The organism is Caballeronia eucalypticola, assembly GCF_047608185.1.
Classification (GTDB): domain Bacteria; phylum Pseudomonadota; class Gammaproteobacteria; order Burkholderiales; family Burkholderiaceae; genus Caballeronia.
Genome location: NZ_JBLKRU010000043.1, coordinates 1 through 57,671 on the forward strand (window position 1 = coordinate 1; position 57,671 = coordinate 57,671).

45 protein-coding genes and 2 pseudogenes (1 of these 47 running past the window's edge) are annotated in these 57,671 nt (G+C 60.7%); 20 read left to right on the plus strand and 27 right to left on the minus strand.

Features of this window, described 5'->3' with window-relative positions; translation table 11 throughout:
- Positions 1-351: 351 nt before the first annotated feature.
- Entirely contained in the window at positions 352-1,581 is a 1,230-nt protein-coding gene (locus tag ACMX25_RS32300) for an acyl-CoA dehydrogenase family protein (protein ID WP_414953973.1), read from the minus strand.
- Positions 1,582-1,914: 333 nt separating this feature from the next.
- Here ACMX25_RS32300 and ACMX25_RS32305 point away from each other — a divergent pair.
- From ACMX25_RS32305 to ACMX25_RS32330, 6 genes and pseudogenes are all read left to right on the plus strand, one after another.
- Positions 1,915-3,308: pseudogene (locus tag ACMX25_RS32305) on the plus strand (LLM class flavin-dependent oxidoreductase).
- Positions 3,305-4,522: a GNAT family N-acetyltransferase gene (locus ACMX25_RS32310; RefSeq protein ID WP_414953974.1), complete on the plus strand. Its 1,218-nt coding sequence runs from the start codon at positions 3,305-3,307 to the stop codon at positions 4,520-4,522. Before ACMX25_RS32305 ends, ACMX25_RS32310 begins: the two are co-directional and overlap by 4 nt.
- Positions 4,523-4,599: 77 nt before the next feature.
- Complete coding sequence (locus ACMX25_RS32315; protein WP_414953975.1) at positions 4,600-6,375, plus strand: ABC transporter substrate-binding protein; 1,776 nt, start codon at positions 4,600-4,602, stop codon at positions 6,373-6,375.
- A gap of 15 nt (positions 6,376-6,390) precedes the next feature.
- Positions 6,391-8,043 (plus strand): dipeptide ABC transporter ATP-binding protein, encoded by a 1,653-nt coding sequence (locus ACMX25_RS32320; RefSeq protein WP_414953976.1) that lies wholly within the window; start codon positions 6,391-6,393, stop codon positions 8,041-8,043.
- On the plus strand, positions 8,036-8,971 hold the full coding sequence (locus ACMX25_RS32325; RefSeq protein WP_414953977.1) for an ABC transporter permease: 936 nt from the start codon (positions 8,036-8,038) through the stop codon (positions 8,969-8,971). Before ACMX25_RS32320 ends, ACMX25_RS32325 begins: the two co-directional genes overlap by 8 nt.
- 30 nt (positions 8,972-9,001) lie before the next feature.
- Positions 9,002-9,994: an ABC transporter permease gene (locus ACMX25_RS32330; RefSeq protein WP_414953978.1), complete on the plus strand. Its 993-nt coding sequence runs from the start codon at positions 9,002-9,004 to the stop codon at positions 9,992-9,994.
- 24 nt (positions 9,995-10,018) lie between these two features.
- Here ACMX25_RS32330 and ACMX25_RS32335 read toward each other — a convergent pair whose 3' ends face one another.
- Genes ACMX25_RS32335 through ACMX25_RS32355 form a run of 5 tightly spaced genes read right to left on the minus strand, consistent with a single transcriptional unit; the run spans position 10,019 to position 16,751 of the window.
- On the minus strand, positions 10,019-11,413 hold the full coding sequence (locus ACMX25_RS32335) for an LLM class flavin-dependent oxidoreductase (protein WP_414953979.1): 1,395 nt from the start codon (positions 11,411-11,413) through the stop codon (positions 10,019-10,021).
- Positions 11,410-13,137 carry a dipeptide ABC transporter ATP-binding protein gene (locus ACMX25_RS32340; protein WP_414953980.1) on the minus strand — a complete coding sequence of 576 codons (1,728 nt, stop codon included), beginning with the start codon at positions 13,135-13,137 and terminating at the stop codon, positions 11,410-11,412. Before ACMX25_RS32340 ends, ACMX25_RS32335 begins: the two co-directional genes overlap by 4 nt.
- Before the next feature lie 51 nt (positions 13,138-13,188).
- Entirely contained in the window at positions 13,189-14,097 is a 909-nt protein-coding gene (locus ACMX25_RS32345) for an ABC transporter permease (protein ID WP_414953981.1), read from the minus strand.
- 33 nt (positions 14,098-14,130) lie between these two features.
- Positions 14,131-15,078: an ABC transporter permease gene (locus ACMX25_RS32350; RefSeq protein ID WP_414953982.1), complete on the minus strand. Its 948-nt coding sequence runs from the start codon at positions 15,076-15,078 to the stop codon at positions 14,131-14,133.
- Positions 15,075-16,751 carry an ABC transporter substrate-binding protein gene (locus tag ACMX25_RS32355; RefSeq protein ID WP_414953983.1) on the minus strand — a complete coding sequence of 559 codons (1,677 nt, stop codon included), beginning with the start codon at positions 16,749-16,751 and terminating at the stop codon, positions 15,075-15,077. Before ACMX25_RS32355 ends, ACMX25_RS32350 begins: the two co-directional genes overlap by 4 nt.
- A gap of 472 nt (positions 16,752-17,223) precedes the next feature.
- Here ACMX25_RS32355 and ACMX25_RS32360 point away from each other — a divergent pair, with 472 nt between their 5' ends.
- Positions 17,224-18,474, plus strand: coding sequence for an SfnB family sulfur acquisition oxidoreductase (locus tag ACMX25_RS32360; RefSeq protein WP_414953984.1), 1,251 nt, complete (start codon positions 17,224-17,226; stop codon positions 18,472-18,474).
- A gap of 3 nt (positions 18,475-18,477) precedes the next feature.
- The gene (locus ACMX25_RS32365) at positions 18,478-19,737 is read left to right on the plus strand and encodes an SfnB family sulfur acquisition oxidoreductase (protein ID WP_414953985.1); all 1,260 of its coding nucleotides are present in this window, start codon (positions 18,478-18,480) and stop codon (positions 19,735-19,737) included.
- A 20-nt stretch (positions 19,738-19,757) separates the two neighbouring features.
- On the opposite strand, the gene ACMX25_RS32370 is transcribed toward ACMX25_RS32365, so the two are convergent.
- From ACMX25_RS32370 to ACMX25_RS32400, 7 genes are all read right to left on the minus strand, one after another.
- Positions 19,758-20,630 (minus strand): ABC transporter permease, encoded by an 873-nt coding sequence (locus tag ACMX25_RS32370; RefSeq protein WP_414953986.1) that lies wholly within the window; start codon positions 20,628-20,630, stop codon positions 19,758-19,760.
- Positions 20,627-21,637 carry an ABC transporter permease gene (locus ACMX25_RS32375; RefSeq protein WP_414954015.1) on the minus strand — a complete coding sequence of 337 codons (1,011 nt, stop codon included), beginning with the start codon at positions 21,635-21,637 and terminating at the stop codon, positions 20,627-20,629. The genes ACMX25_RS32370 and ACMX25_RS32375 overlap by 4 nt, the downstream gene beginning before the upstream one ends.
- A gap of 14 nt (positions 21,638-21,651) precedes the next feature.
- Entirely contained in the window at positions 21,652-23,370 is a 1,719-nt protein-coding gene (locus ACMX25_RS32380; protein ID WP_414953987.1) for an ABC transporter substrate-binding protein, read from the minus strand.
- On the minus strand, positions 23,309-25,042 hold the full coding sequence (locus tag ACMX25_RS32385) for an ABC transporter ATP-binding protein (RefSeq protein WP_414953988.1): 1,734 nt from the start codon (positions 25,040-25,042) through the stop codon (positions 23,309-23,311). Before ACMX25_RS32385 ends, ACMX25_RS32380 begins: the two co-directional genes overlap by 62 nt.
- Positions 25,043-25,523: 481 nt before the next feature.
- Positions 25,524-26,735 carry an acyl-CoA dehydrogenase family protein gene (locus tag ACMX25_RS32390; protein ID WP_414953989.1) on the minus strand — a complete coding sequence of 404 codons (1,212 nt, stop codon included), beginning with the start codon at positions 26,733-26,735 and terminating at the stop codon, positions 25,524-25,526.
- 61 nt (positions 26,736-26,796) lie between these two features.
- Positions 26,797-28,404 (minus strand): ABC transporter substrate-binding protein, encoded by a 1,608-nt coding sequence (locus tag ACMX25_RS32395; RefSeq protein WP_414953990.1) that lies wholly within the window; start codon positions 28,402-28,404, stop codon positions 26,797-26,799.
- A 62-nt stretch (positions 28,405-28,466) separates the two neighbouring features.
- The gene (locus tag ACMX25_RS32400; protein WP_414953991.1) at positions 28,467-28,682 is read right to left on the minus strand and encodes a hypothetical protein; all 216 of its coding nucleotides are present in this window, start codon (positions 28,680-28,682) and stop codon (positions 28,467-28,469) included.
- Positions 28,683-29,112: 430 nt separating this feature from the next.
- Here ACMX25_RS32400 and ACMX25_RS32405 point away from each other — a divergent pair, with 430 nt between their 5' ends.
- Positions 29,113-30,621, plus strand: a complete 1,509-nt coding sequence (locus tag ACMX25_RS32405; RefSeq protein ID WP_414953992.1) for an amidohydrolase family protein — start codon at positions 29,113-29,115, stop codon at positions 30,619-30,621.
- Between the two features lie 27 nt (positions 30,622-30,648).
- Positions 30,649-31,512, plus strand: coding sequence for an NADPH-dependent oxidoreductase (locus ACMX25_RS32410; RefSeq protein ID WP_414953993.1), 864 nt, complete (start codon positions 30,649-30,651; stop codon positions 31,510-31,512).
- A gap of 73 nt (positions 31,513-31,585) precedes the next feature.
- Here ACMX25_RS32410 and ACMX25_RS32415 read toward each other — a convergent pair whose 3' ends face one another.
- Positions 31,586-32,542, minus strand: a complete 957-nt coding sequence (locus tag ACMX25_RS32415) for a sulfonate ABC transporter substrate-binding protein (RefSeq protein ID WP_414953994.1) — start codon at positions 32,540-32,542, stop codon at positions 31,586-31,588.
- A gap of 408 nt (positions 32,543-32,950) precedes the next feature.
- Between ACMX25_RS32415 and ACMX25_RS32420 the strand changes: the two genes are divergently transcribed.
- The 4 genes from ACMX25_RS32420 to ACMX25_RS32435 all read left to right on the plus strand — a co-directional run bounded on the left by ACMX25_RS32420 (position 32,951) and on the right by ACMX25_RS32435 (position 37,151).
- Positions 32,951-33,331: a hypothetical protein gene (locus tag ACMX25_RS32420; RefSeq protein ID WP_414953995.1), complete on the plus strand. Its 381-nt coding sequence runs from the start codon at positions 32,951-32,953 to the stop codon at positions 33,329-33,331.
- Between the two features lie 92 nt (positions 33,332-33,423).
- Entirely contained in the window at positions 33,424-34,497 is a 1,074-nt protein-coding gene (locus ACMX25_RS32425) for a sulfate ABC transporter substrate-binding protein (protein WP_414953996.1), read from the plus strand.
- Positions 34,498-34,505: 8 nt separating this feature from the next.
- A complete protein-coding gene (locus ACMX25_RS32430) occupies positions 34,506-36,323 on the plus strand; it encodes a SulP family inorganic anion transporter (RefSeq protein WP_414953997.1) in 1,818 nt (605 codons plus the stop codon).
- Between the two features lie 258 nt (positions 36,324-36,581).
- The gene (locus ACMX25_RS32435; RefSeq protein WP_414953998.1) at positions 36,582-37,151 is read left to right on the plus strand and encodes a phasin family protein; all 570 of its coding nucleotides are present in this window, start codon (positions 36,582-36,584) and stop codon (positions 37,149-37,151) included.
- Positions 37,152-37,277: 126 nt separating this feature from the next.
- Here the strand turns inward: ACMX25_RS32435 and ACMX25_RS32440 are convergent, their stop codons facing one another.
- Complete coding sequence (locus ACMX25_RS32440; protein ID WP_414953999.1) at positions 37,278-38,336, minus strand: rhodanese-like domain-containing protein; 1,059 nt, start codon at positions 38,334-38,336, stop codon at positions 37,278-37,280.
- 437 nt (positions 38,337-38,773) lie between these two features.
- On the opposite strand from ACMX25_RS32440, the gene ACMX25_RS32445 reads away from it, so the two are divergent.
- Positions 38,774-38,989 (plus strand): TOBE domain-containing protein, encoded by a 216-nt coding sequence (locus ACMX25_RS32445; protein ID WP_047847573.1) that lies wholly within the window; start codon positions 38,774-38,776, stop codon positions 38,987-38,989.
- Between the two features lie 57 nt (positions 38,990-39,046).
- Here the strand turns inward: ACMX25_RS32445 and ACMX25_RS32450 are convergent, their stop codons facing one another.
- The gene (locus ACMX25_RS32450) at positions 39,047-40,186 is read right to left on the minus strand and encodes a rhodanese-like domain-containing protein (protein ID WP_414954000.1); all 1,140 of its coding nucleotides are present in this window, start codon (positions 40,184-40,186) and stop codon (positions 39,047-39,049) included.
- A gap of 261 nt (positions 40,187-40,447) precedes the next feature.
- Complete coding sequence (locus tag ACMX25_RS32455; RefSeq protein ID WP_414954001.1) at positions 40,448-41,575, minus strand: LLM class flavin-dependent oxidoreductase; 1,128 nt, start codon at positions 41,573-41,575, stop codon at positions 40,448-40,450.
- A 253-nt stretch (positions 41,576-41,828) separates the two neighbouring features.
- Here ACMX25_RS32455 and ACMX25_RS32460 point away from each other — a divergent pair, with 253 nt between their 5' ends.
- The 5 genes from ACMX25_RS32460 (at position 41,829) to ACMX25_RS32480 (ending at position 48,035) form a co-directional block, all read left to right on the plus strand.
- A complete protein-coding gene (locus ACMX25_RS32460) occupies positions 41,829-43,559 on the plus strand; it encodes an FAD-dependent oxidoreductase (protein WP_414954002.1) in 1,731 nt (576 codons plus the stop codon).
- Complete coding sequence (locus tag ACMX25_RS32465; RefSeq protein WP_200908650.1) at positions 43,556-43,957, plus strand: 2Fe-2S iron-sulfur cluster-binding protein; 402 nt, start codon at positions 43,556-43,558, stop codon at positions 43,955-43,957. The genes ACMX25_RS32460 and ACMX25_RS32465 overlap by 4 nt, the downstream gene beginning before the upstream one ends.
- Entirely contained in the window at positions 43,920-45,173 is a 1,254-nt protein-coding gene (locus ACMX25_RS32470; RefSeq protein ID WP_414954003.1) for a JmjC domain-containing protein, read from the plus strand. The genes ACMX25_RS32465 and ACMX25_RS32470 overlap by 38 nt, the downstream gene beginning before the upstream one ends.
- A 149-nt stretch (positions 45,174-45,322) precedes the next feature.
- Entirely contained in the window at positions 45,323-46,936 is a 1,614-nt protein-coding gene (locus tag ACMX25_RS32475; RefSeq protein WP_414954004.1) for an ABC transporter substrate-binding protein, read from the plus strand.
- Positions 46,937-46,994: 58 nt separating this feature from the next.
- Positions 46,995-48,035, plus strand: coding sequence for an ABC transporter substrate-binding protein (locus ACMX25_RS32480; protein WP_414954005.1), 1,041 nt, complete (start codon positions 46,995-46,997; stop codon positions 48,033-48,035).
- A 44-nt stretch (positions 48,036-48,079) separates the two neighbouring features.
- Here ACMX25_RS32480 and ACMX25_RS32485 read toward each other — a convergent pair whose 3' ends face one another.
- From ACMX25_RS32485 to ACMX25_RS32530, 10 genes and pseudogenes are all read right to left on the minus strand, one after another.
- Complete coding sequence (locus ACMX25_RS32485) at positions 48,080-49,318, minus strand: ABC transporter substrate-binding protein (RefSeq protein ID WP_414954006.1); 1,239 nt, start codon at positions 49,316-49,318, stop codon at positions 48,080-48,082.
- Positions 49,319-49,337: 19 nt separating this feature from the next.
- Positions 49,338-49,697, minus strand: a pseudogene (locus ACMX25_RS32490) (ABC transporter substrate-binding protein); the annotation flags it as partial.
- A gap of 3 nt (positions 49,698-49,700) precedes the next feature.
- Positions 49,701-50,132, minus strand: a complete 432-nt coding sequence (gene tolR, locus ACMX25_RS32495) for a protein TolR (RefSeq protein WP_213765475.1) — start codon at positions 50,130-50,132, stop codon at positions 49,701-49,703.
- Positions 50,133-50,134: 2 nt separating this feature from the next.
- A complete protein-coding gene (gene tolQ / locus ACMX25_RS32500; protein WP_414954007.1) occupies positions 50,135-50,950 on the minus strand; it encodes a protein TolQ in 816 nt (271 codons plus the stop codon).
- Positions 50,951-51,028: 78 nt separating this feature from the next.
- Entirely contained in the window at positions 51,029-51,793 is a 765-nt protein-coding gene (locus tag ACMX25_RS32505) for a TonB family protein (protein WP_414954008.1), read from the minus strand.
- 194 nt (positions 51,794-51,987) lie between these two features.
- On the minus strand, positions 51,988-53,757 hold the full coding sequence (locus ACMX25_RS32510; protein ID WP_414954016.1) for an ABC transporter ATP-binding protein: 1,770 nt from the start codon (positions 53,755-53,757) through the stop codon (positions 51,988-51,990).
- The gene (locus ACMX25_RS32515; RefSeq protein WP_414954009.1) at positions 53,757-54,812 is read right to left on the minus strand and encodes an ABC transporter permease; all 1,056 of its coding nucleotides are present in this window, start codon (positions 54,810-54,812) and stop codon (positions 53,757-53,759) included. Before ACMX25_RS32515 ends, ACMX25_RS32510 begins: the two co-directional genes overlap by 1 nt.
- Before the next feature lie 10 nt (positions 54,813-54,822).
- The gene (locus ACMX25_RS32520) at positions 54,823-55,815 is read right to left on the minus strand and encodes an ABC transporter permease (RefSeq protein ID WP_414954010.1); all 993 of its coding nucleotides are present in this window, start codon (positions 55,813-55,815) and stop codon (positions 54,823-54,825) included.
- A gap of 15 nt (positions 55,816-55,830) precedes the next feature.
- On the minus strand, positions 55,831-57,432 hold the full coding sequence (locus tag ACMX25_RS32525; RefSeq protein WP_414954011.1) for an ABC transporter substrate-binding protein: 1,602 nt from the start codon (positions 57,430-57,432) through the stop codon (positions 55,831-55,833).
- A gap of 71 nt (positions 57,433-57,503) precedes the next feature.
- Positions 57,504-57,671 carry the end of an ABC transporter substrate-binding protein gene (locus ACMX25_RS32530; protein ID WP_414954012.1) on the minus strand. The gene runs 927 nt beyond the window's last position, so 168 of the gene's 1,095 nt are visible here — the last part of the coding sequence; the start codon falls outside the window, past its right edge; the stop codon is at positions 57,504-57,506.

Below are 57,671 nucleotides of genomic sequence, written 5' to 3' on the forward strand. Positions count from 1 at the left end.
CCGTTCAGGAAAAGGCCTTCCGCCTGCTCAACGTCAGCCCTGTCGCCTGTACCCAGTAATCGCTTCGCTCGCGCGCACATAACCGCGATAAATCAAAGAATTACGCGCGTCGGCGCTCAAAGCTCGGGCTAAGAATCGGGTGCGTTTTCGGTCTTGAGTGGCGACCAAGCGGACTAGCCATCGGGTGGCAATCAATCGCGGTGCAGCCATAAGCCAAGCTGCTGTTGTCAGTTGGGGAGCCGCGGCATGCGTTCCACGATTAAATCGTCTCACCCGCGACACTCCTGTTATTGGTCCCCCAGGCTGTACAGAAGACTCCCGGCATGCGTAGCGCCGCATTTATTTACTCAGTCACACCTCGCCGAGCACGCCAAGATACGCTTGACCGATGAGCTCATGTGAGGCGTCGGCATTTGGCGGATGGAACGCGCCGGCCCGTACATCGCGATACAAGCGTTCGAGTTCATTCCGGCGCGACAACGACGCTGCGCCGGCTATTTTCAGCGACAAGTTCACCACGCGCAGCGCACCGTCCACGGCATGCTGTTTTGCGGCCAGCAATTTCGCGATCCACGGTTCATCGTCTGCATAACCTTCCCACCACTGCGCGGCTACGCGCTCGATCAATGCTTCAATACTGTCGAGTTCGATCGCGGCTTCCGCCACTGCAGCTTGCGTGAATGGCTTATGCGCGTAGGTCTGTCCCTGCGGCGCCGCCGACGTGCGGCTGCGTGCTGCGCTGACCGCCAGGTCGAACGCACGTTTTGCGATGCCGAAGTACACCGCGCCAAGCCCTGGCAGCACGGCGCCCAGGATGCCGTCCACGAACGGGTCGTTGGGGATCCCGGCGGGTAGCACGCGCGTCACGTGTTCCCGCGCCGCGATAGCGCCTTCAAGATAGGTATCGTCGCTGCGTGTGGCGCGCAACCCAAGCGCGTCCCAGGTTTGGACCGTCCGATGCCCAGGCGACTCGCGCCGGATAAACGCGTGCACGATCTTCGGATGCGGCGGATCGGAGTTATCCAACCCATGCACGCCGAGCCAGTCCCATGCAGGTGCAAGCGAGGTCAGGACCTTGCGGCCATCGAAACGATAACTGCCGTCGGGTAGTGGCGTCGCCGTAACGAATGAATGCGCCAGACCCAGGTCGTTGCCGGGTTCACCGTGTCCGGCGGCGAACACTTTGCCGGCGCCGGCTTCTTCGAGAATCCATTGCGTGGAAGTATCGCCCTTCCTCAACAGATGAAGCGCCGCCCCGATCCAGTATTGATGCATGTTCAACGCCAGCGCAGTCGCCGGCGCGCGATACGCAAGCCGGACTTGCTCGTGCAGCAACTCCGGCAGCGTGAGGCCGAGTCCGCCCAGTGCAACGGGGACGGCAGCGTGGAGAAAACCGGCGCGTTGCAGGTCGTCCAGGTCTTCCGTGAAGAAGCGATTCTCGAGGTCATAAGCGACGGCGCGTTCGCCGATGCGCGAGAGTAATGCGTCGCTTAACAAGGGGGCACGCGATGTTGCCGGCGCCTTCACTTGCACAGGCTGTGACACGGGCAAAATGTCGACTTCGCTTGGAAAATTTGACATCCATCGGCTCCTTTGATGAAACATTGCGTTCAGCGATTATGGCGACGCGCCGCTTGAGTGCGCCACCATCGATTGATGATTTGCAAATCAGGATGTCAGCTGCATAAAGCGCGACAGGTTGTTATTGCGCTAGCGAAATTCGTTATAAAAATAGTTCCAAGGCTGCGATTTGGATAGACCTTGCATGAGGGATTGAATTGCACAAATCGCTATACCCACGCATGAATATTCAGACGATCCCGATGCTAGGATAAAAAACGTTTCACTCACTGAACGGCTCGCTGAACGATATCGAGTGGTTCAGCCTTACCGGTCTTATTCCTCATCGCGAACGTGTCCAGCAAACCAATCATATTGAGCGGGTTCACCATGAACACCGTCTCGCATCTCAACTACGGACTTTGGCGCCATCCCGACGATCAAGCGTATCGCTACACCGATATTGACTACTGGATCGAGCTGGCAAAGCTGCTGGAGGAGGGGCGCTTCGACAACCTGTTCATTGCCGATGCGTTAGGCCTCCTCGACGTCTACGCCGGCAGTGCGGATGCATCGCTGCGCACGGGCACCCAGTCGCCCGTCAATGACCCCTTGCTCCTGGTTTCCGCAATGGCCGCCGCTACCCGGCATCTTGGCTTTGGCGTTACCGTATCGACAACCTATGAACAACCGTATCTTCTGGCGCGCAAATTCACCACGCTCGACCATCTCACGAAGGGCCGGATGCCTGGAACGTCGTGACCTCGCAACTGGACAGCGCAGCGCGTAATCTTGGCCTCGAACGCCAGGTTCCGCACGATGAGCGCTATGAAATTGCCGACGAGTTTCTCGATGTCGTCTATAAGCTCTGGGAACACTCGTGGCAGGACGGTGCGGTGGTCCGGGACAGCAGCCATGCAGCGTTTCCCGAGGGGCTTTACACCGACCCGGCCAAGGTCCGCGCCATTCGTCACCACGGCAAATACTTCGACGTACCGGGCGCGCATTTGTCGGCGCCCAGCCCGCAGCGTGTGCCAGTCCTGTTTCAGGCCGGCGGTTCGCCGCGCGGTCAGGACTTCGCCGGCAAACATGCGGAAGTGGTATTCGTCGCCGGCGCGGATGCGGCGGGCATCCGTCGCAACGTCGCCCAGATCAAGGCAGCGGCACTCAGCCATGGTCGTAGTCACGACGCCATCAAGTTCATCAGCGGTGTTGCCGTGGTTGTTGACGAGAGCGATCGTGCCGCGCAGAACAAGCTGCACGAATACCGGTCGTTTTTCAATGTCGAAGGCGCCATTGCGCATTATTCGGCAAGTACCGGCATCGACTTTTCGAGCCAGCCACTCGATTCCCCGCTGAAGTATCAGGACACGGATTCGAACCGGTCGTTGCTGCGCATGTTCGACGATCCGGAGGGTGGCCGCGAATGGACGTTGCGCGAAGCGCTTGCGCCAGCCAACGGGTTCGGGCGCAGCAAGACAATCGTCGGTGGACCCGTGACGGTCGCGGACGGGATCGAGCGCTGGCTCGAAGCAACCGATACCGATGGTATCAACCTGATCCATATCCTCAGCCCGGGCAGTTTTGCTGATTTCGTACGGTACGCAGTGCCGGAGCTGGACAGGCGCGGGCGGCTGCGTGAACGCCGCAGCGGGACCTTGCGCGAAAGATTGTTCGCGAGCGGCTCCGCGCGTGTGCCGGCCGATCATCCCGCAAGCCGTCAGCGCATCGACGGCGTGCGCTCATGAATGGCCTGATAAACGGGCCGCACGTGCGCGCCCTGAACGGAGATGAGGAGCTGCTCGCGGCAACGAAGGTATTCCGCACGGCGATGATCGGATTGCCGGTGCTGCCACGCGATCGAGCAGTGGAACTGAACCGGTTGAACGACGCGGGGCGCACGTACGGCGCATTCGAAGCCGATCGCCTGATCGGGACCACGGATTCGTATGCCGGGACGATTACCGTGCCCGGAGGGAATCGCGTGCCGCACGCGGCAGTCACGCATGTCGGCGTGTTGCCTGGGCACACACGCCAGGGCGTGGCCAAGGCGCTGCTGGTCCGGCAACTCGAAGATGCCCGCCAGCGTGGCGAGGCGCTCGTCTCGCTGCGCGCGGCATCGGCGAGTATCTATGGAAGGTTTGGCTACGCGGTCGCGAGCTCGGCGGCGGCCATCGAAGTGGACGCGGTCAATGCGCGTTTGCACGTCGGCGTGGAGCGCGGTTCGGTGCAACTCATCGACCCGGATAACGCGTGGCATCGCATGGCCGTGCTGTACCGCTCGCTTTTGCCGGAACGCGCAGGGGCGATCGACCGTGGCGCTTATTGGTGGCGTCTACAGGAAATGCGGCAGCAGGGCGCACCTACGCTTTCGCACGTTGCCGTTCGCGGGGAAGAAGGATACGTGCGTTATCACGCGGTCCCGAGCGCCAACTGGTTTTCCGAACGGCAACGAACAATCGTGGTTGACGATCTCATTGCTTCGTCATCCGAAACGTATGCCGATTTGATCGGACATGTGCTGTCGCTCGACCTGGTGCATAAGGTGGTACTGACGGCTCGTCCAACGGACGATCTGCTGCCATGGCTGCTCGAAGACTACCGGCATGCGAAGGCAACGGATCTGCGCGATGAAACCTGGCTTCGTATTGTCGATACCCGCATCGCCCTGGATGCGCGGCGCTATTCAGGTGACGAAAGCTTGGTCATCGAAGTGATCGACGCTCTGCTGCCAGAGAACACCGGGCGCTTTCAGATCACCGCGAACGGTGTAGCGCCGAGCGATCGGAAACCGGATGTGACAGCCGATGTCGCCGCACTGGCAGCAGTTTATCTGGGCGGGGCTCGCTGGTGGCAACTGGTGCAGTCAGGTCGTGCGCAAGCGCGATCAATCAGCGCAGTGGCTGCACTGGATCAGCTCTTTGCCACCGATGCCGCGCCGTTTTGCGGCACGCACTTTTGACCCTATTCAGACAGACTCTCGTGCTCCACGGCGAGCGCAACCCTATAAAACCACACACTTCCTGACAGGGCATGTTTATGACGTTATCTCTCCCCGGTGCGAGCCAGGTTCTTCTGCCGTTGCTCATTGCTGCGCTGACAAGCCCGGCCGTCGCCCTTGCCACTGACGCTAACAATACCAATACCAACACGCCGAAGCCGGGCGGGACTTTACGCCTCGCATCGCTGCAACCGGACATTGACGCGTTCGATCCGCTGACCGGTTACAGCACCGATTCGTGGGAAGTCCTGCGTGCGGTAACACGGCAACTCGTCACTTACCCGGGTTCGGCGACTAACCTGAAGGACGACACCAAGCTAGTCCCGGACCTCGCGCAATCATGGGATGTCAGCCCGGACGGCAAGACCTATACGTTTCACCTGCGCCAGGGCGTGACGTATTCGGGTCCGACGAACCGCCCGATCGTCGCCGGCGACTTCGTCTACGCAATCAAGCGCTTCTGCGATCCGAACAAGGAGGTTGCGGCGGTCAACTACTTCAACCTCGCATTCGCCGGGTTCGCAGGCTACTGCAAGGATTTTGCAAAAGTGCCTTCGGGCGATCTTGCGGCAAGCAAAAAATTCATCGACACGCATGAGATTGCGGGCGTTTCCGCGCCCGATGACCACACGCTTGTCCTGCGCTCGGACACGCGCAACTACGATTTTCTCAACATCCTGTCGATGAACTTCGTGACCCCGCTGCCGGAAGAGGTGGCGTCGCGCTATTTCCCCGACTCGCAGGAGTTCCGCAAGAATTTTCCATCGAGTGGACCCTACGCCGTGGATTCCTACGTAAGCGGACAGAAGCTCGTGCTGAAGAAGGTCCCGAACTACAACCATGCGCTCGATCCGGCTCGCAAAGCCTACGTCGATCAGATCGTGCTCGACTTCACGACCAATAGTGAAGACGCCGTCGTGCAGAAAATCCAGGCTGGCGATGCGGATCTTTCGCTCTACCTGGACGTGCCGCCGCTCGCTACCATCCGCCGCTTCGAGGCGCAGAAAAGCCCTTATCTGCATGCGTCGAATAGCGGGGCGGCCAACTTCATCGTGATCAACGCACGGCCGGAAGCGGTGAGTCCCGGGGCCGCCGCATTGCGCAAACTGGCAACTCGTCAGGCGCTGGCTTATGCGGTCAATAAGGCGCACATCGTGCAAGCGCAGGGCGGTCCGATTGCGGCGGTGCCGTTGGGCCAGATCATCACGTCGACAACGCTTGGTCATCGCCCGCTCGACCCTTATTCGACTGCGGGCAGCCGCGGCGATCCAGCGAAGGCGAAACAGCTTCTTGCCCAGGCGGGTTACCCGGACGGTATCGCTTTCGACCTGGCTTACCGGTCCAACGCCCAGTTCTCGACTATCGCGGTAACGTTGAAAGAGGACCTTGCGGCGTCAGGTATCAAGTTGAACCTGATACCGGTCCCGCCTACGCAGTTCCTCGCTTACCTGCAGGACGCCAAGAGCCGCTATGACCTCGCGCTGGCGCAGTTTGCACCTGACTGGCAAGGACCCAGCACACGCATGCTGCTGGGCGGCTGGCTCGACTCTGACGCGTCCCCTTGCGGCAAGGGAAACAACTATGCGATCTGCTACAACAACCTGGTGCTGAACGGCCTCGCGGCGAAAGCGTTCCCATCGGACAATCCCGAACCCATCTGGGCCGAAGCAGACCGCCTCGTATCGGCTGACTTGCCGTGGATTCCGTTGTTCGAGAAGCGCAGGGTCGCGATCACGTCGGACCGGCTGACGAACTGGGTGTGGTCGTCGCTTGCCGTGCAGGCGGACATCACGAATATCGCAGTGCGTCAGTGAAACCCGGCGATCATCATGGCGGCATTTGAAGTCAGGGATTTGGTCGTCAGCTTTGGCGCCGGTGGGCGCCGGAGCGAGGTCGTGCATGGCGCCTCGTTCGCGGTGGACGCGGGCCGGACACTGGCGATTGTCGGCGAGTCCGGCTCGGGCAAGAGCGTCGCACTGCTTGCGGCAACAGGCCTGTTGCCGCCCGGAGCGTCGGTGCAGGGCAGCGTGTTGTTTCGGCGGCGCGAGATCCTGGGTCTGTCCGAAAGCCGGTTGCGCGCGCTGCGTGGGGCGGGGATCGGCTATGTGTTTCAAGACCCGTCAAGCAACCTGCATCCGTTGAAGACGGTGGGCCGCCAGATTGCCGAAGCCATCAGCGTGCACCGGCGCATGAGCCGCGCTGCGCTGCGGGCACGCGCGATCGAGCTGCTCGACGAGGTCGGTATCAAGGAGTCTGCCCGGCGCCTGCACGACTATCCGCATCAGTTCTCGGGCGGGATGCGCCAGCGCGTGATGATCGCCATCGCTATTGCGATGAACCCGGCGGTGATCATTGCCGACGAACCCACCACTGCGCTCGACGTCACCGTACAAGCGTCCATCCTGCGCTTGCTCAAGCGCTTGCAGCAGCGTCACGGCACGGCGCTGGTGTTCGTCAGTCATGACCTGGCGGTTGTATCCGAGATTGCCGATGACATCGCCGTGATGCGGCATGGCGTGGTGGTTGAAAGCGGTCCGGCCGCACAAGTGCAGGACACTCCCGCGCACGTCTATACACGCGAGTTACTGGATGCATCGCGGCATGCACCGGCGCCGGCTTCGCCCGCGCGGCAACCGGTGCCCGCGGTCGCGCCGCTGCTGGTCGTGGACGGCATCACGCGTTCGTTCCCGCAACCGGCATGGTTTGCGAAGCGGCCGGTTCCGGTACTCCACGATGTCTCCTTCGCGCTGCATGAGGGCGAAATACTCGGTCTGGTCGGTGAGTCGGGATCAGGCAAGTCCACGATCGGCCGCATAGTGGCGGCGCTCGACCGGCCGGATTCCGGCTCGGTGACACTCGAGGCGCTGCGCTACGCCGTCCCGGGAACCGGGCCGCTGAAGGTGTCGCGAAGCTTGCGCGCGGCGGTCCAGGTGATCTTCCAGGACCCCTATGGCACGCTCAATCCGCGACAACGCGTACGCTCGATCTTGAGTGAACCGTTCGTTAATAACACCCGGCTGGGTCCAGGCGAGATTGCAGAGCGCGTGACCCGCATCATGGAGCGAGTGGCGCTGCCCGTGGAACTGCTTGACCGGTTTCCTGCCCATCTCTCGGGCGGTCAGCGCCAGCGCGTTGCCATTGGCCGCGCGATTGCCCTGCAGCCACGCGTGGTGGTGGCGGACGAACCTGTCTCCGCACTCGATAGCTCGACCCAGCGAAAGATCATTGAATTGCTGCGTTCGATTCGCGCGACCGAGCGAGTGTCGTTTCTATTCATTTCCCATGATCTGGGTGTGGTCGCCGAGCTGTGCGACCGCGTAATTGTGCTGGAAGGCGGGCGCGTGGTGGAAGCGGGGCCGGCTGCGGCTGTTCTAAAAAATCCACAGCATTCCTATACAAAAAAGCTGGTTGCATCCATTCCGGGCCGCATGCGCTCCCCGATCAACCTGACTGAGTTCGCACCGGAGGAGTCCGATGTCTGATCCTGCACTATTTGCAGCGTCGCCCCTGCAGGCGCCCGTCATTCGTACGGGGCTCGCACGAACCTTGTGGCGAGAGCCGTCCGTGCGCATCGGTTCGGTGCTGGTATTTCTGGTGCTTCTTGCTGCGCTCGGTGCGCCGTGGGTGAGCGCGTGGCTGGGACACGGACCGACCCAGCAGTTCCGCGATGTGGCCCTCTCCGAGACCGGTTTGCCTGTTGGACCGAGCGCCGCTTTTCCGCTGGGTGCCGACGACAATGGCCGGGATGTACTTGTGCGAACGTTGTATGGTGCGCGTATTTCCCTGCTCATCGCCATTCCATCGACTACGCTGGCCATGGTGATAGGCACCTCGATCGGTCTGATTGCGGGTTTCTTTGGCGGGATCACGGACAGAGTGGTCTCGCAGGGAATAGATGTCGCGCTGTCCTTTCCATTTGTGGTGACGGCCTTGAGTCTGCTTGCTTTCAATCGTGGGGCCGACGGTCAGAGCCTCATCAATCCGATGCTCGTGGTCATCATTGTCATTTCGTTTTTTTCATGGACTTATTTCGCACGGCTGACGCGTGGCCTGGTGTTGAGCATGCGCCATCTTCCGTTCATTGAGGCGGCGGCGGTGGCCGGCGCGAGCAGGAGGCGAATCGTCTTCAGGGAGATCCTTCCGAATGTCGCGCCTTCGGTGCTGGTGTACTGGGCGGTGCAACTGCCCAACAACATCATTGCAGAGGCCACTTTGTCATTTCTCGGCGTTGGCGTGCAGGCGCCGGCGGCCAGCTGGGGCAACATGATTGCGGACGCGCAGCGCTCGTCGATGTATCAGGTCCAGCCGTGGTTCCTCCTGGGGCCGAGCATTGCGCTGTTCATCACCGTAGTCGGTTTCAATACGATCAGTTCGGGTCTGCGAAACGTCCTCGATCCGCAGCGGCTGTGACCCGTGACCTGTGACTTTTGAACCATGCTCATGATACGCACGCTTCCCCGCCTCTTTGCGCGCACTTTATCCACGCTTGTCATCGTGCTGGTGAGTGCATTTTTTATCACGCGGCTGGCCTACCGGAACCCTGCCGTCATGCTGGCGCCGCGCAATGCGGACCAGCAAACCATTGACGCCGTCGCCCACGCTCTCAGGCTCGATACACCCTGGTATCAGCAGCTTTGGTATTACGCGTATCGCGGACCCGACATCCAGGGAGCACCGATGGGTCTTGCCCACTGGCCACCGGCCCTCGGCTATTCATTCCGCCATCAGGCCGGCGTCACTGATCTGATCTTGTCTAAGGTGCCGGTAACCTTATCCGTCTCGCTCGGAGCGCTAGTGATTTCGGCGATAGTCTCGATCCTGCTCGGTGTACTCGCGGCGCGTCGAGCCGATTCATGGATCGATCACACGCTGTCCGGATTTGCCTACGGTGCGCTGTCCGTACCAACATTCCTGAGCGGCATGCTGCTATCGTATTTTCTTTACTTCCAGCTTTCGATGCACGGCATCAATGTGTTTCCGGGCAGCGGCTACGTGGCGCTCACCGACGATCCGCTGCAATGGGCGCGTCATTTGCTGCTGCCGTGGCTGACGTTGTCAGTGGCAGAGGTCGGGATGTTTCAGCGCGTGGTTCGCGCGAGCATGCTGAATGTTCTCGGCGCGGATTATGTGCGTACCGCTCGCGCTAAAGGCGTCCCCGAATGGCGGGTATTACTTCGGCATGCGTTGCCGGCGGCGCTCAATCCAGTCATCACACTAGGCGGTCTGGAGCTCGCCGTGATCATGGGGGGCGCGATTGTCACCGAGCAAATGTTCGGGCTTGACGGAGTAGGGCGGCTCGCGATCACTGCAGCGCTGGATGGCGATTTTCCCGTCGTGATCGGCACAACGGTCTTTGCTGCCAGTGTATTCGTGGGCTGCACGCTTGTAGTCGATCTCGTGACACGCTGGCGTGATCCGGCGCGTGCTGTCTGATCCCTGCAGCGGTCGACGGCAGTTTCAGGTCACCGCCGCCGCGTGATTCGATGAAACCGGCCGTACCGCCGCGCGCGTTAGCCGCGCCGGATGATGGTCGGGCAAGTAAGGCCCGTGTCCCTGAATCTTTTCGCGCAAGGTCCCGGGCGCGTAATCCGTCTGCATCAAGCCGCGCCTTTGCAGCACGGGCACCACTTGATCGACGAACTCGCTCCACCAGCCGAGGGTCGTCACCGGCACCACGTTGAATCCGTCCACACCGGCGTCGGCGTAACGCTGGACTTCATCGGCAATCTGTTCTGGCGTGCCTGCAAAACGGCCGGATACCGTCTGTCGCAACAGATCACCGAACGTGACGACATGGTCCGGCGCGGCCTCGATAAAAGCCCTGACGTTGCCGCGTACGTGGTTCGTCAGCAGCAGTTCCGAAATGGGCCGGGCCGGATCAATGTTCGAAAGGTCCACGCCTAGACCACCGCTCCAGAATGACTGCAATGCTTCCATGCTGAGCCACTCTTTCAGTTCGCGACGGCGGGCGAGCGCTTCGGCTTCAGTTGATCCAATCACCGGTGCGAGCGAAACAATGATCTTGAGCTCGTCGCCTTCGCGACCGAATGCACGCGCGCGTGCGCGCAGATCGGCTGCTGTCAGCGCAGCGCTTTCAGGCGTGCGAGAGGCGATGAACGTAGCCTCAGCATGGCGCGCAGCAAACGAACGCCCGGCTTCCGATCCTCCTGCCTGGAAGAGCAGCGGCGTGCGCTGCGGCGAGGGCTCTGAAAGATGCGGGCCTTCGACCGAGTACCGCTGCCCCCGATGATGAATCTTGTGCACTTTGGAAGGATCGGCGAACACGCCTCGCTCAGGGTCGGCCACAAGCGCATCGTCGTCCCAGCTTGCCTCCCAAAGCTTGTAGGCGACCTCTGCATATTCCTCCGCCCACCGGTAGCGTTCGTCGTGTTCCGTCAGCGCACTTTGCCCGTGGTTGCGGGCGGCGTTATCGAGGTATGAGGTGACGATGTTCCAGGCCACCCGCCCGTCCGTCATGTGGTCGAGCGTGGACATCTTTCGGGCGAAGTCGAAGGGGTGATCCTGGATGACGGAACTGGTGACCGCAAAGCCCAGGTGTTCAGTCACCGCGCCCAACGCCGACACAAGACTGGCGGGGTCGAGGCTCGGAAATTGCATCGCTGTACGAATCGATGTGTCGCCGTTGCCGCGGAATTTGTCGTAGACACCCACTACGTCCGCGAGGAAGACCGTATCGAACTTGCCGCGTTCCACCGTGCGCGCCAGATCGAGCCAGGGCGCAAGCCGCTTGTAGTCGAGCTGGATACGGCCCTCGGGGTGACGCCAGTAACCATGACTGTGGTGATTGGGCGTGACGTGCGTGAACGCGTTATAGATCAGGCGTCGCTTCATGGCGTGAGCTCGGCGGTAGAAGCGTCCTGGATCGAGCCGGTGTTCGATGCCTCACGCGATCGCGAGGGTAAGGACAGCACGGCATCGAGCAAGGCACGCGTGGAAGGCCGGAGTGCGTTGGCGTGAAGGTCGGCGGCATCGAAGGTCTCGATGATCCGGCCGCTCTCCATGACCGCCACGCGGTCGCACATGAATTCGATCACTGGCAAGCTGTGGGCGATGAACAGATAGGTCAGGTCAAGTGTCTGCCGGAGTTCGAGCAACAGGTTGAGAATGTCCGCCTGAATCGATACATCGAGCGCGGAAGTTGGTTCGTCCAGCACAATGAACTCGGGCTTCACGACCAGTGCCCGGGCAATGCCGATCCGCTGCCGCTGGCCACCGGAAAATGCATGGGGGAAGCGCTCGAGATGCCGGGCTGTCAGCCCGACTCGTTCGATGGCCTCAATGGCGAGTTGATAAGCGTGAGGTTGATTGCGCGCCACGCCGAGCCGCAGCGCTGGATCGCAAAGTTGCTCGCCAATTGTACGGCGCGGATTGAGCGACGACGTGCTGTCCTGGAACACGAACTGAAACCGCTGGCGGAAACGCTGCAATTCGGCGGCATCGAACTGTGCCAGGTCAGCGCCGGCAAATTGAACGCTGCCGCTGGTCGAGGCAAGCAACTGCGCGACCAGGCGCGCCAGTGTTGATTTGCCGGAACCGGAGGTCCCGATAAGGCCGAAGATCTCGCCGCGGCGGACCTCGAAATGGACGTCGCTGACGGCATCGAGTGTGCGCACGCGTGAACGCAGCCACGACTTTTCAATGACGAATGTCTTGGTCAAGCCCTGGACTTTGAGCAACGGTTCAGACACAGGTTGGTTAGAGATAACCGATACCACCGCTTTCCTGCCAGCGCTCTCACCCAGCCGTCGCGCAGGCGATGGGTCCAAGCGCCGCAAGCCCAGTTCGGGCACTGCCGCAATCAGTTTCGCCGTGTAGGCATGGCGCGGCACTGTCAGAACCTGCTCCGTTGACCCATGTTCCACGATTCGCCCGGCCTTCATCACAGCGACGCGGTCGCTCAGGAACGACACCACGCCGAAGTCGTGTGTGATCATCAGAACGGCCATCCCGAACTCACGGTTCAGGCTCTTCAGCAGCGCAAGGATTTCCTTCTGAAGCGTGGCGTCGAGTGCGGTAGTCGGTTCGTCGGCGATCAGCAAACGTGGCCGGCCCATCGCCGCCATGGCGATCATCACGCGTTGCCGCATGCCGCCGCTCAGTTCATGCGGCCACGCGTGCAAGACCCGTTTTGTGTCGGCGATACCCACGCGCTGAAGCCACGTTGCGGCGTGTTCGAGCGCTTCAGCCTGGCCGATATCCCGTCGATGCCGCGCCACCTCCTGGAGCTGCGCGCCTACCCTGAACGACGGATCGAGTGAGCTGAGCGGGTTCTGAAATACCATCGCAATGCCGCTGCCGCGGATCTGCTCGAGTGCGGACTCAGGTTTTCCCAGTAGCGCGCTGCCTTCGAACGATATGTTCCCGTGCACGCTTGCCTCGCGCGGCAGCAAGCCGGCAATGGCCGCAGCCGTGACGCTCTTGCCTGACCCGGATTCGCCGACCATCGCAACGATTTCGCCCGCTTCAATGTGGAGGTCGATACCGCGCACGGCGCTTTCAAGCCCGTGTCGTCCAGTGAAATCTACCTTGAGTTGTTCAATCTTCAGCAATGACACAGGGATCTCCGCCGGGGCGTTGAGGGTAGGTGCAGGGAGCGCAAGACCGGGTTAATCGCGAGGATCGAGCACGTCGCGCAATCCGTCCCCGAACCAGTTGAACGCGAGTGCGAATGCGACGATCACCAACGCAGGCAGGGTGGCGACATGACCGCCGCCGAGCAGCATCAACCGGGCGCCTTCGCCGACCATGCGGCCCCAGTCAGCCGTGGGCGGCTGTACGCCAAGCCCGAGAAAACTCAGGCCCGCGAGGAACACGATCATTCCTCCGATCAACGTCGTGCCATACACCGCCACCGACGTCATCACGTTGGGCAGGATCTCCCGCGCGACGATTTCGAACGACGACGCGCCCAGCGCGCGTGCCGCCTCTACGTATTCCTTATCGCGCTCGGCCCGCACCTCGGCATAGACCACTCGCGTGACATAGGGCAGTGCGCAAAACAGCACCGTCACGGTCACCGTGATGATGCCCGGACCGAAAGTCGTAGCCAGGTTGATCGCAAACAGGATCATCGGAAAGGCGAACAGGATGTCGATAAAACGCATCACCACCGCGCTCACACGGCTTCGTGAATAGCCTGCGTACAAGCCGAGCAAAAGGCTGAGCACGCATGCACCGAACACGGCGGGGATCACTACGACAAGCGATGTCCTGCCGCCCCAGATCAGACGGCTTAGCATGTCGCGCCCTTGAGCGTCCATGCCAAGCAGATGGCCCGGCGTGCCGATGCCGCCGAGGCGCAGAACAGGATCGGCTGCGTTCGGGTCATAGGGTGCGAGCCAGGGCGCGGCCCCTGAAACAGCGAAGACGAGCAGGATGAAGAGCAGGCCGCACAAGGCAAGTCCATTCGATGCCAGCCGCGTGGCTGCCGCGCTCAGGCGTGAAGGTGCGAACCGCTCGCACGCGCTGCAGGCTTCGGCGTAGACTTTTTCCCGAACCAGTTCTGACGGTGGCATCGAGGGGTTCCTATACAAAATTGCAGGAAGACATCAAGCGCCAAGACGCGGATTGAGCAGGTCGAGGGCGATGTCGGTCAGAAGATTCACGCCCACAAAACACGCGGCGACCAGCATGACGCCGGCTTGTGTCATCGGATAGTCGCGGCCCGCTGCGGCCACATACAGTTGCGAACCCAGGCCGGGCCACGCGAATACGTTCTCCACCAGGATCACGCCGCTTAGCAAATAACCTATCTGCAAGCCCGTCACGTTGATGACCGGACTAAGCAGGTTGCGTCCCATGTGACGCCGCAAAATCCGGGCGCGCGAAAATCCCAGAGAGCGATAGGTACGGATGTAATCCGCTGCTGCGATATCGATCACGCTTGCCCTCACAAGCCGTGCAAGAATCAGCATCGAAATGAGTGCTGCCGAAAATGCCGGCAGCACAAGATGGCGCAGCAGGTCGGGCAGGCCGCCGTCGCCGCGCAAGTCCGCAATGCCGGATGATGGCAGCCAGTGAAGCTTGAGCGCGAACAGCCACATCAGCACAAGTCCGAGCCAGAACACCGGCATGTTATGGCCGATCTGAATCACGAACATGGACCAGGAATCCCCTTTCGATCCGCGGTTCAAACCGGACACGACGCCCACCGCAACACCGCACACCACGCAGATCAGCGTTGCCGCGGCAGTGAGGATCGCGGTGTTGACGAAGGCTGGCCCGAGCACGGCCATGACCGGTACCTTGAGGACGATGGAGTTACCCCAGTGACCGCTAAGCAGATGCGACAGCCAGATGAAATACTGCGCCACGAGCGGCCGGTCGAAGCCATATTCGTGCCGCAGGGCGTCGATGGACGATTGCGGCATTTGCCCCGTGAGCGCGTTTGAGATCGGGTCGCCCGGCGCCAGGTGTGCCGAGAGAAACACCAGCACCGAGATGGTCAGGAAAACTGGAACGGCCTGTGCCAGACGACTGATGATGGTGCGTGTCATGTTGTAAGCCACACCCGGCTCAGGTCGTACCAGTTCTGTGCCGGCGCGTTGAAGCCCCTGACCTTGGCGCTTGTTGCGAAGTAACGGGTGAACGTCAGAAGAGGCACGACGCCAGCCTGCTTCTGCAACAAGCCATTCGCGCTTTTCCATAGCGGGATGGCCTTCGCCTCGTCGGCTTCGACCGATGCCACGTCGATCGCTGCCGCTAGTTCCGGCCCAAGCAGGTCCTCGCCGCCACGCGCCACGACGTACCCCTGGTACACAATACGCAGCCATAGCGGCGTGACGAAGCCCCATTCCATGCTGGCAAGCGCGATGTCGTCGGAGAGGTGGGGGAGATTGGACGTATAGGTCAGCCACTCCTGCGAGAGGATCTTCACGGTGATGCCAACCTTGGCGAGATCGCGCTGGATCCATTCGATGGACGGCTGGTTCGCCTCGTCAGTGGCAATCGTGAAGCTGATGTCGCCGTCCTTGAACCCTGCGGCGCTCAGGAGGCGGCGTGCTGCAACGGGATCGAAGGCGAAGTCTTTCTGCGCGGGATCGTAAGCCGAGTTGCCAGGATTGAGAATGCTGTAGGCCGCAATCGCGTGACCCTTGAACAGCGTCTTGGCCAGGCCGTCGCGGTCGATCGACTGGATGATTGCCTGCCTGACACGCACGTCCTGCACGAACTTGTTCTTGAAGTTCCAGCCAAGATAGAGCAAACCCGCGCCAGTGCTCTCCGGCACCGCATAGCCGCCCGATGACAGCGGTTGAACCGCGTCGGCAGGCGTGCGTGTAAGGATATCGATCTCGCCTGCCTGGAGTGCGGCAAGGCGCGTGGAGTCGTCCGTGATGGGCCGGAAAACAATTTTGTCCACATAGGGACGTGGCCCCCAGTACTGTTCGTTGCGTGCGAGTTCGGTTTTCTCCCCGTGGACTCGCGTGACCAGCCTGAACGGTCCTGTACCCGCGGCATGTTCGGCAAGACCGTCCTGGCCCCAGGTCTTGAGCGCCTCGGGACTGAAAATTCCCGACACGTAATTGCCTTGCGGCAACATCCGCGGGAAGTCGCGGAACGGCCGGTTGAAGACGTAACGTACGGTGTAGTCGTCCACTACGTCGAAGGACTTCAAGTCGCCGTACACCGCTTTCATGAAGGCGTTGGCCTTGACATCGTAGTACTCGAAACTCTTGTCGTGGAAGCGGCGCACGTTGAACGCCACGGCTTGCGCGTCGAACGGCGTGCCGTCGTGAAACTTCACGCCGTGGCGGAGCTTGAACGTGAACGTGGTTGCATCGTCGCTCACCTGCCAGCTTTCAGCCAGCGCTGGAATCAAGGGCGGCGGCCCCTCGGACGATGGCTGACTGAGATCCTCGCCCACCAGCGACTCGTAAATGTGCCGGTCAACGCGATAGGTTTCCCACGAGTATTGATGGTTGGGGTCATAGACGGTCGGCTCCTGATACTCGCCGACGACCAGGGTTCCACCAACCCGAGGCGTACCGCCGGAAGAAGAGGATGCGAGCGCAACAGTGCCCCCTTTACCTTGCGTACTGGCCGTGTGAATCAAACCATAACCAATCACGCCTACACCGACTAAGGCGCCGCCAACAATGAAATTCCGGCGTCCATTTGAATTCCGTGATTTTTTCTTGGGCTGTGAATCCTCTGGACCACTATCTGACATCTTGCTGATTCCTTCGAGTTTCTGGATAGAGTGCCGACATGCGGTGCTGGCGTCCGCTGTAAATGCGTTTTCGTCAACGCGGCGGTGCTGCTTGAACGGCACAACAGATGGCAAACCTGAACGCTACGGTGCGCGTGAAGCGTTAGCAACGAAGGATTTGTGCGAAAGATATGAGGTTCGTGGCGCGCTGGTTTGCGAGGTGCGCAAGACGGGAAGACATCTCCTGCGTTTTCATTCTCAATGTCAGCCGGCTGATCAGGTTGCCGCCCCCTCCCAAACTAATCTCGATTGCAGATAAGCAATTTCCATTTTGATAGTATGCCCGTGTCGCCGGCGCTGTTCCAATTGAGAACGAGGACCCGTTTTTGGGACTTCCTCTTTGCGGTAATTGCACCGCTTCGGTGATTGGCAGAAGACATTGGCAATAGCCAAAATCGAAAGCCTGCAAGCAATCTTTGAATCTGGAACACTCATGTCGACCCGTACCGTCGCAGGCGCTGAATTGCGCTTGCCCAACCTTCCCGATCCAGAGCGCGTGCAGCATATTTCCGGCGGCGCACAAGCGCTGGACGCAGCTCGCCGCCTCGCCGATCAATTCGCACCTGGCGCCGCGAGCCGGGATCGAGAGCGCTTGCTCCCTTGGGCTGAGCTCGATCTATGGTCCGAAAGCGGCCTCGGCACCATCACGGTACCGCGCGAATACGGCGGCGCTGACGTGTCGCTTGCTACGCTTGCCGAAGTATTCGTCATACTGTGCGCGGCCGATCCTGCCTTGGGGCAGATTCCGCAGAATCATTTCGGTGTGCTGGGTGTATTGCGCGAGATCGGCACACACGCTCAGAAACTGCGACTGTACAACGAGGTAATGGCTGGACGGCGGCTAGGCAATGCCGGACCGGAGCGCCGCTCCGCGGAGTCTTCGACCATTCTTCAGGGCACCACGCGCCTGCGTACGATCCCTGATGGTTTGCGCCTGGATGGCCGGCGGTTTTATTCCACGGGCGCACTGTTCGCGCATCGCGTGCCGACTCGCGCGACTGACGACGAGGGCCGGGCCGTTCAGGTCTGGGTGCCGCGTGACGCACCGGGCCTGAGTGTGATCGATGACTGGAGTTCGTTCGGTCAACGGACCACCGCCAGCGGCAGCGTGGTGTTCGATAACGTCGCCATTGACCCGCAAGACGTGCTCCCAATCTGGCAACTAGCGGATCGCCCCGGCCTGTACGGTCCGACATCACAACTGATTCAGGCCGCGATCGACCAGGGCATCGCGGAAGCGGCGGTGGCCGATGCCATCGCTTTCGTGCGCGAACGCGCACGGCCGTGGATTGATTCAGGCCTGGAGCACGCGGTGGATGATCCGTACATCATCGCGGATGTCGGCCGCCTGCAAATTGACTTGCATGCTGCCCACGAAGTCCTGCTCGAGACCGGCCATACCCTGGATGCGATCGCTTCAAGCCCACTTGACGCAGAGTCGAGCGCACGCGCTTCGGTGGCCGTGGCTGAAGCCAAGGTATTGACTACTCGCATTGCGCTCGAGGCGAGTGAAAAACTGTTCGAGCTGGCCGGCTCCTCCGCCACGCGCGCGGCCCATAACCTCGATCGTCACTGGCGCAATGCCCGTACTCACACACTTCATGATCCGGTGCGCTGGAAGTCGCATCTGATCGGTAACTACCATCTCAACGATGTACTGCCCACGCGGCACTCCTGGAACTAAGCCATGACTTTTTTCGAATCCGAGGGGAGAACGGCTGCTGCGCTCGCAGGACCGACCCCCAGCCCACGTCCCGTTCGCGCACCCGATCTGGTCAAAGACGACGCGCAGGCGCTGGATGTTGCGAAACGGCTCGCCGATGAATTCGCGCCCGATGCGGCGCTGCGTGACCGTAAGCGCCGCTTGCCATGGGCCGAGCTCGATGCCTTTGTGCTGAGTGGCCTGTGGGGCATCACGGTGCCGCGCGCATACGGTGGCGCAGACGTAAGCAACGGCGTGCTGGCAGAAGTGACAGCGATCATCTCTGCAGCCGATGGGTCTCTCGGCCAGATTCCGCAAAATCATTACTACGCGCTCGAGGTCTTGCGAGTGGGCGGCAGCCACGCACAAAAGCGCTTCTTTTACGAGCGTGTCCTGGCGGGTGAACGCTTTGGCAATGCGCTCGCCGAGATCGGCAACAAGGACTTCAAGCGTCGCACGCGTCTCACGCGCGCGCCGGGCGACTGGCATATCGACGGCCAGAAATTTTATTGCACCGGCGCGCTCTATGCGCACTGGATTCCGACACTGGTAGTGGCGGATGACGATGGCCGTGACGTGACGTACCTGGTATTCGTACCGCGTGCAGCGCAGGGCGTGAGCGTGACCGACGACTGGGATGGCTTCGGCCAGCGGGTGACTGGCAGCGGCTCAGTTCGCTTCGACCACGTAGCGGTGCAACCGGAATGGGTCATACCGTCTCAAACCTCGTTCGATCGGCCCACTACCATTGGACCGCTGGCGCAGATCATCCACGCGGCTATCGACCTGGGTCAGGCGCGTGGCGCGTTCGAGGCGAGCTTGCCGTTCATCCGCGAGCGTTCGCGACCGTGGATCGACGCGAAGGTCGCGCGTGCCAGTGACGACCCGCTGACGATCGCCCAGGTGGGGGATCTCGCGGTGCGCCTTCGTGCAGCGGAGGCTTTAGTGCGAAGAGCCGGGCGCGCAGTCGACGCGGCGCAAGCCGAGCCCACCGAGCGTTCGGTGGCGCAAGCTTCCATCGCGGTGGCCGAGGCGCGTGCGCTGACCACCACTGCTTCACTCGATGCCGGCTCGCGCCTGTTCGAACTCGCCGGTACCGCGGCGACGCTCGATGGTCTTGGTCTCGACCGCTTCTGGCGCAATGCGCGCACCCACACACTGCATGACCCGGTGCGCTGGAAGTATCACGCCATCGGGAACTTCTATCTCAACGAAAAGCTTCCGCCTCGGCATGGCGCGCTTTGAAGCTTGGGTGGCGCCTGCCGTTACAGCCGCACTGCCTGCACGTCGGGCGCCACACCGGCGCCGCGTTTTCTTCGCAGCCGCGGATTGAACGCCGTGTGCAGCGCGTCGCTCAGGAGGTTGAGCCCTAGCACGGTCAATGCAATCGCGGAGCCCGGCACGGCGATCATGTACCAGGCAGTGCGCAACGCTTCGCGCCCCGTGCCGACCATCGAACCCCAGCTCACTACATTCGGGTCACCGAGGCCCAGGAACGACAACGCGGCTTCCGACAGGATCGCATTGGCAACCAGCAGGGCCGTGGAGACGAGAATGGGCGTCATCGCGTTCGGCAGGATTTCGATGAAGATCAAATGCGCATCGCTTGCGCCTATCGCGACGCTCGCGCTCACGAATTCGCGCTCTCGCAACACGATGAATTCGCCCCGCGTCAGGCGCGCGATGCTGGGCCATGCCGTCACGCCGAGCGCAAAAACAATAGTGGTAAGCGATGGCGTCAGAATGGCGACAAGAATAATGGCGAGCAGGAAGGGCGGTACGGTCTGGAAAAATTCGGTGATCGCCATGAGAAGCTGATCGATCAGACCTCCGAAATAACCTGCAATGCCACCAATCAGAATGCCTAGAACGAGTGCGATAACGGCGACAGATCCGCCCACGTACAACGAGACGCGCGCCCCGTGAAAGAGCCCCGCGAGCAAGTCGCGCCCCATCAGGTCCGTGCCGAGCGGGAAACCGCTGGTAGCGCCCGGCCACTGATAGGGCGCGGCCACCATGTCGAGGGGATCGCCGGGGAAAAGCCAGTTTGCCGATAGCGCCGCGCCCACGGCCAGCACGAGCAGAAGGACCCCGAAGAACGCCGACGGTTGGCCAAAAAAATGCAGGATTTTTTTCATTGCCGATGCCTCGTACGCGGATCAATCAAGCCATAAAGCAGGTCTACGACCAGATTCAGCACGACTACCAGAACAGCAGACAGCAGCAACACGCCGACCAGCAGATTCACGTCCCGGCTCTTGATCGCTTCAAACGAAAGCTGCCCGAGTCCCGGCCAGCCGAACACCGTTTCCACGATGATCGAGCCACCGAGCAACGCACTGCTCTGCAGGCCCAGCATGGTGAGAACGGGCAGCACGGCATGACGTAATGCGTGGTGCGTCACCACGTACCACGGTCGTCCTCCCTTGGCGCGAGCGGTGCGAATGAAGTCTTCCTGGAGCGTCTCGATCATCGACGCGCGGGACAATCGTGCGAAGACAGCGACGTAATAAAGCACGAGTGTGGCGGCAGGCAGCACCAGATGACGCAGCCGGTCGAGCAGCAGCCCGAAGCCATGATGAGCAATATTCGTATCGACGATACCGCCAATCGGCAGCCATTCGAGGTGCACGCCGAACACCACGATGAGCATCAGCGCCGTCCAGAACATGGGCGCGGAATAGCCGAGGGTTGCAAGCGTGGATAAAAGCGTGTCGACGAAACCATGCGGCCGGCGTGCGGCGAGCACGCCCAGCAGCACGCCGAGTAGCACCGAGATAACCAGTGCTGTGCCGGTCAACACCAGCGTGGCCGGCAAGCGCTCGAATATCAGCGTTGCGACCGGCTCGCCAAAGCGAAACGAAAAGCCGAGATCGAGCCGTAGTGCATGCCCGACGTAATGGAGCAACTGCCACGCGACACTGTGGTTAAGCCCGTAAGCTTCACGAAGCTCGGCCACATACTGCGGCGAAACATTACCGCTTTCGCTCGCGATGACATCGACGAGATCGCCCGGCATCAGCTTGAGCAGCACGAAGTTGAGCACCGTGGTGCCGAGCAAAACCAGCACCAGTCGAATCAGGCGGCGCCGGACCCTACGCCCGGCGATGCGTCCAGCAATGCGTCCGACAATTCCGGATGTCATTTGCAGCATGGTCGCTAAGCCTTGTCGAACCAGACTCGCGCAAAATTGGCACGCGAATGGCTGGCGGTATCGGTGACGTTGCGCAGGTTTTTAGCCCATACGCCAAACCAGCGGAACTCAAACAGGTTGATGAGCGACAGATCGCGTTGAGCGATCTTTTGCAACTGGAAGTACAGGTCGCGTCGTTTGGCCGGATCGGTTTCCGTTTGCGCTGCTTCGATCACATGGTCCATCTCGGGGCTTGTATAGCCGGACGCGTTGAACCAGGGCGTGCCTTTGGCTTCCGCTTTCGACCAGTAATGCTGCTCGATGCCGATCTGCGGATCCAGGCCGTCGGTGCCCCAACTGCTGATGAGCTGGAAGTTGTAGTCGGTGAATACGTTCTTGATCCAGGTCGGCAGATCCTGTCCGCGCAACGTTACGTCGATACCGACCCGACGCAGCGCCTGACGCACGAACTCACCGGTGCGGCGATAGTCGTCGCCATACGGAATGAAGTCGTGGTTGAGCTTGAAGCGCCACCCGTCCGCTTGCTTGGGGAAGCCCGCTTTGTCGAGCAGGGTTTCGGCAAGCTTGGGATCGTACGGATACTGCTGCGTGTCGGGCGTATAGAACGCCTTCACCAGCGATGATTCCGGCCCCGTGGCGGGCACGGCGTAGCCGCCCCACACAGTCTTGACCAGTACGTCGCGGTTGATCGCGTGGGCGATCGCCTGACGAACTTCGAGCTTGGCGAGAATGGGGTCGCGCAGGTTCGGTTCGAGCCAGAACCACGCCGCGTAGCCGTTATACCCTTCCCGCGATACCACGAGGTTCGGCAGCGTGGCAAGCCGGTCCGCATCCGCGAACGTCACCGGGTTGCGCTCGCCATATTGCGCGGCGCCGGTTTCGAGCGCGGTCGCGCGACCGGACACGTCAGGTGTGATCTTCCACGTCAGGCGGTCGAGATACGGCTGACCGGGCGCCCAGTATTTGTCGTTGCGATCCAGCACGATGCGGTCCCCGCGCAGCCATTCCTTGAACACGAATGGCCCGGTTCCCACCGGTTTGTTGTTGTACGGATTGTTGCGGATATCCGTGTTTTCGTAGAGATGCTTCGGCAGGATCGGCGTGCCGAGCGAATCGAGAATACCGAAGGTCGCGGGCGTCGATTTCGACAGATGCAGGACGACCGTGTGCGCATCGGGCGTGTCGATTTTCGTCAGGAATTGCAGCACGCGGCGCGATGCCGGGCTGATCTTGAGCCAGACTTCCTCGGCGGAAAATTTCACGTCGGCGGCGGTGAATGGCTGGCCGTCGTGCCAGGTCGCGTTCTGCCGCAGCTTGAAGGTCCAGGTGAGGCTGTCGGGCGAGACTGTCCAGCTTTCCGCTAATTGCGGACGCGGCTTGAGGTCTGGACCGTATTCAACCAGGCCATCGAAGATCTTGCTGGCGACTGCGCCAATCATGGTCGCGGAATTCACAAAGAACGCGAGGGTCGGCGGTTCCGGATGGATCACTGCGGTCAACGTGCCACCGCGCTTGGCGCCCTCCAGCGTAATCGGCAGCGGTTCGGTCAATGCCCACGCTTCACCGGTGAACATGAACGGCGTGGCCGCGCCCGCGAGCAATGCGCCGGCACCTTTGAGCAAACGCCGCCGCTTGAGATCGGCGACGGTCGCGCCTAGCGGGTCATCGCGAAACAGGAGCGTCGAGGTCGAAGGCGGGAGTGGCTTGGGGCGCTTGGATGTCACGATGAATTTTCCTTGTGGTGAACGGGGACGGCACATGCGAAGTGGGTACGGCGTCGATCAGGGTGCGGGTGTAGGGATGCTGTGGTGAGGTCCAGATGGAGTGGTGGTCCCCGGTTTCGACAAGACGTCCTGCTTGCATCACGAGCACGCGATCAGCGATATAACGGACGACAGAAAGGTCATGCGAGATGAAGAGCAGGGCGAGTCCCAGCTCGGCCTTGAGGTCGGCCAAGAGATCAAGAATTTGCGCTTGTATCGATACGTCCAGCGCCGACACCGGTTCGTCGCAGATCACCAGTTCAGGTTCGAGCACGAGCGCTCGCGCGATACCTATGCGTTGTCGTTGGCCGCCGGAAAACTCGTGCGGGTAGCGGCGCAGTGCTGAAGAGGGCAGGCCTACCGCATCGACTATGCGGCGAATTTTTGATTCGCGTTCACGCCGTTGCGACACGCCATGAATTGCCAAAGCAAAGCCCAGTGTCCGTTCAACGGTGTGACGCGGATTGAGTGAACCGTACGGGTCCTGAAAGATCATCTGCACGCGTTTGCGGTACGGACGCAATGCCCGTCGCCGGCGATGCGTGATGTCGTCGCCATCGAATACGATACTGCCGCCGCTCGGTTCCAGGAGTCGCGTCAACGCGCGGGAAAGCGATGACTTTCCGCAGCCCGATTCCCCGACGAGTCCAACGGTCTCGCCTTCTCGAATGTCGAACGAAACGCCGTCGACTGCGCGCACGCTGCGACCCGAGCCCGCGCCGGGATAGTCGACCTGCAAGCCGTTGACCTGGAGGAGGATGCACGAGTCTTCGGGTGTCGCCGTTGCGTCGGTGGCTGGCAGCCGCTCGCTGATCGTCTCTGTCAGGCGGGCATCACGATAATGCAGTCCCGCGCCGAAGTGCAGCGAGGCGCCAAGCAGTGCACGGGTGTACGGCTGGGAAGGATGCGCGAACAATGTTGCGGTGCCGGCTTCCTCCACCTTCGTGCCGTCCTTCATCACGATCACGCGGTCGGCCCAGCGCGCGACGACACCAAGGTCGTGCGTGATCAGCAAGACGGCCATCGACAACTCGCGTCGCAACTGATCGATGAGTTCGAGAATTTGCGCCTGGATGGTGACGTCGAGCGCGGTCGTGGGTTCGTCGGCAATCAGCAGGCCTGGACGGCACGCTACCGCGATTGCGATCATCACGCGTTGTCGCTGGCCGCCGGAAAGCTGGTGCGGATAATGATCGAAGCGCAGTGCCGGATCGGGAAGGCGCACAAGACCCAGAAGCTCGAGCGCCTGTTTGCGCGCAGCTGAAAACGACATCGGCCGATGCAGCGTCAGCGCCTCGGCGACTTGTCGCCCGATTGGCTGAAGCGGGTTGAGCGACGTCATTGGCTCCTGGAAAATCATGCCGATGCGGTTTCCCCTTAGGGCGCTCCATTCGCGCTCTCGCAGTGTGAGCAGTGCCTGGCCTTCGAAACGTATTGATCCTTCTACATGCGCTTGCGCCGGCAGAAGTCCCATTGCAGCCAGTGCAATCGTTGATTTGCCACTGCCCGATTCACCGACCAGCGCCAGCATTTCACCGTGTTTAATGGAGAGATCGATGGGGTGAACGGCCGGACGTCCGCCAAACGACACGGCCAGCTTGTTCAGTTCGAGCAGGGGAGTTGTCGGGTTCATGTCTACAGTCGCCGCTCTCTGACGCGGGAGCCGATCACACTGTTTCCGCTGCTGTTTGCATCGACGAGATGCTCGATAGTCGAAAGCCGTCGTTTAAGCAGATAAGGTGCTTCGCAAGTTGGGTGTAGGCTGATGTCGAAGGCATGACGGCTGCCGGAACGCACCTTGAAAGCGCACAGAGGGATGTTTTGGCTCATGGTGGGCCACGCGACGGACTAAAGAAATGAAAGAGGAGCGATCGCATTGCGTTTGGTAATACGCGCGTAGCATGCGAGCGACGAAGCAGGATCGCAAGGATGGCATGGTTACACTTTTTGGCTAACCATCGAATTGACATTTGCTTTCCATGAAAACGATGTGAGCGCGGCACAGTCGACGTGGAATACGCGGCATTTTTATTGGCCGGGATGTCGACGAGTCGAAACCCGTAGCAATCAGGGCTCGGTCAGAATGGCGCAGCGATCACGTCGTAGGGTGACGGCTACTCACTTCCGGAATCCTGTTGCGCGGCGTTTAGCGCGGCGCGCGCGGCCGCGCCCCGCAACAGTGGATTCGACGGCGCATGAATCCGACCGCACAGCACATTGCGATGGTGCCGCTCCAGCGGGTTGCGACGCGCCAGTCCGTGGTTGCCCGCAAGTTCAATGGCGAGTTGTACTGACTGTGCAGCGTTCTCGATGACCACATGCTTGAGCGTGCCTGCCAGCGAGTCGGGCGCTGTGCCCGCATCAAAAGCCTCGGCATGACTGCGCATCAGCCAATCGTTGGTCGCGAGCAGGATTTCGATTTGCCCCACGATCTCCTGCACGGTCGGCAGGCTGGCGAGCGCCGCACCGCCCAGCGCACTAGGGCGCCGCTGGTTCAGGAAGTCAAGGAGCCAGTCGCGTGCGGCGCGCGCGGCGCCATCGTAGACCGCGCCAAGCAAGCTGAAATACCAGGCAATGCCTTGCGCGTCGCGCTGGAGTCCAAGACGAGCAGGCTTAAGCGCGACCACATCCGCGAGCGGGATGGCAACGTCTGAAAAAATGACATCGTGGCTCGCCGAAGCGCGCATGCCGATCGGATCCCAGGTCTCCTCTATGTGTACGCCCCGCGCATCGCGAGGCACCAGGAAATGGCCGAGTCGCGGTTCGTCCTCGTCGGTCCGCGCCAGCACATTGATCCAGGACAGCAGTGGCACGCCGGTCACGTAGATCTTGTGCCCTGACAGATGCCACTGGTTGCCTACGCGTCGAGCGACGGTTTCGGGCATGCCGCCGTGCGAGGGCGAGCCGAGCGCCGCTTCGACTTGGGCTGCATTGATCAGCGAGCGTCCCATGACGGATTCATCCGTGAGCCGACGTATAAGGTGAGCGGGCCAGTCAGCATCGCAGCTTCTTGCGGATCGGGCAATCGCAGCGTGCTGCGCGTAGTGCATGGCAAGGATCAGCGCGACCGATGGATCGCCTTGGGCTATCGCGCCCACCACGGCGCGCGCTACCGCAAGGCCCGCACCATAGCCACCAGCGGATTGCGCGATTGTGAGTCTTAACAATCCGGCTGCGTTCAGCGCGTCGAATTGCTCGCTCGGCGGCTCGCCGGTACGGTCGTGACTGGCGGCGCTGAGCGCAAACTGACCGCCCAACTCAGTAGCTTTAATGATCAAATCCTTGTGGGAGGGAACGCGGTTGTTAGGTGCTGGGGACGTACTCATCGCGTAGGAAAACCATCCGGTAAGTGTTTAGTCATGGTTCAATGTGCTCAAGGTGCCAGTGTCAGGTCCTGGCTTCGATCCAGGTGTCCGAGAAATCGCCTGCTGCCAGGTCGATGCTGTTACTTAAATTGTGGACGCGTGCGTTATAGACCTGCAAGGAAGGCACCGTCACGAGCGGTAGCACCGGCAGGTCACGGCCCACGATGCGCTGGATCTCCCTGAATGCGGCACCCCGTTTCGGTTCATCGGTTTCGACCGCTGCCTGCCGGAACAGCTCGTCCACTTGCGGGTTTTGGTAGTGCGAAGCATTGATCCAGATCAGCGGATGTTTGACGCCGTCGGACCAGTAGATGCGCTGCACACCGACGGTCGGATCGTAGAGGCGTCCCAGCCCATTGATATTCAGGTCGAATTCGCGGGTGATGTAAGCGCGGCGCAAGAAGGTCGGCTGGTCACCGTCGAGGCTAGAGAGCTTGATGCCGACACGAGACAGAGCCGCGCGAAGATAATCCGCCGTACGCTTGAAGTCAGGCCCGGGAATAGTGGTCAGCCTGAGCGCGAAGCGCTGGCCGTCGGACTGCCTTTTATATCCCGCGTCGTCGAGTAACCGGTTCGCTGCGATCAGGTCGTAGGGGTAATGAAACGTGCTGTCGTCGTAATAGTTCGACAACGCCGCTGGGACCGGCGAATTGACCACGGTCGAGCGCTTGTAATAGATATTGTCCCTGATGAAGTTGCGATCCAGCGCCTGGGCAATCGCCTTGCGCACGTCAGGTTTGGCCAGGATCGGGCTCTCGACATTGAATTCCAGAAACGACGCATTGTTCAAGTAAGCGTCGTACGTGTTGTCTATACGAAGTTGGGCAAGCGCGGCAAGACGCCCCAGATCCGAGAGCGCCACATTGCCTGCAGCGTCCGCTTCGCCCGTCTCGAGCGCTGCGGAAATGGCGGCCTGGTCGGGAACGATCCGGTAGATGACGTGATCCAGATGCGGTGTGCCCTTGCGCCAGTAGTTCGGATTTTTGCGCAGGCTGATGTAGCTGCCGCGCACCCATTTATCGAAGATGAACGGACCGGTGCCAATAGGTGCATTCAGGTTCGGGCTAGTGAGCGGATCTCCCTCTCCATAGCGATGCTGCGGCACGATTGGCAGTTCTGCCGATGACAACGCCTTGATCAAGTAGGGCGTGGGCTTGGAAAGGACCAGCACGACCGTGAGCGGGTCCGGCGTATCAACGCGCGCCACGTTCGCCAGCGTGATGCGTCCGCGTGGTCCGAGTTTTTGTTGCGCAAGCACCGAATAGCGTACGTCAGCAGACGTAAACTCACGACCGTCATGCCATGTCACGGCAGGCCGCAGCTTGAACGTGTATTCAAGTCTGTCGGCGCTGATGACCCAGGAAGTCGCTAATAAAGGCTGGGGCTTGAACTGCGCGTCGTAGCGCAGCAATCCCTCGGTGATCTTTGCACTGATGTTGCGAATAGCGGTATTGGTGTCCAGCAGCGACACAAGCGATGGCGGCTCTTGCGGTATGGCGTAAGTCAGCGTGCCGCCCTCGACCAGCGTGCCGGATGCGGCCGCGCTGTCCGTGGCTGGCACGATCGCCGCAGCCCCGGCCGACATCAATGCGAGCGACGTGTGCAGGAACGCTCTTCGATTCAAAGTCATTTTTTATCCGCCCAAGGCGTGTTGCCCTGGCGTTGAAGTAAGTGCGCGTATGCCCCGGTAGGTCAGGCGCACCGCAGGGGGCGGTCATCGATCCACATGCGCGCCCAGCGAGTTGCATAGGCCACGGCAAGATCTGATTCGAAGAAGTAGTCGAGCTCGTCGAATACGAAGGCCGGCTTCAGTAGCGACACCTCATCCTGTATGACGAGATTGGCTGCGAATAGCCCACCGGGTAACGCTTGCGCCGCGGGTGCGACGTCATAACCCTTGTAATGCATGCTCGTTGGCCTCTGGTACCCGACGCAATTGAAAGCGACGAATCGAGGTTAGCGTGCTTGGTGAAGCGGGAGAAATAAGCATTTGGAAAAAGCAAATCCGGCTGGGGACGTCGTTGGATAGATGCAAAAGAGACGTGCTATGGCAGAGCGGCGGGCGCACTTGCACGCTTGATCATGATGAAGCTGGTCTGACTTATTGCTGGAAAACGCATATGCGTACCCGTAGCGGATTCATATTGGTAGCGTGAATTGTTAGATCCAGGCGCGTTTCTGTATAAGCAATTCTTGGGTAATGTACGCGCAGTACTCGGCTTGATTCGGCGAGGCTTAGGCCCTTGCTTGGGCGAGATGCGCAGGGCTTATGACGCGATCCAGAACCGCCTCGCATGTGAATCGAAACAAACCCCATCGATAAATTCGCAGTGCGCACATGAACGACCGTACTGCTGCCCTGCGGGCTTCCCCGTCCGCGGCGATTCGCCATCAGCTTGGTTACCCGGTAATCGACACCGACGTTCACACGAACGACTACACGCCCGCCCTTGAGGATTACGTAGCGAATTACGGTGGCGTCGGTTTAGTCGATGCGTTGCGCCGTGCATCGGGCGCGCGCCGCAACGCGACCCTGCGCGATGGCCGGGACTGGTACGAGCAGACTCCGGAGGAACGGCAGCGGCATCGCACAATCAGGTTGCCGTGGTGGGCACGGGTCACGCGCAATACGCTTGACGTGGCGACCTACCATCTTCCCGCGTTGCTCTACGAGCGCCAGGCCGAACAGGGCTCGGACTATTCGGTGCTGTTTCCCAATAACGCGCTCGCGGCGCTGGCTGCCGGCGACGACCGGCAAGCGCTCCAGCGAGCCATCAATCACTACCATGCGGACTTGTACAGGCCATTCGCGGATCATTTGACGCCGGTCGCCGGCATCCCGCTGCACACGCCGCAAGAGGGCATAGAAGAGCTTGAATTTGCGGTCAAGACACTCGGGCTCAAAGTCATCAATATTAGTGGCGGCGTCCGGCGTCCCATTCGTGCACTCGCTGAGAAATATCCTCCTGGGCAATACCCGGACATTGCGAAGCACGCGTCTTACATCGACTTCTACGGCATTGACAGCGAGTACGACTACGATCCTTTCTGGGCCAAGGTGGTTGAGCTCGGCGTGCCGGTCACCACGCATTACGGCAGTCAGGGCTGGACCGGACGCTCGTCGATCAGCAACTACATGTACAACCACATCGGCCATTTCGCGGACGCGTCGGAAGCGTTTGCGAAGGCGCTCTTTTTCGGCGGGGTGACGCGCCGTTTTCCGGCGCTGCGTGTTGCATTACTCGAGGGCGGTGCTGCATGGGGCGCGAATGTCTATATTCATCTTGCGGACCGTTTCGCAAAGCGTAGCCGCGAAGGGTTGCGACATTACGATCCTCGCGAGACGGATCGCAAGCTGCTCGTCGAACTTTTCAAAAAATATGGCGGCAGTCTGACCAAGGGCCGTGAACTCGAAGGAGAGGCGCTGATCCGTGCCACGCTTGGTTCGTCGTACACAAGTGACGCGCGGCAGCCTGCGGCGCACGAACTTGAGGATTTCGCTGCGGCCGGGATTGAGACGCTTGAAGATATCCGCTTACGTTGGGTGGACAATTTCTATTTCGGTTCCGAGTCGGACGATCGCACGATCGCCGCTGCGTTCAATGACCGTGCCAATCCGCTCGGCGCAAAAATCAACGCGATTTATTCATCGGACGTGGGTCACTGGGATGTCCCCGATCTGACCGAAGCGCTGGCGGAGAGCTGGCAACTCGTGGAGCAGGGCGTGATCAGCGAAACCGATTTCAAGGCCTACGTGTTCGACAATCCTTACAGACTCTACACGCAGGCGAACCCCGACTTCTTCAAGGGAACAGCGGTCGAATGTGCATTGGCCGGAAAACTTTGAATAACACTCTTCGCCAGGAAAAATCCAATGTCCACTGACTCCACACTTGAACGCTTGCATGATGCACCGGGTTCCGGGTCCTTCGATGCAGCATGGCATGCGCGCTACGGAACGCAGTTGGATGCGTCGCTGCCAGAATGGAACGACACGCTGGAAACGCTGCTATCGCATCGCTCCGTGCGTTCCTACCGTGATCAGCCATTACCCGACGGTACGCTCGACACGCTGATAGCGGCCGCACAGTCCGCATCAAGCTCCTCGAATTTGCAGACCTGGAGCGTCGTCGCAGTCGAGGATACTGAGCGGAAGGCGCGGCTCTCTGTTCTGGCGGGGAATCAGGCGCATATCCGGGACGCACCGTTATTGCTGGTGTGGCTCGCTGACCTTGCGAGGCTTGAGGCGGTAGCCGCGCGCGCAAGCGTCAAGCCCGAAGGACTGCATTATCTGGAGACGCTGCTGGTTGGCGTAATAGATGCGGCGCTCGCCGCGCAAAACGCGGTGGTCGCGCTTGAATCGCTTGGTCTTGGTTCAGTCTACATCGGTGCAATTCGTAACGCGCCCGAGCAGGTCGCCGCGGAATTACGCTTGCCGCCCCATGTGTTGCCGGTGTTTGGTTTGTGCGTTGGCTATGCGGACTCGAGTCGTCCGGCGCAGGTCAAGCCGCGCTTGCCGCAGTCCGTCGTGTTGCATCGCGAGCAATACGATACGCACGTGCAAGCCCCCGGCATTGCTCTCTACGACAAGATTCTTTCCACGTTCCAGGTTCAGCAAGGCCAGTCTGAAGCAACCTGGACCCAGCCGGCGGTAGAGCGTTGGCGTACCCGTGAGTCGCTGCATGGCCGTGATCGCTTGCGCGATGCTTTGGCCTCACTGGGTTTCGAATTGCGTTGAAGGTGCTGGCGTGCAATCTGTGATTTGCACGCCAGCCGTTAGACGTTTTGCCGCTTTGCACACGGTTGCTCACTCAGGACAGGACCGCTTCCTTCGTGACAATCTTGCGGGGAATCAGCTTCAGTTCGTAGAAGGTATCCGCGATCTTTTGCTGTTCGGCAAGCACGTTGTCATCGATTGGTTTGTACACGTGAGCATAGTGGCGTAAGCCTGACTCGATGATCGCGGCATCGAGGCCCTGAATGGGCGCGAGCTGAGCCGCAGCGGCCGGCCCATTCTGCTTCACCCATCGACCTTCCTTACCCAGTTCTTCCAGCGCGATTGCAATCACGTCCTTGCGCTTTTGCGCAAACTCGCGCTGACTCAAAAAGAACTGGTGATGGCTGGCCACGCCTTGCGCGTCTGCAATAAGACGGGCATTGCTCTGTCCCTCCACGGCGGCAAGAAACGGATCCCAGATGGCCCAGGCGTCAACGGCGTGCTGTTCCAGCGCAGCGCGAGCATCTGCCGGCGCCAGATAAACCGGCTGGATATCCGCAAAGTCCAGATCGTTCTTGCGCAACAGCGCGACGATAAACCAGTGGACGTCCGAGCCCTTGTTGAACGCGATCTTCTTGCCCTTGAGATCGGCAACGGCCTTGATCGGCGAGTCTTGCAGGACGACCACCCCTTCGGCGTGCGGCGTCGCAATCTCGTAAGCGGTATAGACAAAATCCGCGCCCGCGGCTTGGGCGAATACCGGCGGTGCCTCTCCAACATAGCCGAAGTCAATTGCGCCTACATTCAACCCTTCAAGCAATTGCGGACCCGCGGGAAACTCGTTCCACGTCACCTTGACACCAAGCGGCGCGAGCCGCTTCTCCAGCGCGCCGTGTGCTTTCAGGAGCACTAGCGTACTAGCCGCTTTTTGATAGCCGATCCTGAACTGGTCCGATTGATATTTGGCCCACGAGGGCAGGGCGATGCCAGCCAGGGTCGCGCCCAGTCCGGCAATAAAGGTCCTGCGTCCCCGTTGCTTCAAGTCATTCATTGTTTGCTTTCCAGTGGTAATCGCTCATCGAGACGGAGAGTGACCAAGGCGCTAAGCGATCGGCACTACGCACGCTTCTCATCCACGCACAGCCGGGCTCGCCGGGATGTGCGAAGTCAGATTTCGCGCAACGATAAAACGCGGCGCCGGCAACCACAACGATGCAATTGAAATATGCATATGGCCCTTTTGTTCGCATCGGGTCCTTGACCATCCTCGGCAGCAGCGAGACTGGTTATCGATCCGCGTCATTTTGTGAATTTCAAATGAAATTAAATTATTTCTGCTTTTTGCGCCTTGCTCTCATAGTCTTCAACAGGCAGCGTGTTCCGCTGCAATCATCATGAGAATAAATGCGCTATTGCGCGGACGTTGACGAGAAGTGAATCTGGTCTGGAGCGCCGTCCGATGTCCCACGCATCACCATCCCCTGAGAACTTGTCGCAGAAAACACTTTGGGTGCTTGGCGTCGCCATTCTGCTGGTGTGCATCGAGACGAGCTGGAAGCCCGCATCGACAAGAGACACCGCTGCCGCTGCTGCGCACCACGTCGTTATTCCGAACGACGCGCGCGCACCCGACTATGTGGTTTATCGCGCCGTCGATGACCGCACCGTTTCCTTCAGCCTGAAGGCGGGGGACGATTGTGTCTTCGTGGATGATGCGAAAAGCGTCAGTCGGGAAGGCAACACCGGAACCGCGCTCGTCCCGGTATTTTGTCCTTCTCGCGGGGCGGGATGGACCTCGCTGAACCTCTTGAAGCGTAACGAACCCGAACACGCGCGTTAATGGAACGTTCCTCGCCTTAACCGAATGTGCCCCAGGCGCCCACGATCCTCTGTTTGCGTGGCGACTATTTTCTCACCGCTTTGAGAACCACCATGAAGCCCATCCCCTGGTTGAGCGTTGGCGCGGTAGCGGCTGTTGTGGTTGCGGTCACGCTGATCGGTGTCAAGAATGTCCAGGGCGACGTCAATCGCCAGATCCTGAATGTTTCGTACGATCCGACTCGCGAGCTATACCTTCGGCTCGACCAGCAATTCATCGCCAACTATCAGCGTGAGAATAGCGTTCGCCTCCAGGTGAAACAATCGCATGGAGGCTCTTCACGGCAAGCGCGCGCGATGATTGATGGTCAGCAAGATGCAGACGTCGTGACACTGGGGTTGTTCACGGATATCGATGCGCTCCGCAAGCGCGGCCTGATTGCCGATGGTTGGCAAGACCGCTTGCCACATCATTCGCAGCCCTACTATTCGACCATTGTGTTCGTGGTTCGACGAGGTAATCCCAGAGGCATTCATGATTGGCCCGATCTGGTAAAGCCCGGTGTCGAGATCATCACACCGGACCCGCGAACCTCAGGTAACGGGAAACTCAGTGCGCTGGCTGCGTGGGGCGCCGTAACGACGCGTGGCGGCACCGACGCCGCCGCCCACGCTTATCTCGAAGCGCTCTACCGCCACACGACGCGGCTCGATAGCGGTGCTCGTGGTGCCGCGACGAGCTTCGTTGTCGAGAAGCTGGGGGACGTTCAACTGACCTGGGAAAACGAAGCGGTCCGCGAGCTTGCCGACACACCCGGCGAACTCGAGATTGTGTATCCACCGGTCAGCATTCTCGCTGAGCCTGACGTTGCGTGGGTTGACCGCAATGTCGCCCGGCATCACACCGAGCGCTACGCGCGCGCTTATCTTGAGTACCTCTTCACTGATCCTGCGCAAGAGATCGTGGCGCAAGCGGGATATCGGCCCGTCAATCCTGCGATTGCCAGCCAATACGCTGACCGCTTGAGACCTATCAAGCTTTTCAACGTGACCGACATAGCGAAAAGCTGGGACGACGCCAATCACAAGTTCTTCGACGAAAACGGGATCATCGATACGGTTATCGGTCCTGCGGGCGCGGCTGCTGCAGACAACGCTGCCGTCGCAATCCAAAAAAGCGGGGCATGAAATCCAATATGAAATCCATCAGCCAATGCATCAGTCAACGCATCAGCCAACTTGGTTACACGACGGAAAAGGGGCGACGTGACCTCGTGGCAGGCCTCACGGTTGCCGCCATATCCTTGCCGCAAGGCATGGCGTACGCGCTGATTGCCGGCGTCGATGCTCGTTTTGGTTTGTACTCCGCGGTGATCGTCACGCTGGTCGCGTCTATTTTTGGATCGTCCTCGCACTTGATCAATGGACCGACCAGCGCAATTTCCCTGGTGGTATTCAGCGCGCTCGCGTTTCTGGATCCGAATGCAAGCGCGGATATTTACGAGGCGATGTTCCTGCTCGGCGTGATGGTCGGCATCATTCAAATAGCCATAGCGGTTTTCCGTCTGGGCGATCTCACCAAGTACATTTCCGAATCCGTGATCCTTGGCTTCATGGCGGGCGCGGCTGTGCTTCTGGCCGTTGGACAGATTGGCAATGCACTTGGCGTGCGTGAGAAAGGCACTGGCCACCAGCATGTGCTTTACCGCTTGTGGCTGACCGTTGTCCATGGCGATCCAGTGAACCTTAAAGCCCTGGCGGTTAGCGCTGTCACGGTCGTGCTCGCACTCTCGCTGCGCAAAGCCGTGCGTCGCTACAAGCTGCCTCAGTTCGACATGTTCCTTGTGCTGCTTGTGATGAGCGTTTCAGCTTACGCGCTTGGATGGTCGACGCCAGGGGCAGGAGGCAAGACCGCGATTTCGGTGATCGGGGCGTTGAAGGCCAGCTTGCCAGAGCCGCATATCCCGGAGATCAAGTGGTCCTGGCTTGGGCAGCTCTCGTCATCGGCGGTTGCTATCTCGTTCCTTGGGTTGCTCGAAGCGCTCTCGATTGCGAAATCGATCGCTCACAGGAGTGGCCAGCCGCTGGACTATAACCGTCAGTGCTTGGCTGAAGGACTCGCCAATCTGGTGGGCGGCTTCTTCCGGTGTTTGCCGGGCTCGGGTTCCCTTTCACGTTCAGCCATTAATTACCAGGCGGGTGCCGTCACACGCTTCTCGGGCGTGATCACGGCGGTGATCGTCGCTGCGGCAGTGCTGCTTCTGGCACCGTTGACTCGCTATATTCCCAAGGCATCGCTTGCGGGTCTCCTGCTTGTTACAGCCTTCCGCCTGATCGACTTCGAACGGATCCGCTATGCGCTGCGAGCGTCTCGTTACGACGCGGGGCTCGTGTTGATCACGGCATTGTCGGCACTGGTGATTGGCGTCGAGTTCGCCATTCTCGTCGGAGTAGCCGTATCGATTGTGCTGTTTGTACCGCGCGCAGCAAAACTGAAAGCGACCGAGTTGTTCGTCAGCCCGGAGCGGGTGGTGCGCGAACGCTTGCCGAGCGACCCGGAATGTACGTCGGTAGCGGTGTACGACCTGGAGGGCGAATTGTTCTTTGGTGCCGCACTGGAGCTGGATCGCCATTTCGAATCAGTCAATGCGCAAGTCAGGGCTCGCGGGATTCGCCACGTTGTCCTGCGGCTCAAGCGAGTGCGTAATCCAGACGTGGTGTGCATAGAAAAGCTTGAACATTTTCTGCGCGAAAGTCAAAGCCATGGCCGGGTCGTTTTGCTTGCCGGACTGCGTCCTGAACTGCAGGCGGCGCTCGACAACCTTAAGTTCTCCGACCGGTATCCGGCCGAACGGTTCTTCCCGGAAGAGGATGAGCGCTATTCAGCCACGCTGCGTGCGGTGCGTTATGCATATAGCCTGATTGCCGATGCGAATACATGTGCCCATTGCGCGCAGCACAACGTCGATCCGGCGCCCGTGCGCGAGGACGACCGCCTGTATTACCTGGTCTGACTCGCATTGCAGATGAAGCCGCTTTCGGCTGGCAGTGATACGAATGGGCGCCGCAGGTTCATGGCCGGTCTTACACGCAAGGCTGCTTGAGTCAGGATCGAGCGCCATATTTGCTATCACGAATATGTCATTTGACATCATTGCTCGTGGCACCAAGAATGGGCTTCATGTTGCGACGCATCACCTTCGCATCATGGTTTGATCTAACCGACTTAACCATCAGAGCCCGCAAGTGTCCGCTTACTTAGGAGCACGGAAATGACCCAGTTTTCTCCGGAACAGTTTGCCGCAGGACAGAAAAACCATGTCGACACATTCTTCAGCCTGACGAACAAGCTGTTCGAAGGCGTTGAAAAGCTGACTATCCTGAACTTGCAGGGCGCAAAGTCAATCTTCGCCGAAACGCAGGAAAGCGCGCAGAAGACACTGTCCGGGAAAGACCCTCAGGATCTGCTGAAGCTCCAAAGTAGCCTGACCCAACCGGCCGCTGAAAAGGCCCAGGCATATAGCCGTCATGTGGTTGAAATCCTGACTGGCACCCAATCGGAATTCCTGAAAGTCGCGGAAGCGCAGTTTGCCGAATACAGCCATAGCGCGCAGACCTTCATCGACAATCTGACAAAGAACGCGCCGGCTGGTTCGGAGACTGCGGTGGCCCTGCTGAAGTCGACAATTACCGCTGCCAACACCACCTACGACACGGTCCACAAGGCAACGAAGCAGGCCGTCGAACTTGCTGAAAGCAGTTTTGATGCAGCGACGGCTGCCGCCTCGAAGGCCGCGAAGGAAACGGCTACGCACACATCGCGAGCCGCCAAGGCAGTCTGACAGCGATGCGCGGCGGTCGTCACTGCGCCGCTGCACTGGCCACCAGAGCGTTCGTTCTGGCCGGCCGGGAAGGGCCTTGACGGAACCCCGCAGGCCCTCGCAGGTTCCCTTGAGCTGTCCGCGAAATCAGTTCACGAAATCATGCTTGAGAATGCTGACCTCCCAGCCGATTCGCGCGAACCAGCGGCCGACGGTCAGCGCCCGCACGCCCGGGTCGGCGTCGATGAGAACGAGGCGTCCTCCCTGAACGGCGACCCACTTGCCCAGGCTGATACCCAGCTGACCGGCAGGAACACTTACTGATCCCGGCAGATGTGCCCGCTCGTAATCTTCGGGCAAGCGCACGTCCAGGGCGTAAGTTGTTCGTGATGCATCTGCAAGCCAGGTCTGTAATTCATCTGCGCCGATAGCAGGGACGCTTTCCGCAAACGAGGCAAGTGCCTGTCTTGCGAAGTCCAGATCGACGGACCGGATGGCTTGCAGAGGTTGTTCTGGCCCGTGATTGAGCGGGTAGCCCGCGTCAACCCAGCCGAGCGTCCCGAAGTCGAGTGTCGACACGGGGTTCACCACGCCAGCAAGAATCAGGCTTTGAGCGCCCAGCACTGCGCGGGAACGTCCGGCACAAGTGACGATTACATGCGTCTCTGGAGAGTCAACCAATGCATTGAAGCGCGGCAGTATTTCGCCGCCCGGAGTCGGGAACGAGCCTGGAATGTGCTCGCGCTCATATTCCGCTACCGAGCGGGTATCAAGCACAATCACGGAGGCACCGTTACGCCTGAGCGCGGCGAGTTCACCGGCGGTTGTCACCGGCGTACGAAAACTTCTTTCGACCTCGCCCGATATCACTCGGGGCCCTGCAATGCGAATGGGCACTACGGGCAGGCGCTCGTTGCCGTTCAATCCGCCGGCGAGTCCCTGCACGTTGGTATAGCCCAGTTCGAGAAGCTCGGATGCCGATTGCGCGATCAGCCCGCCGTCGGCATCGAGAAGTGCGATTGGAGTATGCCGATTCGGGACAAGCTCGCGCACACGGCTCGACAGCTCGGCGGCAGGCACATTGGCTCCGTGGAGCGGCGCGCCGTTGCCGAATTCCTGCGCCAGGCGCAAATCCAGGACCGCGAGTTCACGTGAGCTGCGCAGCAACACACCCAAAGCCGTGGCATCAATTTCCCGATAAGGCATCGTCAGATATTGCAGGTAAAGAGAATGTCATTGTCATCGGGCGTAGTCGTTGGGCGGAACGTTCGGTCCTAAAACATTCGGATTCCTGATGGATAAAAAATTCCCGATTGGAATATGACCACCGTTAGCGGCATAAGCCAATACCGCGCGTGTTTTCTCGCACAGCGAGCCACCATACGACTGCGGGTTCCCAGCCACAACCAAGCAATCGCACTATGCATATACGTCGCGGCGGTGGTTTTCAGCGCTGTTCGTGTATTGGATATCAGCATTGATCGTTTCGTTCTCAGCCCCTTGGTTGCTAGGATTGCTGGTCTGACGTGATCGCTAGACTGTTTTTGATATTCCTGCCGTCGCGTGCGTGGGTTCACGGGCCGGCTCAATCTTTTTCGTGCCTAACGGGCGCGGCGTCACTCATTTAACGAAGGAGCATGGCGATGGGCATCACCGCAATCAATATTCGCAACCAGTTCAGGGGGCACGTCAAGGAGATCATCCGTGGCTCGGTCGTATCGGAGATCGACGTGCAAACGCCGTTCGGCATTGTGACGTCCGTGATCACCACCCGTTCCGTCGATGAACTCGATCTTCAGGTCGGCAGTGAAGTGGTCGCGCTCGTTAAAGCGACTGAGGTGTCTATCGCGCGGCTTTAAACTCAAGCCGCGATCCCGGTTTGCCCGATGATCGCGGCTAGCCGGGCTGATCGTCGCTCAGGAGTTCAGCAGTTCGGGCGTCTGCGCGGCGGACGTCGTGCTCGCTTCGCGCAATACCTCGCCCAATGCATTTTCCAGCAAGTGGACTTCCCATCCGCGCTGGCGTAGCCAGTAGGCGGTCGTGACGGCGCGGGTACCGTCGTCATCTATCAGCACAAGGCGCGCACCGCGCGTCGCTACCGTGCGATGAGATACCGCCAGCAACTGACCTCCCGGCGCCGAGATGGAGCCTGGAACATGACCGGCTGCGTATTCCTCGGCCGAGCGGATGTCGAGCAGGTAGGTCGTGCGTTTCTCAGTGTCCGCAAGCCATTCCTCGACGCCCTGTTGGCTCACTGTGCTGACGTCCGCACGTGCCGCCAGTGCGAGCGCGTGTTTCGCGCCAAAGCCGGCTGCTGCGGTACTGGCGGGCGTGCGCTGCTCGCCGCCGGTAGCCAGTTCAAGCGCCGCACGAGTCCACCCCGCGGTACCGTCTTCGAGGAACGCTACGCGGTTCGGCACCTGCGCATCGATGAGAGTCTGGGCGCCGATGATCGCGCGTGGAAGACCCGCGCATGACACCACAACGAATGTGTCCGGGTTGGGAACCTGATCGAGGAAGCGATAGAGGATCTCTTCGCCCGGCGCATTGACCGCGCCCGGGACGTGCCCACGCGCGAACTCGTCCCGGGTTCGGGTGTCGATCACAATGACGTCTTCTTTCGCGTCATACAGTGTCTTGAGTTGTGAGGCTTCAATGGACGGTGTGCCGCGCAGGTCCCGCACGCTTTCGGAAAAAATGATACCGGGGATATCGAAGGTGGGCAGTCCGTTGAGGCCATCCGCCGTCCATGCGGGAATGCCGCCGGTGAGTACGTTGATGTCAATGTAGCCAAGGCGTTCGAGTGTCGCCGCGCCTTGCACGGCCGTATTGTCACCGTTGTCGACGAGCACGAGCCGCACCGACTTGCGTGGTACGAAGCGCAGCGCATCGCGTTGCAGGTTTTCCACTGGCAGATTGGTCGCAAAGAGCGGGTGTCCTTTTGCGAACGCTTCCACCGACCTCAGATCCAGCAGCGCGAGTTCTTCGCCGCTGCCGAGGCCGCTTTCTGTCAGCCATTTCTGTAGTGTCGCGCGATGAATGTTGCGAATGCTCATGTCGATGCTCCTGCTAAGTAGTCATGACTGATGTTGAGACGCGATCGGCGGGTGCTGTCGCGCCGGATACGATGCCCGTTGCACGAGCATGCAGCGAAAGTCCCGGTAGGGCGATGCCAGGGAACCGACATAGCGTACGAGCGAAAGGGCGACAGATTCAACGAAGCGATTGAGGGATCGTTAGCATTGAACCTGCAATCGGGTGAGAGGCTTTCACGTTGCATATAAGCGCCCATGGCGCCGGCCTGATCGAAGCGAATGCTACAGACGCAGTCCCGCCTGCTTCAATAAAGGCAGAATGCGTTCGCCAAAGTACGTGAGGTCGGGGAGAAAATCGAAGAAGCCGAGTTGTACACCGTCTATGCCTGCTTTTTTCAGCGCAACGAGCTGTTCGACCACCTGCTCGGGAGTCCCCACGATCTCGATGTTGCCACCAATGCCACGCCCCTGTTTCTGCGATGCATCCTTGCGGCCTCGCCATGCGTGCGCATCGCTGTCGTAGCTTCTATCGCCGCTTGATACCGTATTGGCCACGATAGCGTCGGCATATTCGTTCGCTTCGAGTTCGGTGTCCCGGCTCACGATGACCGGATTGATCACAGTGCGCACGGTGCGGCCCACACTTGCGGCTTGCGCCTTGATGTTGGCGATATGCGCGGGGAGGGTTTCCAGCGCACTATCGATATGCGCGCCGCCGGGGCTCGTAATGAACACGATGTCCGAATACTTCGCAGCAAACGCGATACCCGCTTCGGAGCCGGTCGCGTTCACCAGCACCGGCCGTCCGAACAGCGGTTTCGGTGTGACGTAGCCGTTATGTACTTTCCACGGCGACTTGCCTTCGAATGAGAAATTCTCGGTATCGGTCCACAGCCGCTGGACGACATCGAATAGTTCGCTGGCGAGCTCATAGCGCGTGTCGTGTTCAATACGATCCCAGCCGAACATCTCGTGCTCGACGGCACGATGCCCGGTGACGATGTTGATGCCCCACCGGCCCTTCGAAATATGATCGAGCGTGGCGCCGTACTTGGCCAGATGCAGCGGATGTATCGGACCGTAGAGCACGTGGATGGTCGAGATCAGCAGGATGTTCTTGGTGATCGCGGCCATGGCGCCGAGCGCAACGAAAGCATCAAGCGAGGCTTCGCCGTCATAGCCGCCTTTTGGCAGCCATTGCGTTCGGCTGAACGCCAGTTCGAAGCCAAGATCGTCTGCCTTGCGCACCACCTCCGCGTTGTAATCGAAGGTCCAGGTGGAGGTGCGCGGCAGGGTCGAGCGCTTGATATCCTGCAAGTCGAGAAAGACGCCGAGCATCAGCGGTTGCTCGAAGGCCTTCGCGAGCGGGCTGCCTCGAATTTCTGCAGGAGAGGTCGTTTCGTAGGTCATGGTGGACGCGGCAAGGCCGCCAGCGGGAGATGCCGGATAGTGTGACGCCCGCGATGGACACGGCCAACGAAGATTAAGCGGATTGGTTATGAACTCATTCTGCTTTGCCCGTGATTTAGATATCTGGATTGCTTGCTTTGCTTGAACTTCGCAAAATGCTCTACTAACCGCGGCCAGCGTTTGGGCTTGCATCATTCAGCACCTCATCGAATATCTCATTCAGCACATCACTCAGCACAGCGGAAACCCCGGTATGGATCCTTGGGACGTCATCGTGATAGGCAGCGGCGCGGCGGGACTGGTCGCCGCGTGGCATGCGCGCGCGGCAGGCGCCAACGTGCTTGTCGTGAACAAGAGCCTGGTAGGGCGCAGCGGCGCGACCATCACATCGGGCGGCGGCGTATCCGTGTCCGGGCGCACGGCCATCGAGCTTGGTTTCGACGCCAATCCCGACGATACTGACGAAATATTTTTCGCCGACACCATCCGCTCCGGCTCTTTCCTGAGCGACCAGAGGCTCGTAGCGGCGATGGTTGCGGGCGTGGGAGACGAACTGCGCCGTCTGATCACAGATGGTGCAAAGGTCAGTGCTACGAAGCATGCACCGGGACACAGCAGCGGGCGCGGTGTGCGGATTCCCGGACCATCGATGCAGCGCGTGGTTACCACGGCCGCATTGCACGCGGGCGTACGCTTTCGAGAGGACTTTCAGTCGACCGATCTCCTGACGCGCGACGGCGCCGTGATTGGCGTGGCGGGTCTTGATCGGCGAACCGGCGTGGTCGAGGCGTTGCACGGACGCGCGATCGTAATTGCGACGGGTGGCGCGACGTCCAACTGGAGCTTGCGCACGGCGCCCGAGGAGCTGTCGGGCGACGGTCACGCCATGGCGCTTGCAGCGGGCGCCGATCTGATCGAGATGGAGATGCTGCAGTTTCTCCCATGCTGCCTCGTTGCCCCGGACATGTGGCGCGGCTTGCAATTCCCCTGGATCCTCGGGCCGCAGAGCGGCGTGCGCGCGTCGCTGCTCAACCGCTATGGCGAGCGTTTCATGGCGCGCTGGGACCCCGAGCGCATGGAGCTCGCCACAAGAGACGTTGTTGCTGCCGCAAGTGCCGCCGAGGTGTTCGAGGGACGTGGCAGTCCGAACGGCGGCGTGTATCTGTCATGGGCACATCTGCCGCGCGACATAGTCGATAACTTCCCGACGTGGTCGCGCTCGTTCGCCGCCGACTGGCGCTGGGAGGGCTTCGACATGACACCGCTTGTCGAACGCATTCGCGCCGGTCATGCAATTGAAGTTGCGCCCGCCGCGCATTTTTCGCTGGGCGGAATTCGTGTCGATGTGGACGGCTCTACTGGCGTTCCAAACCTGTACGCGTGCGGCGAGGCCACCGGTGGTGTGCACGGCGGCAATCGATTGTCGGGCAACGCGGGTGCGCAAGTGCTGGTGCAGGGCAAGGCCGCGGGACGCTCAGCCGCCGCGCTTGCGCTTGGCGGGTCTCAAGAGCCGGTGAACCTCGTCGCGCATGAACAATGGCGCGCCGTGCAGGCGCGGATCAAAGCGCCGTTCGAGCGCCAGGACGGTATCGCACCCTTCGATATGAAGCGGCGTCTCGGTCAACTGGTCGACGGCGCGCTCGGAGCGGTGCGTGATGGAGCGGGACTTGCGAAGGCACTGGATGAGGTACGCACCATCTCGCACGACGATATTTCACGGCTCGCATGCCGCAATCGCGATGCCGGCTGGAACCGCGACTGGAGCGATGCGCTCGAATGCATGTCCGCGCTGCCTGTGATTGAAAGCGCGCTGCTTTCCGCGCTTGCACGCCCAGAATCGCTCGGCGCACATCGCCGGCACGATCAGAAAGAGCAAACGGCTACGACTACGCTGGAGCATGGCCTGATCTCGCGGCAGGCGGGTTCGCACGCGTTGCTTCATCGCGTGGAGCCGGTCGAATTTCCATTTCTCGCGCCGGCATGAAAGCGAACCTTGCATCGATGACAATGGTCATCCATCTCCACCGAACGCCCGGCGACGATACCCCTAGCACCTACAACCTCCCGAGTCCCGAGGAGGCCGGCATCGGCGCGAGCGACTGGTCGGGCGTGAGCGTATCAAGCGCCCTGCAGTATCTGCAGCGCGCCGTTGATCCAGCGCTAGCGTTTTCGTTGTCGTGCCGGCGCGGCTTGTGCAACGTGTGTGCGATGCGAATCGACGGCGTGGTGACCACAGCGTGCACAACGCCGATGCGCGACGGCATCCTGATCGAGCCGGCAAGGAGCAAATTGCTGCTGCGCGATACAGTGATAGAACTGAGCCTGGTTCGGCGCGCGCGCATGGATGCCGTCACACCTTTGGCCGGTGAACGCGATGCCTGATGCGGGCGTCACGCGGCATCTTGAGCGCCTCCTGTCATCGCGGCTGGTGGAGGACTTTCGAAGGGGCATCGTGCCCGACCGGGCGGCCGCCACGCACGGCACGCTCGATCGCCTGCCGGACGTACTGAAGCAGCCGCCACTCGCCAGCTTCGCTGCGCTGTCGAGCGTATATCGCGGGCCGGTTGCATTCGGGCGTGGCCTGCGCTTCCCTCAAGTCTTCGATGCAAACGCGAACGCCGCCAATCTGCGCCAGCTAGGTTTGACGGTTTATCTACGCGACATTGCGCCCTGTGCGACGGGCGGCTACGCCTTCCTGCGCGAGCTGGAAACGGAATTGGGTATCGCGCAGGGGAGTGCTCGCTTGACGGCTTTCTCATCCCCGCACGATGACGGCGTCGCCTGTCACTACGACGCGGAAGAAGTGATCTCGGTCCAAATGGAAGGCAGCAAGACGTTCTACGTCGCACCGATGGACGAGATCCCTCAACCGTACGGCTCGCAATTCGGTCCGGGTATGGCGGCCTCCGAAGACATGTATGCACAAACCCGCGAATCGTTTCCAGATGCATCGCGGGCTATGTTCGACGCGATCAAGATGACCCCCGGGTCCGTGCTGTTTCTGCCGCGCGGCACGTGGCACCGCACCGAGGCGACGGAAGACTCGTATTCGATCAGCATCGTCCTCCGGCCGCCTTCCTTGCTGGAAACGCTGCAGCAGAGGTTGCAAGGACTGTTGCTGCAGCAACCGGCATGGCGTGCACCGTTGTATGGTTCGCGCGACGGTCATCTCGGTGCGGCCGCAACCCTGGAAACCGCCGCCGGATTACTTGCCGCGTTGCCGGACAACTTGAGCCGTCTCCGCGCTACCGATCTCATGCCGCGTTCGATCGATGAACGGGTGGCAACGATCAATCAGACCTCACGGTTCCGGCGCATCCCGACTTCGCGCGCTGAGACCCGGCCGCTGAACCGCGTCGCAATGGCACTGATCGTAAGCGCCTGGGACCGCGAGTGGGTGACGCGGACCACGCTCGAAACGGATGCACCAGCATCGCTTGAGCCGGTTATCAAATGGCTTGCCGCGAGCGAGTCGGAGTTCAGCCTCGAGGATGTCGAGCGCGCGTTTCCCTTACATCGCAGTGCGGATGTGCGCCAGTTGCTCGGCCTGCTCATGCATGCGCAGTACCTTCGCCTTCTTGACTTTCTCGCAGCGTGAACTGCGCCGCTGTCTGCTGGCGCAGCGCTATCGCATTGGTGTACACGGCCGGCGCGAAAATCATATAGATAACCTAATTAATTGGTTCATCGAAGCACGGGGTCTCAGTACCATCGACGGGAACAGGACTTTTTCCGGGACCCCCGATCATGGCTGTCAGCCGCAGAAGTTTTCTCAGGGTCGCCGCGCTCGCCGGCGTGGCAACCGACCTTGCATTGCCCTTGAGCGCCAGGGCGGCGCAGACGTTGCCACGCGGTGGAACATTGGTCGTTGGCTCAGGACCTGAGGCCACCAGCGGCCTGACGAGCGCGATTACTTCCGCGGGCACAGCGCAGCTTGTCTCGGGCAAGATCTTCGACGGCTTGCTCACCTTCGATGAGCATTTCAATCCCCAGCCTCAGCTTGCTACTCATTGGGAAGCGGCCAGTGACGGACTGTCGCTGACGTTCCATTTGCGGCCCGGCGTAAGGTGGCACGACGGCCAGCCGTTCACGTCGAAGGACGTTGCTTATTCCGTGCTGGAGATATGGAAGAAATACCATAGCCGCGGGCGTACTACGTTTGCCAACGTCGTTGCCGTGGATACGCCAGACGCGCTCACGGCAACCCTTCGGCTCAGCAAGCCGGCGCCTTACCTTCTGAGCGCGCTGATGTCGTCGGTGGAAGCGCAGATCCTGCCGCAGCATCTTTATGCCGGACGCGACGTGCTTTCGAATCCGTTGAATAACGCGCCAATTGGCAATGGGCCGTTCAAGTTCGTGAAGTGGGAGCAGGGCAACTACGTCCTGCTCGAGCGCAATCCGGACTACTGGGATTCGCCGCGGCCTTACGTCGATAAAGTGCTGTTTCGATTTATCGCGGATCGCAGTGGCGGGGCGAGTGCACTCGAAACGGGAGAGGTGCACCTGAGCGACAATTATGGCGTCGCGCTGACCGACATCGTGCGTTTGTCGCGCAATCCGCAAATTGTGGTCAAGGACTATCCGTCCACCTATATCACCGGTACCTCGGCGTTTGAATTTAATCTCGATCGTCCGCAGTTTCGCGACCCTCGCGTGCGCCAGGCTTTTGCGCATGCGTTCGACCGCGATTTCATTGTGAAGAACATCTGGCTGGGTTATGCGGACAAGGTCGAGGCACCGATCCCGAAGGCCTTTCCCGCTTTTTTCACCGCCGACGTGCCGACCTATCCGCTCGATCTCGCGAAGGCCGAGGCCCTGCTCGAAGCGGCCGGACTCATGCGCGACGCACAGGGTATCCGGCTCACGCTCACCAACGACCCCGCACCGACGGGTCCGCTTGCCCCCATCGCACAGCATCTTCGCAGCAATCTGCAGAAGATCGGTGTGCGGCTGAATATTCGCTCATCAGACTTCGGCGAGTTTGTGAATCGCGTCTACACCCGGCGCGATTTCGACACGATCATCTATTCCGCCAACGCGGGTCCGGACCCGGCTATTGGCACGCAGCGTTTCTACTGGTCGAAGAACTTCAAGCCGGGCGTCGCGTTTTCGAACGCCGCCGACTATCGCAATGCTGAAGTCGACCAATTGCTCGAGAGCGGCCAGGCGGAGATCGATCCTGCGAAACGCCGGGCGATTTACGACCGTTTTCAGCAACAGGTGCAAACCGATGTCGCGCGAATCCCGTTGATCTCTCCCCACGTTGTCACGCTCGCCCGGCGCGAGGTGCTCAATTTCGGCGGCAACCAGGCGCTGTATGCGAATTTCGCGAATATCGCGCTCGATAAGAAATCCACCTGAAGTATCCCCGGGACACCGTGCGTTGCGCCTGCAACGCCATCAATTAAAGGACAAGACCATGAGTCAGGATTCAGTCTCAGAGCTGTGGTACACGCGTTGCCCGGTGCCGACCACGTCGGGTATTGCCCAGCATTTTCGCTGGCTGCACCGTGAATTCGAAAGAATTGGCATTGCGCTCAAATCGATCAGGGCGGCCGACGACCAGGCCGTGCGCAATTCGCATTTCGATCACACGCATGCTGGAATGTTTCGAGAGGGCGGCAACGTCCCGCCGATATGGGCGAGGGCGAACGGCCGTGACACGGCGGTAGTCGGCATTACGTGGGTGGACGAGGAACAGCTGATCCTTGTGCACGAAGACAGCGATATCCGCGATCTGGCAGGACTGAAGGGACGACGCCTTGGCTTGCCGCTGCACGCGACGCCTATTGTGGATGTCAGCCGCGCGCAGGATTTACGCGGACTTCTCACTGCGCTCGAACTCGGTGAGCTCACGCGCGAGCAAGTGGAATTCGTGGACGTGGCGGCGGGCGGCTTCGACTTGCGTGAGCAGGACGCGAATGCGCCGCGCCGGCCTCACGTGGTTGCTGCTGCACTTCTCGACGGCACCGTGGATGCGATCTACGCGAAAGGAGCGGTCAGCGCGACGCTGATCGCGGAGCACGGCTTGCGGCCGATCTTCGACATCAACGCCAACCCGGACCCGCTGGTGCGTGTCAACGCGGGCACGCCGCGCCCCATCACTGTCGACCGAACCCTCGCACTTAAACATCCGGACGTGGTCGCGCGCTATCTCGCCGTGTTGCTGCGCACCGCGCAGTGGGCGGCCGATCATCCCGAAGAGGTGGTCACGGCTATTGCATCAGAAACCGGGAGTACGACGCAGGCAGTGCGGCGAGGCTTTGGTCCAAACTTGCATAGGCAGTTCACGCCCTTGCTCTCGGACCTCTACGTGGAAGGATTGCGCCAGCAGAAGGCGTTCCTTCTGCGCGAAGGTTTCCTTCAGGCCGATTTCGCCTACGACGAGTGGATCTTGCGTGAGCCGCTCGAGCTGGCCCGGCAACTCGCAGAAGAGATTGAATTTTCGAGAGCCGCCTGATCGAAAGAGAAGGATCGTCTAGAGGCGGTATTGCCCCGGCGAATTCAGGCCGGGGCGAGCGTTGTGGAAGCGAGGTTGCCGTAGATTCCCTCAGCAGAAACGAGTACGTCGTTGACGCGCCTGTTTGTCAACAACACGGTGTCCGGAGAGATGAGCGGGATACGCGGCAGGTCGGTTTGCACGAGCGACTGGAACGAAGCGTAGAGCGCCCGGCGCTTGCCCGGGTCCACTTCCACTTGCGCCGCTTCCAGCAGGCGGTCAACTTCCGGGTTGTGATAATGCGCACCGTTGGAAAACGCCACGCCCGGTTGAAAATCGGCCGACCAGTAGAAGCGCTGTGTTCCGATTGCAGGATCCGGGCCGGCCGTTGCACCATTAAGCGTGGTATCGAAATCACGCCGATTGTAGACGCGATTGACGAACTCGCCATAATCGCTTGAGCGAATCGACATGCGCACGCCTATCTTTGCAAGCGTCGCACGAATGAATTGCGCCGAGAGTATTGAAGTGCCGATTGGCAAGGGATCGTTCTGGAACGCCATGCGTATGCCATCCGTTCCACGCTTGAAACCAGCCGCGTCGAGCAAAGCCTCAGCGCGCTTCAGGTCGTACTGATACAGCGGTACGTCGGCCGCATGGAACGCGGGCATGCCGGGAGGTATCGGCGAGTTCGACACTTCGCCGTAGCCGTAAAAGATATTCTTGAGAATGAACTCGCGATCGATGCAGTGAGCGAATGCCTGGCGCACGCGCGGGTCGCGAAATAACGGGCGGTCGAGATTGAATTCGAGCACCGTCAAGCCAACCGAGTAATTCGCGGCATGTTCGGTCACCTTGAGCGACGGCTCGCGGCCAAGGCGTCCTATGGCGCTTTGCGGTATCGTGCCGCTCGGTGCCATATGCACGGCTCCCGTCTCGAGTGCGGCGGCCACCGCGTTGGCTTCCGGAAGAATCCGAAACACGACACCGTCGAGAAAAGGCTTTCCCGTGTCCCAGTAGTCAGGATTACGATCGAGTACGATTTCGCTGCCTTGCGTCCAGCGCACGAAGCGAAACGGTCCGGTTCCCACCGGCGCGTTGTTATAGGGATTCGAGAGAACATCGCGGTTGGCATAGAGATGCTGCGGCACGACCTGGGATTCAACCGACGACAACGCGCTCAAGATGTAAGGCGCGGGTTTTGACAGGCGCCAGATGGAGGTGAGGCGATCGGGTGAATCGGCGGCAATGACATTCGCGAAGGTGGAGCGTCCGCGGCCGTGATACTTCTTCCAGATTTGCATCAGCGAGAAAGCGACATCGGCGGACGTGAAAAGGCTTCCCGTCGTGCCATGACACGCCGGAGCGCAAGTGGAAGGTCACCGTCAGTCCATCGCTGCTCACTTCCCAGCGCGTGGCCAGTTGTGGCCGCGGTGTCATGCCGGCACCGTAAGTCAGCAGGCCGTCGAAGATCTTGCCGGAAACGGACTGCGCGGGACCCGCTGTTGTCCAAGCGCTGGTGAGGGTGGGCGGCTCCGGATACTGGGCTACCAGCAGCGTACCGCCACGTTTCGATACCGCGGGCAAGGTGGCCGCTGTGGTGAGCCGGCTAGTCAATTCAGAGGAAAGAGCGGCGCCTGAAAGCAGCGCCCGGCGGATGAAGTCGCGACGTGTCGACGGCATCGCTTAAGGGGTTTGAGGCGGTTCGGATACCAAAGCAATCTTGGAGAATCCCGCGTCGTTGATCTCGCCCATTGCCTCGATCACCTTGCCATAGGCCAGCCCCTTGTCACCACGGATATTGATGCGGCGCGTCTTGTCGCCTTCTGTGGCGCTGGTGAGCGCGCCGACCAGCGAGGCGTTCGTGACCTCTGTCTTGTCGACATACAGTTTGCCCGCCGCGTTCAGGCTGACCGCGATGGGCGGTTTCTCCTCGCTCAAGGGCTTCGCGTTGCTGGTGGGCAGGTCGACCTTCACGCCGGATGCCATGAGAGGCGCGGCAACCATGAAGACGATCAGCAACACCAGCATCACGTCGACAAGCGGTGTCACGTTGATCTCGCTGACCGGTGGCACGCCGCCTACTCCCCCACGATTGTTCGACAGCTTGACGGCCATGATCAGGCTCCCTGAGTCGCAATCGATCGAACATCTGCGCCGCTTGCTTGCACGCCCTTGTCCTGCTGCTTGTCTTGCTGCCTGGACCGGTTGTCGCCATCGGCGGCATCGACGGTGGCGTCGCCCGCGTCGACCTGACGCGACAACTGCACTTCCACAATCCCGGTCAGCGTGCTCAGGGTGCTGGCGTAATCGTTCAGGTCTCCCGACGCACGGTTGTACGCGATCACGGCAGGAATGGCCGCGACAAGCCCGAGTGCCGTGGCAAACAACGCTTCGGCAATCCCCGGCGCCACGACGGACAGACTCGTATTGTTCGACGCGGCAATCCCCTGGAACGAATTCATGATGCCCCACACCGTGCCGAAGAGGCCCACGAACGGCGATACCGAACCGACCGTGGCGAGAATGGACAATCCGCGCTGCAGCTTGCCGATTTCGATGTTCGTGGCAATCCCCGCTACCCGGTTGATGCGTTCCTTGAGGCCATCAGCGCCCCGGTGAGTGGCTTGCAGGTTCTGGTCGTGGGTTTGCCGCCACTCGCCCAGCACAGCGGCGTAGATGCGCGAAAACGGGTCTGCAGGGTGCTTCTGCACCGAGGCCGAGAGCTTGACGAGCGAACGGCCGCTACCGAGCAGATCGAGCCAGACGCCGGCGCGCCGGCGCAGGCTGCGAAACCGCGAGATTTTTTCAGCGATAACCGCCCAGCTACTGACCGATGCCAGCGCGAGAAACACCATGATGGCCTTGACCACGACGTCCGCGTTGATGAAGAGATGCCACGGCGACAAGTGCGCCGAGAGATTTGCTGCGTTCATGTTTGCAACTCCGTAAATTAAGAAAGAGTGGTACGGCAACGCCGAAGTCAGTAGTCGATGGGTTAGTCGCCGATAAAGTCAGTCGCCGAACTTGTAGACGATTGCGCCGGTAAGCTGGTACGACGAGCCGCCCAGGTCGGGCAGATGCGGAAAGGGTGCTGCGGCCCGGATCGCTTCCTCGGCTGCGTCGTCGAGCACGCTTTCTCCCGACGACTGCAGGTCGAGCTTGAGCAGCTTGCCCTCGGGACTGAGCGTGAGCTTGTAGCCAATCCGGCCTTCCAGATGGCGCATCTTTGCGGCGCGCGGATAGTGGCCGGCTGCGCTGCCGTTGATCCGTGCGTAGACCTGGTTCACGTAATCGGTCGGAATGCCCTCCATGCCGATGTTGTGCGGGACCGGACGTGCTGGTGGCGCGGGCGGCGCCGGCGGCGCTACAGCTTCCGTGGTCGGCTTGGCCGTGGTATCGACGGGCGGAGTTGGCGGCGCTGCGACCTCAGCTTTCTCCGCGGTGGTCGGCACGGTAAGGCGTCTCGCTACGGGCGCGGCGCGATGCACCGGCGCGGGCGCCGGCGGCTGAAGCTTCACCGGCGGCGCCTTGGGCGGAGGAGGAGGCGGCGGTGGAACGATCACCTTGGGCGGTTCAGGCGGCGCCAGCACCAACTGGATCGCATGGTCAACGGGCTTGGGCTCGTCTTTATGCCCCGACAATGCGATCAGCGCGACCGCGGCGGCTACATGCAGCGCGATCGAGACGACCACGCCGGGACGCGCCCACCATCGATCACTCATTTGTGACGACGCGACGAGCAGATCGCTTGGATGGGAAAGGACTATGGCGTTCATCGGCTATGACGTGCGTTGCGGGCACGTCCGTGAGTTGGATCGGATGGATCAGTGGTGGACGGTATTTCTATTTGCGACTCCAACCTTAGCAATAAAATATAGGATCATGAAACATCAATTCTTGATGAAGTTTCTCATCGTGCAGATATGTGGATGGGGTGCCGCATGAGCAGAGTGATCGACAATCATGCGGGTCACACGGCGAAGCGGTAAAACGAGAACGGCAGGTCCACGTTGTCTTGTCGTGGCGCGGTATTGTCCTGCCTGTGTCTGCTGAACGCCGGCTTGGGAACAGCGTCGATCAGGCTGCGCGTATAAGCATGCGCGGGACGGGACCAGATGCTTTCGTGGTCGCCGGATTCCACAATCTTGCCGGTGTTCATCACCAGCACGCGATCGGCTATATAGCGAACCACGGAAAGATCGTGCGAGATGAACAGGTAGGAGAGCCCGAGCGATTGCTTCAACTCAACAAGCAAGTTCAGCACTTGCGCGCGGATGGAGACGTCGAGCGCGGAAACTGGTTCATCGCAGATCACGAGCTTCGGCTGCAGCACCAGGGCGCGCGCAATCCCGATCCTCTGCCGCTGGCCGCCCGAAAACTCGTGCGCAAAACGCTGCAGCGATTTTGACGCGAGCCCCACGCGATCCGTGATGTCCGCTATGCGCCGGCGCCTTTCATGTTTGTCAGCAACACCATGGACGATCAGCGCTGCATCGAGAATATCCAGCACGCGCTGGCGCGGATTCAATGACGCGTACGGGTCCTGGAAGATCATCTGGATCTTCGGGCGAATTGCGCGCAGCTTTCTGCCGCCCAGATGCGTAATGTCATGGCCGTCGAGGCTGATGGTGCCGCTCGTCGACTGGATCAGCCGCAGGATGGTCCGGGACAGCGTGGACTTTCCGCATCCCGACTCACCGACCAGACCGACCGTTTCGTCGTGCCCGACATCGAACGACACGCCGTCAACCACATTGCCCTTGTCGTAACGCGTGACGAGGTCGCGCACGGCGAGCAGCGGTGCCCGGTTGTCCGTTGTCGGCGCGCGAACATACGGACTGCGCGTGAAGACGATATTCGGCGCGCTCGCAATGCGTTCATCGCTGAGCGAGAAGTCGCGCAGGCCGGTGTCCGTGTCGATGTGCGTGCGAATCTCGGTGAGACGGCGCGTGCGATAGTGCAGATCCTGGTCGAGCGTGAGCGACGCCCCCAGCAATCCCTTGGTGTACGGGTGACGCGGTTGCGTGAAGATGCGCTGGGTCGCGCCGTCCTCCACGGCTTCGCCGCTATACATTACCGCGACGCGGTTCGCATACTGGCCGACCACGCCGAGATCATGCGTAATGAGCAGCACGGCCATCGACAAGTCGCGGCGTAGCGAATCGAGCAGTTGCAGGATCTGCGCCTGGATGGTGACGTCGAGCGCGGTCGTGGGTTCGTCGGCAATCAGCAAGCGCGGCCGGCATGCCACGGCCATCGCAATCATCACGCGCTGGCGCTGGCCACCCGACAAACTGTGCGGATAGTCGTGTGCACGTTTGGCGGGTTCAGGCAGCCTCACCAGATCGAGCAATTCGGTTGCGCGTTTCCAGGCGGCATCGGCTGATAGCGGCTCGTGCCGGCGCAACACTTCCACAATCTGATTTCCTACCGTCATCACCGGATTCAGGCAGGTCATCGGCTCCTGAAAAATCATCGAGATCGCGTTGCCGCGGATCGAGCGCATGGTCGTCTTTGACAGCCCGACCAAGTCACGACCCTCGAAATCGATCCTGCCTTCGAGCGTGGCGCTGGATGGCAACAACTGCATGATCGCGAGCGCGGTAGTGGACTTGCCGCAACCCGATTCACCGACGAGCGCGAGCATTTCGTTCTCGTGCACTATGAAGCTCAGGTTGTTCACTGCATGCTGCGCGCCGAAGTGCACCGCGAGCCGATCGACTTCCAGTATTGGTTTCATCATGAACGCTCGGCGAGGCGCGGGTTGAGGGCGTCGTTGAGGCCGTCTCCGAGCAGGTTCAGCGCGAGCACCGTCAGCACGAGCGCGCCTCCCGGCAAGGCGGTCAGGTACCACGCAGTGCGTAGCATTTCGCGGCCGTCGCCAATCATGCTGCCCCAGCTCACCACGTTCGGGTCGCCCATGCCCAGGAACGACAGCGCGGACTCCATGAGAATGGCGGTGGCCACCATGACAGAGGTCGTCACGATGATGGGCGGCAGCGCGTTCGGCAGTATCTCGCGCCAGATGATGCGGGCGTGGCCGAAGCCCAGGCTGCGGGCAGCCATCACGAAGTCGCTCTGCACGAGTGAGCGGAATTCCGCCCGGACGAGGCGCGTGATGGTGGGCCACGAGGTGACGCCGATCGCAAGCGAAATGACTGTCATGGAGGGATGTCCGATCGACACGATCACGATCACGAACAGGAACGACGGCGTGGTCTGGAATAGTTCGGTCACGCGCATGAGGATGTCGTCGACCCAGCCACCGAAGTATCCGGCGAGCGCGCCGACCAGCGTGCCGATCACCACGCCGATCAGCGCGGCCGTCACGCCGATGGCGAGCGACGCGCGGCTGCCATGCGCGAGTTCCGCGAGCACGTCGCGGCCGAGGGAGTCCGTGCCTAACCAGTATTGCGGGTCCTGTCCCGGAGCGAGCAAAGGTTGCCCGACGATATCGAGCGGATCGCCGGGAAAGAGCCTGCTGGCGAACAGTGCAATGAGAAGCAGCGCAAGCAGCAACGCGGCGCCGCTCACGACAGAAGGATTGCGCGCGAGCGCTTTGAGCGCAGGCCAGCGGCGCGCTTCCGAATGTTCCGGCGAAACGTCGCTCGGCCCGCGGCCAAAGCGCCCGAAGCGACCAAATCGTCCAAGCCACAGGGTGGTGAACTGGCTGCGCCAACTACTGCGCTCATGCTTTACAGCGGCGTCGCGCAAGAGCCGGTTGGCACCCGGCTGGACCGGAGCACTATCGGCGTGTTCGAGCGGCGAATCGAAAGGCGAGTGATTAGATGACATAGGGGACTTTTTAACGAAGCGCGATGCGAGGGTCGAGCCAGGCGTGCAGCAGATCAACGAGTACGTTGGCCACGATCACGAGCATGGACGACAGCAACAACACGCCAAGCAGCACGTTGTAGTCGCGGCCTTGTACGGCTTCGAGCGCGAGGCGCCCGAGTCCGGGCCAGCTAAAGACGGTCTCTATCACGGCGGCGCCGCCGAGCAGATTACCCAGGTGCATGCCGGCCACGGTGGTGATCGGCAACAGGGCGTTGCGCAGCACGTGGCGCACGGTCACGAAAAGCGGATGCAGGCCCTTGGCCTGCGCGGTGCGCACATAATCCTGGCGTTGGACTTCGAGCATGGCGACGCGGGTGAGGCGGGCGTAGATCGCGACGAAGAAGCTTGCCAGCGCGAGCGCGGGCAGCACGGCGTGACTGGCGCGATCCACGAACCAGTCCCAGCCGTTGAGATTCACACCGAGCGCCATGTCCCCACCGCTCGGCAGCCACCCGAGCTTGACCGAGAACAGTACGATTGCCATGAGCGCGAGCCAGAAGCCGGGCATGGAATAAAGCACTAGCGCAAGAAACGACAGCACGCGATCGGGCCACTTGCCGGCCCAGGTTGCCATCGCCACGCCGATGATAATGCCGGCCACGATGGCGAACACCAGCGCGCTCACCATGAGGATCAGCGTATTCGGCAGGCGGGCCATGATCAACGTCATGACCGGCGTATTGAAGCGCGGCGAAAATCCGAGGCTGAAGTGCGACAGATGCTTCAGGTATGCAAGCAACTGTTGCCACAAGGTCAGGTCGAGGCCGAAGTGGTGGCGCATCATCGCCATGGTCTCGGCGGTGGCCGAGCCCGATTCGCCTGCCAGCACATCGGCGGCGTCACCAGGCACCAGCTGCAGCAGCGCGAAATTGAGCACCACGACTGCTATCACCGTCGGTACGGCTTGCGCTCCAGTGCGGCGCAAACGCAGCGCTACGCGTTTCAAGTTAGAGGAATGCATGCGATCGGTTCCGGTTCAGGGACTCAGGTACACGTCGGAGAAATTCGAATCAAGGCCGTCGGGCGAGGTGGTGTGGTTGTGCACGCGCCTGTTGTAAATGGTCACCTGTTGTTGCTCGACTAGGTTCACATCGGGGAGATCACGCCCTACGATCTGCTGGAACTGCCCGAACAGTTGTTTGCGCTTAGCCTCGTTGGGCTCGACCGCCGCTTGCTCGAGCAAGCGGTCAACCTCCGGATTGCTGTAGCCGGACGCGTTCGTGAACGGCACACCTTTGCGGATGCTTTGCGACCAGTAAAGACGTTGGACTCCGACGGTCGGATCGAAGAGATTGCTCATGCCGTTGACCGCGATATCGAAGTCATGGTCCGAATAGACGCGCCTGAGGTAGGACGGCAGGTCCTGGTTGCGAATCGTCACCGATATGCCGATCTTCGCGAGCGCCGAGCGCAGATAAGCGGCCGTGCGCTGCGGAATATCGCTGATCGGCAACGGATCAACAATGACGCTGAAACGCACGCCGTCGCTGTTGCGGGGGAGGGCTGCCGCATCGAGCAGCGCGTTGGCCTTGGCTGCATCGAAGGGGTAGGGGGTGGGCGTCGGATCGTGATACGGGCCCTCGGGAATAATCGGACTGCTTAGCACACTCGCATAGCCGTAGTAGATCGTCTTCGCGATCACATTGCGATCGATTGCCCGCGCAATCGCCTGGCGTACAGCGGGCACTTTCAGGTATTGATTGCCCAGGTTGAACTCCACGCGCACCACGCCGGCTTCGAACTCATAGCCGCGCGTTTCAATGCCGAGCTTCGGGTTCTGCTTGAGCCGGGCGATGTCGGAAAGCGGTACTGGCGTATTGCCGCCCAGGTCGACGGAACCCGTCTCGAACGCAATCGAGCGCGCCGGCGCATCCGGAATCAGCTTGACGATTATCTTGTCGAGATAAGGCTTCGGTTTGTCCCAGTAGTCCGGATTACGCTCATATTCGATGTAGCTGCCACGTACCCATTTCACGAACTTGAACGGCCCCGTGCCAATGGGCGCGTTGTTGTTCTGGTTCGAAAACGGGTCGGTTCCCTCATAGACATGCTTAGGCACAATCGGCGATTCGCTCGCCGAAAACGCCTTGATGAGGAAGGGCGAAGGCTTGGACAACACGAGCACGGCGGTGAACACATCGGGTGTCCTGATTTCCGTCACGTTCGCAAAGGTGCTCTTGCCGCGCGGATGCACACGCTTGAGCAGTTCGATGGAGTAAGCAACATCGGCTGACGTGAAGTCCTGTCCGTCGTGCCACTTCACTCCGTGGCGCAGGTGGAACGTGTACTGCAGGCCGTCCGGACTGATCGACCAGGACGTCGCGAGCTGCGGCCCGGGGTGCAGGGCAAAGTCGTAGGTCAGGAGCCCCTCGGTGACCTTCGTGCTGACCTTGAGGGTCGGCACGGCCGTGTTGGTCAGGTCGACGAGGGTAGGCGGCTCGGGATCGACCACGAAGTTGAGCGTGCCGCCGCGTACCGGCTGCGAAACGTCGGCAGCGCTTGCACCTGGGGAAGAACCCGCGATTAGCAAGGCCGCGCAGGCAACAATGAACCGCCGCGGCGGCAACGCAAATCTCATCGATGAAATCCTGGTGCGTGAAAGTGGGGTCGGGTTATCAGTTCGGTTATCAGGCCGAGTTATTACGCTGGTTATTTCGCCGGGACCGCGAGATGTCGTTCCGCCAGCAGCGCGCGGGCCGCCGCGAGCGGCACGGGATCGATCCAGCTCGCTATATCGAAGTCTTGTGCAATAAATTCGTGCTTGAACAGAAACCGCTTGAAGTGATCGAGTGCCGCTATCGCGTTGCGATCGAGGCC

Coding starts and splice junctions, on each gene's coding strand:
- ACMX25_RS32335 (WP_414953979.1), bottom strand. CDS start 11,413: ATGAAGCGACGCCTGATCTATAACGCGTTCACGCACGTCACGCCCAAT.
- tolR (WP_213765475.1), bottom strand. CDS start 50,132: ATGGCCGTCAAGCTGTCGAACAATCGTGGGGGAGTAGGCGGCGTGCCA.
- ACMX25_RS32505 (WP_414954008.1), bottom strand. CDS start 51,793: ATGAACGCCATAGTCCTTTCCCATCCAAGCGATCTGCTCGTCGCGTCG.
- ACMX25_RS32425 (WP_414953996.1), top strand. CDS start 33,424: ATGAAGCCCATCCCCTGGTTGAGCGTTGGCGCGGTAGCGGCTGTTGTG.
- ACMX25_RS32475 (WP_414954004.1), top strand. CDS start 45,323: ATGGCTGTCAGCCGCAGAAGTTTTCTCAGGGTCGCCGCGCTCGCCGGC.
- tolQ (WP_414954007.1), bottom strand. CDS start 50,950: ATGAACGCAGCAAATCTCTCGGCGCACTTGTCGCCGTGGCATCTCTTC.
- ACMX25_RS32400 (WP_414953991.1), bottom strand. CDS start 28,682: ATGCATTACAAGGGTTATGACGTCGCACCCGCGGCGCAAGCGTTACCC.
- ACMX25_RS32360 (WP_414953984.1), top strand. CDS start 17,224: ATGTCGACCCGTACCGTCGCAGGCGCTGAATTGCGCTTGCCCAACCTT.
- ACMX25_RS32350 (WP_414953982.1), bottom strand. CDS start 15,078: ATGACACGCACCATCATCAGTCGTCTGGCACAGGCCGTTCCAGTTTTC.
- ACMX25_RS32435 (WP_414953998.1), top strand. CDS start 36,582: ATGACCCAGTTTTCTCCGGAACAGTTTGCCGCAGGACAGAAAAACCAT.
- ACMX25_RS32365 (WP_414953985.1), top strand. CDS start 18,478: ATGACTTTTTTCGAATCCGAGGGGAGAACGGCTGCTGCGCTCGCAGGA.
- ACMX25_RS32395 (WP_414953990.1), bottom strand. CDS start 28,404: ATGACTTTGAATCGAAGAGCGTTCCTGCACACGTCGCTCGCATTGATG.
- ACMX25_RS32320 (WP_414953976.1), top strand. CDS start 6,391: ATGGCGGCATTTGAAGTCAGGGATTTGGTCGTCAGCTTTGGCGCCGGT.
- ACMX25_RS32470 (WP_414954003.1), top strand. CDS start 43,920: ATGCCGTCACACCTTTGGCCGGTGAACGCGATGCCTGATGCGGGCGTC.
- ACMX25_RS32460 (WP_414954002.1), top strand. CDS start 41,829: ATGGATCCTTGGGACGTCATCGTGATAGGCAGCGGCGCGGCGGGACTG.
- ACMX25_RS32325 (WP_414953977.1), top strand. CDS start 8,036: ATGTCTGATCCTGCACTATTTGCAGCGTCGCCCCTGCAGGCGCCCGTC.
- ACMX25_RS32455 (WP_414954001.1), bottom strand. CDS start 41,575: ATGACCTACGAAACGACCTCTCCTGCAGAAATTCGAGGCAGCCCGCTC.
- ACMX25_RS32390 (WP_414953989.1), bottom strand. CDS start 26,735: ATGAGTACGTCCCCAGCACCTAACAACCGCGTTCCCTCCCACAAGGAT.
- ACMX25_RS32330 (WP_414953978.1), top strand. CDS start 9,002: ATGATACGCACGCTTCCCCGCCTCTTTGCGCGCACTTTATCCACGCTT.
- ACMX25_RS32405 (WP_414953992.1), top strand. CDS start 29,113: ATGAACGACCGTACTGCTGCCCTGCGGGCTTCCCCGTCCGCGGCGATT.
- ACMX25_RS32415 (WP_414953994.1), bottom strand. CDS start 32,542: ATGAATGACTTGAAGCAACGGGGACGCAGGACCTTTATTGCCGGACTG.
- ACMX25_RS32430 (WP_414953997.1), top strand. CDS start 34,506: ATGAAATCCATCAGCCAATGCATCAGTCAACGCATCAGCCAACTTGGT.
- ACMX25_RS32450 (WP_414954000.1), bottom strand. CDS start 40,186: ATGAGCATTCGCAACATTCATCGCGCGACACTACAGAAATGGCTGACA.
- ACMX25_RS32300 (WP_414953973.1), bottom strand. CDS start 1,581: ATGTCAAATTTTCCAAGCGAAGTCGACATTTTGCCCGTGTCACAGCCT.
- ACMX25_RS32355 (WP_414953983.1), bottom strand. CDS start 16,751: ATGTCAGATAGTGGTCCAGAGGATTCACAGCCCAAGAAAAAATCACGG.
- ACMX25_RS32310 (WP_414953974.1), top strand. CDS start 3,305: ATGAATGGCCTGATAAACGGGCCGCACGTGCGCGCCCTGAACGGAGAT.
- ACMX25_RS32410 (WP_414953993.1), top strand. CDS start 30,649: ATGTCCACTGACTCCACACTTGAACGCTTGCATGATGCACCGGGTTCC.
- ACMX25_RS32465 (WP_200908650.1), top strand. CDS start 43,556: ATGAAAGCGAACCTTGCATCGATGACAATGGTCATCCATCTCCACCGA.
- ACMX25_RS32520 (WP_414954010.1), bottom strand. CDS start 55,815: ATGCATTCCTCTAACTTGAAACGCGTAGCGCTGCGTTTGCGCCGCACT.
- ACMX25_RS32480 (WP_414954005.1), top strand. CDS start 46,995: ATGAGTCAGGATTCAGTCTCAGAGCTGTGGTACACGCGTTGCCCGGTG.
- ACMX25_RS32375 (WP_414954015.1), bottom strand. CDS start 21,637: ATGACATCCGGAATTGTCGGACGCATTGCTGGACGCATCGCCGGGCGT.
- ACMX25_RS32440 (WP_414953999.1), bottom strand. CDS start 38,336: ATGCCTTATCGGGAAATTGATGCCACGGCTTTGGGTGTGTTGCTGCGC.
- ACMX25_RS32485 (WP_414954006.1), bottom strand. CDS start 49,318: ATGCAAATCTGGAAGAAGTATCACGGCCGCGGACGCTCCACCTTCGCG.
- ACMX25_RS32525 (WP_414954011.1), bottom strand. CDS start 57,432: ATGAGATTTGCGTTGCCGCCGCGGCGGTTCATTGTTGCCTGCGCGGCC.
- ACMX25_RS32315 (WP_414953975.1), top strand. CDS start 4,600: ATGACGTTATCTCTCCCCGGTGCGAGCCAGGTTCTTCTGCCGTTGCTC.
- ACMX25_RS32370 (WP_414953986.1), bottom strand. CDS start 20,630: ATGAAAAAAATCCTGCATTTTTTTGGCCAACCGTCGGCGTTCTTCGGG.
- ACMX25_RS32510 (WP_414954016.1), bottom strand. CDS start 53,757: ATGAAACCAATACTGGAAGTCGATCGGCTCGCGGTGCACTTCGGCGCG.
- ACMX25_RS32420 (WP_414953995.1), top strand. CDS start 32,951: ATGTCCCACGCATCACCATCCCCTGAGAACTTGTCGCAGAAAACACTT.
- ACMX25_RS32445 (WP_047847573.1), top strand. CDS start 38,774: ATGGGCATCACCGCAATCAATATTCGCAACCAGTTCAGGGGGCACGTC.
- ACMX25_RS32515 (WP_414954009.1), bottom strand. CDS start 54,812: ATGTCATCTAATCACTCGCCTTTCGATTCGCCGCTCGAACACGCCGAT.
- ACMX25_RS32345 (WP_414953981.1), bottom strand. CDS start 14,097: ATGCCACCGTCAGAACTGGTTCGGGAAAAAGTCTACGCCGAAGCCTGC.
- ACMX25_RS32385 (WP_414953988.1), bottom strand. CDS start 25,042: ATGAACCCGACAACTCCCCTGCTCGAACTGAACAAGCTGGCCGTGTCG.